This is a genomic window from Nostoc sp. 'Peltigera membranacea cyanobiont' 213, from assembly GCF_002245975.1.
Taxonomy (GTDB): domain Bacteria; phylum Cyanobacteriota; class Cyanobacteriia; order Cyanobacteriales; family Nostocaceae; genus Nostoc.
On record NZ_NOLI01000032.1, the window covers coordinates 1 to 57,671 of the forward strand.

General features: G+C 40.1%; 43 protein-coding genes, 2 tRNA genes and 3 pseudogenes (1 of these 48 running past the window's edge). 25 read left to right on the plus strand and 23 right to left on the minus strand.

The genetic code is table 11. The features are described from left to right. Positions 1-54: 54 nt before the first annotated feature. Together yidD and CDG77_RS11580 are read left to right on the plus strand one after the other, a co-directional pair. Entirely contained in the window at positions 55-594 is a 540-nt protein-coding gene (yidD, locus tag CDG77_RS11575; RefSeq protein ID WP_094329519.1) for a membrane protein insertion efficiency factor YidD, read from the plus strand. A 93-nt stretch (positions 595-687) separates the two neighbouring features. Then, positions 688-1,704, plus strand: coding sequence for a sulfate/molybdate ABC transporter ATP-binding protein (locus tag CDG77_RS11580; protein ID WP_094329520.1), 1,017 nt, complete (start codon positions 688-690; stop codon positions 1,702-1,704). A gap of 246 nt (positions 1,705-1,950) precedes the next feature. On the opposite strand, the gene CDG77_RS11585 is transcribed toward CDG77_RS11580, so the two are convergent. Next, a complete protein-coding gene (locus CDG77_RS11585) occupies positions 1,951-2,460 on the minus strand; it encodes a GNAT family N-acetyltransferase (protein WP_094329521.1) in 510 nt (169 codons plus the stop codon). Between the two features lie 248 nt (positions 2,461-2,708). On the opposite strand from CDG77_RS11585, the gene nrdJ reads away from it, so the two are divergent. Next, complete coding sequence (gene nrdJ, locus CDG77_RS11590; RefSeq protein WP_094329522.1) at positions 2,709-5,999, plus strand: ribonucleoside-triphosphate reductase, adenosylcobalamin-dependent; 3,291 nt, start codon at positions 2,709-2,711, stop codon at positions 5,997-5,999. Positions 6,000-6,136: 137 nt separating this feature from the next. Then, a complete protein-coding gene (locus CDG77_RS11595) occupies positions 6,137-7,150 on the plus strand; it encodes a zinc-dependent alcohol dehydrogenase family protein (protein WP_094329523.1) in 1,014 nt (337 codons plus the stop codon). A 208-nt stretch (positions 7,151-7,358) separates the two neighbouring features. Here CDG77_RS11595 and CDG77_RS11600 read toward each other — a convergent pair whose 3' ends face one another. The 3 genes from CDG77_RS11600 to CDG77_RS11610 form a co-directional block, all read right to left on the minus strand. Continuing rightward, positions 7,359-8,030: a glutathione S-transferase family protein gene (locus CDG77_RS11600; protein WP_094329524.1), complete on the minus strand. Its 672-nt coding sequence runs from the start codon at positions 8,028-8,030 to the stop codon at positions 7,359-7,361. Positions 8,031-8,267: 237 nt separating this feature from the next. Then, on the minus strand, positions 8,268-9,395 hold the full coding sequence (locus CDG77_RS11605; protein WP_094329525.1) for an aryl-sulfate sulfotransferase: 1,128 nt from the start codon (positions 9,393-9,395) through the stop codon (positions 8,268-8,270). Positions 9,396-9,413: 18 nt separating this feature from the next. After that, entirely contained in the window at positions 9,414-10,451 is a 1,038-nt protein-coding gene (locus CDG77_RS11610) for an NADP(H)-dependent aldo-keto reductase (RefSeq protein WP_094329526.1), read from the minus strand. A 1,056-nt stretch (positions 10,452-11,507) separates the two neighbouring features. On the opposite strand from CDG77_RS11610, the gene CDG77_RS11620 reads away from it, so the two are divergent. After that, positions 11,508-12,200, plus strand: a complete 693-nt coding sequence (locus tag CDG77_RS11620; RefSeq protein ID WP_094329527.1) for a peptidoglycan-binding protein — start codon at positions 11,508-11,510, stop codon at positions 12,198-12,200. 80 nt (positions 12,201-12,280) lie between these two features. Here CDG77_RS11620 and CDG77_RS11625 read toward each other — a convergent pair whose 3' ends face one another. Further along, on the minus strand, positions 12,281-12,979 hold the full coding sequence (locus CDG77_RS11625) for a TetR/AcrR family transcriptional regulator (RefSeq protein WP_094329528.1): 699 nt from the start codon (positions 12,977-12,979) through the stop codon (positions 12,281-12,283). Positions 12,980-13,305: 326 nt separating this feature from the next. On the opposite strand from CDG77_RS11625, the gene CDG77_RS11630 reads away from it, so the two are divergent. The 3 genes from CDG77_RS11630 to CDG77_RS11640 all read left to right on the plus strand — a co-directional run bounded on the left by CDG77_RS11630 (position 13,306) and on the right by CDG77_RS11640 (position 16,771). Then, a complete protein-coding gene (locus tag CDG77_RS11630) occupies positions 13,306-14,259 on the plus strand; it encodes a Rieske 2Fe-2S domain-containing protein (RefSeq protein ID WP_094329529.1) in 954 nt (317 codons plus the stop codon). Positions 14,260-14,335: 76 nt separating this feature from the next. Then, entirely contained in the window at positions 14,336-15,688 is a 1,353-nt protein-coding gene (locus tag CDG77_RS11635; RefSeq protein WP_094329530.1) for a cytochrome P450, read from the plus strand. 507 nt (positions 15,689-16,195) lie between these two features. Beyond that, entirely contained in the window at positions 16,196-16,771 is a 576-nt protein-coding gene (locus CDG77_RS11640) for a Uma2 family endonuclease (RefSeq protein WP_094329531.1), read from the plus strand. 301 nt (positions 16,772-17,072) lie between these two features. Here CDG77_RS11640 and CDG77_RS11645 read toward each other — a convergent pair whose 3' ends face one another. Beyond that, positions 17,073-19,274 carry a PAS domain S-box protein gene (locus CDG77_RS11645; protein ID WP_094329532.1) on the minus strand — a complete coding sequence of 734 codons (2,202 nt, stop codon included), beginning with the start codon at positions 19,272-19,274 and terminating at the stop codon, positions 17,073-17,075. 249 nt (positions 19,275-19,523) lie between these two features. On the opposite strand from CDG77_RS11645, the gene CDG77_RS11650 reads away from it, so the two are divergent. From CDG77_RS11650 to CDG77_RS11680, 7 genes and pseudogenes are all read left to right on the plus strand, one after another. Then, complete coding sequence (locus CDG77_RS11650; RefSeq protein ID WP_094329533.1) at positions 19,524-20,693, plus strand: SDR family NAD(P)-dependent oxidoreductase; 1,170 nt, start codon at positions 19,524-19,526, stop codon at positions 20,691-20,693. Between the two features lie 5 nt (positions 20,694-20,698). Then, positions 20,699-20,771: transfer RNA gene (locus tag CDG77_RS11655), tRNA-Glu, on the plus strand. A gap of 309 nt (positions 20,772-21,080) precedes the next feature. Continuing rightward, complete coding sequence (locus CDG77_RS11660) at positions 21,081-22,424, plus strand: adenylosuccinate synthase (protein WP_094329534.1); 1,344 nt, start codon at positions 21,081-21,083, stop codon at positions 22,422-22,424. A 97-nt stretch (positions 22,425-22,521) separates the two neighbouring features. Continuing rightward, positions 22,522-23,127, plus strand: coding sequence for a 50S ribosomal protein L25/general stress protein Ctc (locus CDG77_RS11665; protein WP_094329535.1), 606 nt, complete (start codon positions 22,522-22,524; stop codon positions 23,125-23,127). An 83-nt stretch (positions 23,128-23,210) separates the two neighbouring features. Further along, positions 23,211-24,734 carry a bifunctional aminoglycoside phosphotransferase/ATP-binding protein gene (locus tag CDG77_RS11670; protein ID WP_094329536.1) on the plus strand — a complete coding sequence of 508 codons (1,524 nt, stop codon included), beginning with the start codon at positions 23,211-23,213 and terminating at the stop codon, positions 24,732-24,734. 57 nt (positions 24,735-24,791) lie between these two features. After that, positions 24,792-25,298, plus strand: a complete 507-nt coding sequence (locus tag CDG77_RS11675; RefSeq protein ID WP_094329537.1) for a hypothetical protein — start codon at positions 24,792-24,794, stop codon at positions 25,296-25,298. Between the two features lie 121 nt (positions 25,299-25,419). Beyond that, positions 25,420-26,211: pseudogene (locus CDG77_RS11680) on the plus strand (YdcF family protein). A gap of 82 nt (positions 26,212-26,293) precedes the next feature. On the opposite strand, the gene CDG77_RS11685 reads toward CDG77_RS11680, so the two are convergent. The 3 genes from CDG77_RS11685 to CDG77_RS11695 all read right to left on the minus strand — a co-directional run bounded on the left by CDG77_RS11685 (position 26,294) and on the right by CDG77_RS11695 (position 28,044). Beyond that, positions 26,294-26,366, minus strand: a tRNA-Ala gene (locus tag CDG77_RS11685). A 65-nt stretch (positions 26,367-26,431) separates the two neighbouring features. Then, positions 26,432-27,160 (minus strand): HAD family hydrolase, encoded by a 729-nt coding sequence (locus CDG77_RS11690; RefSeq protein WP_094329538.1) that lies wholly within the window; start codon positions 27,158-27,160, stop codon positions 26,432-26,434. Next, on the minus strand, positions 27,157-28,044 hold the full coding sequence (locus CDG77_RS11695; RefSeq protein ID WP_094329539.1) for a class I SAM-dependent methyltransferase: 888 nt from the start codon (positions 28,042-28,044) through the stop codon (positions 27,157-27,159). The genes CDG77_RS11690 and CDG77_RS11695 overlap by 4 nt, the downstream gene beginning before the upstream one ends. A 382-nt stretch (positions 28,045-28,426) precedes the next feature. On the opposite strand from CDG77_RS11695, the pseudogene CDG77_RS38995 reads away from it, so the two are divergent. Both CDG77_RS38995 and CDG77_RS39000 read left to right on the plus strand, forming a co-directional pair. After that, a pseudogene (locus tag CDG77_RS38995) lies at positions 28,427-29,143 on the plus strand (RtcB family protein); the annotation flags it as partial. Further along, positions 29,123-30,100 carry an RtcB family protein gene (locus tag CDG77_RS39000; protein ID WP_333783400.1) on the plus strand — a complete coding sequence of 326 codons (978 nt, stop codon included), beginning with the start codon at positions 29,123-29,125 and terminating at the stop codon, positions 30,098-30,100. The pseudogene CDG77_RS38995 and the gene CDG77_RS39000, both read left to right, overlap by 21 nt. A gap of 201 nt (positions 30,101-30,301) precedes the next feature. Here the strand turns inward: CDG77_RS39000 and gloA2 are convergent, their stop codons facing one another. From gloA2 to CDG77_RS11715, 3 genes are all read right to left on the minus strand, one after another. Beyond that, positions 30,302-30,700, minus strand: a complete 399-nt coding sequence (gloA2, locus tag CDG77_RS11705) for an SMU1112c/YaeR family gloxylase I-like metalloprotein (RefSeq protein ID WP_094329541.1) — start codon at positions 30,698-30,700, stop codon at positions 30,302-30,304. Positions 30,701-30,812: 112 nt separating this feature from the next. Beyond that, positions 30,813-32,093, minus strand: a complete 1,281-nt coding sequence (locus tag CDG77_RS11710) for a vWA domain-containing protein (RefSeq protein ID WP_094329542.1) — start codon at positions 32,091-32,093, stop codon at positions 30,813-30,815. After that, positions 32,090-33,346, minus strand: coding sequence for a vWA domain-containing protein (locus CDG77_RS11715; RefSeq protein WP_094329543.1), 1,257 nt, complete (start codon positions 33,344-33,346; stop codon positions 32,090-32,092). Before CDG77_RS11715 ends, CDG77_RS11710 begins: the two co-directional genes overlap by 4 nt. Before the next feature lie 227 nt (positions 33,347-33,573). Here CDG77_RS11715 and CDG77_RS11720 point away from each other — a divergent pair, with 227 nt between their 5' ends. From CDG77_RS11720 to CDG77_RS11730, 3 genes are all read left to right on the plus strand, one after another. Next, positions 33,574-34,236 carry an ATP-dependent Clp protease proteolytic subunit gene (locus CDG77_RS11720; protein WP_094329544.1) on the plus strand — a complete coding sequence of 221 codons (663 nt, stop codon included), beginning with the start codon at positions 33,574-33,576 and terminating at the stop codon, positions 34,234-34,236. A gap of 127 nt (positions 34,237-34,363) precedes the next feature. Continuing rightward, positions 34,364-34,972, plus strand: a complete 609-nt coding sequence (locus tag CDG77_RS11725; protein ID WP_094329545.1) for an ATP-dependent Clp protease proteolytic subunit — start codon at positions 34,364-34,366, stop codon at positions 34,970-34,972. Between the two features lie 223 nt (positions 34,973-35,195). Further along, positions 35,196-35,822, plus strand: coding sequence for a J domain-containing protein (locus CDG77_RS11730; protein WP_094329546.1), 627 nt, complete (start codon positions 35,196-35,198; stop codon positions 35,820-35,822). 264 nt (positions 35,823-36,086) lie between these two features. Here the strand turns inward: CDG77_RS11730 and CDG77_RS11735 are convergent, their stop codons facing one another. Further along, the gene (locus CDG77_RS11735; RefSeq protein WP_094329547.1) at positions 36,087-37,286 is read right to left on the minus strand and encodes an aminotransferase-like domain-containing protein; all 1,200 of its coding nucleotides are present in this window, start codon (positions 37,284-37,286) and stop codon (positions 36,087-36,089) included. Between the two features lie 227 nt (positions 37,287-37,513). Here CDG77_RS11735 and CDG77_RS11740 point away from each other — a divergent pair, with 227 nt between their 5' ends. From CDG77_RS11740 to CDG77_RS11750, 3 genes are all read left to right on the plus strand, one after another. Further along, positions 37,514-38,305 (plus strand): basic amino acid ABC transporter substrate-binding protein, encoded by a 792-nt coding sequence (locus CDG77_RS11740; protein WP_094329548.1) that lies wholly within the window; start codon positions 37,514-37,516, stop codon positions 38,303-38,305. Between the two features lie 271 nt (positions 38,306-38,576). Beyond that, positions 38,577-40,571 carry a serine/threonine phosphatase gene (locus CDG77_RS11745; protein WP_094329549.1) on the plus strand — a complete coding sequence of 665 codons (1,995 nt, stop codon included), beginning with the start codon at positions 38,577-38,579 and terminating at the stop codon, positions 40,569-40,571. A gap of 242 nt (positions 40,572-40,813) precedes the next feature. After that, entirely contained in the window at positions 40,814-42,082 is a 1,269-nt protein-coding gene (locus CDG77_RS11750) for a protein kinase domain-containing protein (RefSeq protein WP_094329550.1), read from the plus strand. Between the two features lie 119 nt (positions 42,083-42,201). On the opposite strand, the gene CDG77_RS11755 is transcribed toward CDG77_RS11750, so the two are convergent. Continuing rightward, the gene (locus tag CDG77_RS11755) at positions 42,202-42,420 is read right to left on the minus strand and encodes a DUF4327 family protein (RefSeq protein ID WP_012407469.1); all 219 of its coding nucleotides are present in this window, start codon (positions 42,418-42,420) and stop codon (positions 42,202-42,204) included. A gap of 870 nt (positions 42,421-43,290) precedes the next feature. Between CDG77_RS11755 and CDG77_RS11760 the strand changes: the two genes are divergently transcribed. Next, positions 43,291-43,716, plus strand: a complete 426-nt coding sequence (locus CDG77_RS11760; protein ID WP_094329551.1) for a hypothetical protein — start codon at positions 43,291-43,293, stop codon at positions 43,714-43,716. A 291-nt stretch (positions 43,717-44,007) separates the two neighbouring features. Then, positions 44,008-44,104: pseudogene (locus tag CDG77_RS39090) on the plus strand (transposase); the annotation flags it as partial. A gap of 163 nt (positions 44,105-44,267) precedes the next feature. Here CDG77_RS39090 and CDG77_RS11770 read toward each other — a convergent pair. From CDG77_RS11770 to rfbF, 9 genes are all read right to left on the minus strand, one after another. Further along, complete coding sequence (locus CDG77_RS11770; protein WP_094329553.1) at positions 44,268-46,991, minus strand: glycosyltransferase; 2,724 nt, start codon at positions 46,989-46,991, stop codon at positions 44,268-44,270. Between the two features lie 119 nt (positions 46,992-47,110). Beyond that, positions 47,111-48,220: a class I SAM-dependent methyltransferase gene (locus CDG77_RS11775; protein ID WP_190233961.1), complete on the minus strand. Its 1,110-nt coding sequence runs from the start codon at positions 48,218-48,220 to the stop codon at positions 47,111-47,113. Between the two features lie 91 nt (positions 48,221-48,311). After that, positions 48,312-49,538 (minus strand): FkbM family methyltransferase, encoded by a 1,227-nt coding sequence (locus CDG77_RS11780; protein WP_094329555.1) that lies wholly within the window; start codon positions 49,536-49,538, stop codon positions 48,312-48,314. A 68-nt stretch (positions 49,539-49,606) separates the two neighbouring features. Next, positions 49,607-51,859, minus strand: coding sequence for an N-acetylneuraminate synthase family protein (locus CDG77_RS11785; RefSeq protein WP_094329556.1), 2,253 nt, complete (start codon positions 51,857-51,859; stop codon positions 49,607-49,609). Positions 51,860-51,906: 47 nt separating this feature from the next. Beyond that, the gene (locus CDG77_RS11790) at positions 51,907-53,709 is read right to left on the minus strand and encodes a thiamine pyrophosphate-binding protein (protein ID WP_094329557.1); all 1,803 of its coding nucleotides are present in this window, start codon (positions 53,707-53,709) and stop codon (positions 51,907-51,909) included. 381 nt (positions 53,710-54,090) lie between these two features. Continuing rightward, positions 54,091-55,137, minus strand: a complete 1,047-nt coding sequence (locus tag CDG77_RS11795; protein WP_094329558.1) for an NAD-dependent epimerase/dehydratase family protein — start codon at positions 55,135-55,137, stop codon at positions 54,091-54,093. Next, positions 55,134-56,453, minus strand: a complete 1,320-nt coding sequence (gene rfbH, locus CDG77_RS11800; protein ID WP_094329559.1) for a lipopolysaccharide biosynthesis protein RfbH — start codon at positions 56,451-56,453, stop codon at positions 55,134-55,136. Before rfbH ends, CDG77_RS11795 begins: the two co-directional genes overlap by 4 nt. A gap of 6 nt (positions 56,454-56,459) precedes the next feature. Further along, positions 56,460-57,440, minus strand: a complete 981-nt coding sequence (locus CDG77_RS11805; protein WP_094329560.1) for a GDP-mannose 4,6-dehydratase — start codon at positions 57,438-57,440, stop codon at positions 56,460-56,462. Between the two features lie 2 nt (positions 57,441-57,442). Then, positions 57,443-57,671: the 3' portion of a glucose-1-phosphate cytidylyltransferase gene (gene rfbF / locus CDG77_RS11810; protein WP_094329561.1), read on the minus strand. 542 nt of this gene lie beyond the right edge of the window; 229 of the gene's 771 nt are visible here — the last part of the coding sequence; its start codon lies off the right edge, out of view; it ends in the stop codon at positions 57,443-57,445.

The following is a 57,671-nucleotide window of genomic DNA, read 5'->3' on the forward strand; positions in this document are numbered from 1 at the left end:
GGGACTGGGTAATATTCTTCATTTTTCCCAATCCCCAATCCCCAATCCCCAAATATGCAGATTTCCTTGTTCGATTCTTTTACTAGACAAGTTAGTGCCGCCGCAATTAGCGGATATCAAAAGCACATTTCCCCACACAAAGGTTTTGCTTGCGCCCACAGAATACTATATGGTGGCGAATCTTGCTCTGGGTACTTCAAGCGGGTAATTGCTAAGGAAGGGTTACAAGTAGCCTTTGTCAATTCTCGTCAACGATTTCAAGCTTGTAAGCAAGCTAACCAAATTTTGCGTAGACGCGCAGCAGCTTGCCGCTACGTGTCTATGCAAATCGAGAATTCAGAAGAATCAACAGAGGAGGAAGCAGAAATGCAACAAAAGCAACAAGCATCTGGTAAAGTTGGTCAAAAATCCTCATTTATTAGCAGCAATAATACTGAATGTTTTGATTGTGCCAATTTGGGCTGCAATTGTGCCGAGATAGTTAGCATAACTCCTGATTGTGGTTTCCCCGATTGTAGTGCCCTAGATTGTGGTTCTCTAGATTGCAGTGGTGTTGATTGTAGCTTCCTCGATTGCGGTAGTTGTGGTAGCTAAATCTTGTTCATCTACAAATAACTATGTATGGTATATGTAAGACACGGTAATCCTAGCAAGGATATGTAGATTTAGTTCAGAGGTATAGCAGCAGTGGGCATAGTAGTTGAGAACGTCTCCAAACAATTCGGGAGTTTCAAGGCAGTTGATGAGGTTAGCCTAGAAATTAAGAGTGGTTCGCTAGTTGCGTTGCTAGGACCATCGGGATCGGGTAAATCTACGCTACTACGGTTAATTTCAGGTTTAGAAATGCCTGATAGTGGCAAAATCCTGCTTACTGGTAAAGACGCTACATACCAAAGCGTGCAACAGCGCAATATTGGGTTTGTGTTTCAGCACTATGCTCTATTTAAGCATTTGACCGTCAGGCAGAATATTGCCTTTGGCTTAGAAATTCGGAAGGCACAGCCAAAGAAGATTAAGGGAAAGGTAGAACAGTTACTAGAATTGGTGCAATTGACTGGATTAGGCGATCGCTATCCATCACAACTTTCTGGTGGTCAAAGACAACGGGTAGCACTAGCAAGGGCACTGGCAGTAGAACCTGAAGTATTATTGCTAGATGAACCTTTTGGCGCACTTGATGCTAAAGTCCGCAAAGACTTACGGGCATGGTTACGCCGCCTCCATGATGAGGTTCATGTTACCACGGTTTTCGTTACCCACGACCAAGAGGAAGCAATGGAAGTCTCCGATGAGGTTGTGGTCATGAATAAAGGGCGCGTGGAACAGGTGGGAACACCATCGGAAATTTATGATAATCCTGCCACTGCATTTGTGATGAGCTTTATTGGCCCGGTAAATGTATTACCCAGCACCTCGAAGATTTTTCAAGGTAGCAGATTTGATGCGCCACACCCACAAGTATTTTTGCGCCCGCAAGATGTGATTTTTGAAAAGGTTGCTAACGGTGCTACTACGCCTGCAACAGTCAGCCGATTAGTGCATTTGGGCTGGGAAATTCAGGTGGAATTAACTTTCGATGATGGACAAGTGGTGATGGCGCATTTAACACGCGATCGCTTTAATGATTTAGAGTTAGAAGCAAAACAGCGCGTATATGTGAAGCCCAAGGATGCCAAGTCTTTCCCAGTGTCTTATTCAATTTAGACTTTTGCCAGTTTCCCAATAGTCAAAACTCCTAGTTAATCGCTGCATAATTCAGCTATTTGCTAGGAGTTTTAATTTTACACAAATGGTAGGTTAAAAAATGTTTTATAAGCCTTCACCGGAGATAACGGACAGTAATAACCAAACGGGAGTTGACTGAAAATTTTTGTAGCGCGATCGCACCAGCATCTGCTTACCAAACTCACCCATCAGTTGCTGATAGTAAATATTGATGCGTAAATAATATTACACTCCCTCAAAAGTAGTTGGATAAACAACCTTACCTGTATACTTTTTTTCATAGCTTTGTAGTGCTTTAACCATAAAGACATCCTCTGGAACTGGAAAAGGAGAAGTGATTTCATAATTAACAGAAGCCTGAAAACCAAAGCGATTATAGAAGTGGGGATGACCAAGTACAATAACCACCGCTTCTTTCTTTGTATCTGCTATTTCCAACCCTGCTTGTACAAGTTTGCTGCCAATACCCTGTCTTTGAAACTGTGGATGAATTGCTAAAGGTGCTAGACCGATTACCTGTAGTTTTTCTTCACCCACCAAATCAATGTAGCTGAATAAAATATGACCAACTATAACATTTTCAACCTCTGCAACCAGAGAAAGTTCTGGAATGTAACGGTCATAATGGCGAATTTTCTCTACAAGTTTAGCCTCATTTTCTTGGCCAAAAGCTAATGTATTTACCTCAGCTATTACTGTGTAGTCTGGCAGAGTTTCACAACGAATATCGATCATTTTAAAATCAATTACTTGAAGAAGAATTCAAAAATCACAGTTACTTATATATTAATCTGTGTTAATTAAAACTCAATCCTGAGATACTACCCAAGGGTGAATGACATTATACATCATAAATTAATGTTGAAAATATTACGGCCTAGAGCTAGCGCAAAGTGGTAAATTTGACAATCTTTAATACTAAAACTACTTGGCGTATAGTCATAATCTGTCCGCACGCAACAAGAACGCAAGACACTTAATATATGGTTCGAGAGCTAGAAAAAAAACGCCAGAGTGCAAAGTTTCCCGAAACAGCACCGGCTGCTAATCCCGTATTTTTTAGAACCTATAGCCGCCGTACAAAGGCAGGACTAAGGGAAACATGGGATGAGGTATGCGATCGCACTCTCCTCGGCTTAGTCGAGTTAGGAAAGCTCACTCAAGAAGAAGCTGCCACACTGGATAAGATGCAGCGCAACCTGAAAGCTATGCCCAGTGGACGCTGGTTATGGGTTGGTGGCACAGACTGGATAACCAAGCCAAAGAACTTTTCCGGCGCTTATAATTGCACCTCCACCAATCTCGAAGACTGGAGTGCCTTCGGATTAATGATGGATTTGGCAATGATGGGCTGTGGTACTGGAGCCGTCCTAGAACCACAATTTATTAACCAGTTGCCCCCCATCCGTAATCAACTGAATATCACTGTAAAAGGTGAAATTGGCAGCACTCCTGTGCAACAGCGACGTGAATATACTCAAACTCATATAGAAGGCAATAATGTCACTATTCACGTTGGAGATAGCCGTGAAGGTTGGGTTGAATCATATCAAACCCTGTTAGAACTCTCCACTGACGAACAATTTTCAGCAGAAGTAAAAGTATTAGTTGATATCAGTGATGTTAGAAAAGCGGGAGAAACTCTCAACGGCTTTGGAGGAGTTGCTAATCCTGTAAAATTGCCTGTACTGTATCAGGGTTGTGCATCTATTCTCAATAAAGCTAGGGGAAGACAATTAAATTCAGTTGAATGCTGTCTATTAATTGACCAAGCCGCAGTAACAATTGTTGCAGGTAATATACGTAGAAGTGCGGGTATGCGTCAGTTTATTGCTGACGATCAACAAGGAGCCACTGCCAAAGATAACTTATGGCAGCAAGATGAAAGTGGCAATTGGCGAATCGATCCAGAGCGTGATGCACTTAGGATGGCAAACCATACCAGAGTTTTTCATCGTAAGCCAACCTTAGAAGAATGTCTGAATGCTGTCCGCAAACAGTATTATAGTGGCGAGGGAGCGATTCAATGGGCTGGTGAAGCCGTCGCGCGATCGAACATTGATTTGCTACCAACACAAGCTTTGAAAGTTGAGTTTTTACAAGCTTATGAACAAGGAACAGCAAAAGAGTGGTTAAAAGAACGCCATTCCAATCTTGATGCTAATGAGCTAGAACATCGTTTGCAGCGATATGCTTTAAATCCATGTGGTGAAATCATAGGCGCTAACTTCCATTGTGTGAGTGGCGATACTTTGCTCATCACTAGAGATGGAATACATAAAATCAAAGATGTTATCGGAAGTGAAATTGAGATTTGGAATGGTCAAAAATGGAGCCAAGTAACACCTTTTAAAACTGGTAGCGATACCTCCGGTGGGCTACGCCAACGCAAGCTGTATCGAGTCAAATTTGCAGATGGTACTTACTTAGATGCAACCGAATATCATCGCTTCTTTGTCAAAGACAGATTTGATAAAGAATACAAAGAAGTCCAAACAAAGGATTTGATGGATGTTAGTAGATATGCCATTCATACTGAGCCTTTTACTATTCAGCATGAAGATGGATTAAACATCGATCCAAATTATGCCTATACTTTGGGAATAGCTGTAGGAGATGGAACTACAGACCAAAATGGTAATGCCAAAGTTAGACTCTATAAACAGAAAGCAACTTTATCTGTAATCGGAAGTAAGTCTCCTGAAAGAAATTATGACTACTTACCGACTTTTACAGATGTAACAGACTTAGGTTTTTCTGGAGAATTTTTAAAGAGTTTAAAAACAAATCCAGAGTCACTGAATGTAATTGCTAGTTGGAATCGCCAAGCAATTCTGCACTTTATCGCTGGTTTAGCGGATACAGACGGCACAAATACACATAGCAATGGCATTAGGATTTACATCTCTGATTACGAACGTGCATATCGAGTGCAGTTATTACTAACTAAATGCGGTATCCGTTCTTCTTTAAATCTTTGCGCTCATAAAGGATCGGTAACTAATTATGGTGTTCGCAGCCAAGATTTGTATTACTTGCAAATTACTGACTGTAGACAAATTCCTTGCCAGCGTTTGGATGTAAGCAAAGGGTGTGATGCCAAACACAAAGGTAAATGGCAAATAGTTAGAGGTGTAGAAGAACTACCAGGTTTACACGATACTTATTGCTTCAATGAACCGGAATATCACAAAGGAGTATTTGGTAATACTTTAACCGGTAACTGCAATTTGTCAGAGGTTCACCTTAATCAAATAGATCCACGTAACTACAAAGAACAAGAAGAAGCTTTTACTGCTGGGGCGTTATCTGTAGCGGCACTTTTAAATCACAAATTCTTAGAACCACGCTATCAATACAGCCGTGAATTAGACCCAATTGTGGGAGTTTCCTTTACAGGTTTATTTGATTTCTTTGTCCATGCTTTTGGTGTTGATTGGCTGCGCTGGTGGGAAGCCGGAAGACCTGCAACTCCACAAGGATTGGCTTTCAAGCGTGAGGAAGAAAAATATCTCAGTTCTTGGAAAGATATTGTACATCGCGTGGTTTGGGATTATTGCGATCGCCATAATCTCAAACGTCCAAATCGCTGTACCACAGTCCAACCCAGTGGCACTAAGGCTTTGTTAACTAATGCTAGCTCAGGATGGCATCCCCCCAAAGCCCAAAGATTTATTCGCCGCATCACTTTCGGCAAAAATGATCCAGTAGCCTTAGCTTGTATTGACTACGGTTACAACGTCATTCCCTCGCAATCAGACAAAGATGAACAGGGCAATTTGCTCAACGATCCTTTTGATCCACGGGTGAGTGAATGGTTAGTAGAAATTCCGGTTTCTGTATCTTGGGCAGATTTACCAGGGGCTGATGAAATTGATGTTTCTAAGTTTTCAGTCTTAGCCCAATTTGATTTCGTCCTCCAGGTTCAACGCTGGTATGTGACTCACAATACATCAGCTACTTTGGAACTGCGTTCTGATGAAATCGAACCTTTGGCACAGAAAATCTACGAAACTATTCAGAGCGATCGCGGGTATATTTCAGCAGCCCTTTTAGCTCGTTTTGATGACCTGCAATCATTCCCACGTTTGCCATTTGAACCAATCGATAAACTAACCTACGAACGCTTGAATCAAGAAGTGAAATTACGGCGGAAAACTGATGATTTCTGTGCAGTCTTAAGCCGCTACGATTTAGGTGAAATGTCAGAAGCTGGCCCTAGTGGTTGTGATTCTGATAAATGTATGTTTCCCGATCGGGAACCAAGTTCGTAAGGTGAAATAACACCAACTTAGAGTAGGCACTATTTATCTATTAGAATAAACAGCAGTGGTTTTATATAATATTTAACCACTGCTTTTTTATTCCTTTCCCTTACCCCTTCCTCAGTCAATAGGGTTCAGTTAACACAATGAAAGCTTACGAAATTCAAAGTAACGGCGGGATTAATGCGATCGCATTAATCGATCGCGCTGAACCAAAACCAACTGCGGGACAAGTTCTTATTCAAGTCAAAGCAACATCCCTAAATTACCGCGATTTACTCGTCGCTGAGGGTGCTTACGGCGCTGGACAGAAATATCCGTTAATTCCCCTATCTGACGGTGCGGGGGAAGTTGTGGCGGTGGGGGAAGGTGTGAAAAGGGTGAAAATAGGCGATCGCGTTGCTGGTATTTTCTTTCAAAATTGGATTTATGGCTCTTTAACCAAAGAGAAAATGAAATCCGATCTCGGAGGTGGTATTGATGGAATGCTGGCTGAGTATGTCGTATTACACCAAGATGGTTTGGTAATATTGCCTGACTATCTATCCTACATTGAAGGGGCAACTTTACCCTGTGCAGCAGTCACAGCTTGGCACGCACTAGTGACAAAAGGCAATATTGGCGTAGGTGATAGTGTTTTATTACTCGGTACAGGGGGAGTTTCGATTTTTGCTCTCCAGTTCGCCAAGATACATGGTGCAAGAGCGATTATAACTTCTAGCAGTGATGAGAAATTGGCGCGAGCAAAACAGCTTGGTGCTGACGAAACAATCAACTACAAAACAACACCAGATTGGGAAAAGCAAGTTTACCAATTAACGAATCGCACAGGTGTAGATCGTGTAATTGAGGTAGGCGGTGCAGGTACCCTGCCAAAATCGCTACAAGCAGTCCGCATTGGGGGAGGTATTAGCTTGATTGGCGTATTATCAGGTAGAGGAAGTGAAATTGACCCTATGCCAATACTTTTTAAGAGTTTAACAGTTCAGGGCATTTATGTTGGCAGTCGGGAAATGTTTGAGGCGATGAATCAGGCTATGCAACAGCATCAAATTAAACCAATTATCGATCGAGTTTTTGGTTTTGCTGAGGCACGAGAAGCTTACAGCTATCTCAAAAGTGCGGCTCACTTTGGGAAAATCGTAATTGGTAATTCATAATTTTAAAGAGTTTAATCAATACTATTCGGTTAAGGCAAGAGACGCGATGAATCGCCGTCTCTACAATAATCAGTCTTTTGTAGAGACGGCGATTTATCGCGTCTTTACGATCTATAATTTCCATCAAAAAACATTAACCGAACCGTATTGAGTGTTTAATTCTATGTTCAAGTAAGAATTTAAACCCCACTTGAACATAGAATTACGTTTAAACAGCAGCGAGAGTAGGCGCAGCAAATTTAGCATATCGCTCTATGTAGAATTCCTTAGAGTGAGCGATCGCTTTCACAGATTCACGCTCTTTCAAAGCATGTTTCCACTGGCGTACACGGGTAAACTCTTCTGGTATCCCAAAACCACGATATTGCTTCAATGCAGCCCAGCGCTCAAACCAGGGAAAATAGGTGAAATCGACCAAACTGATAGATTCACCAAACCAGTAAGGGCCTTCCCCAGATAGTTTTGCCAAGCCTTCGTTTTCAATGAATTCCAGGTGTTTGGATAGTTCCTGTTTAGCTTCTTCTTGTTTTTGAGGATCTGAACTCCGCAGTAGGGTAGAAAAAGCGGGAACGAATCTGGTGTTAGCAAAATCAATCCAAATACGAGCCTGTGCCCTTGCAATGGGGCTGCTGGGTAACAGTGGTGGATTGGGAAATACCTCATCAAGATACTCGTTAATTACTGCTGATTCCCAAACTCGGTTATCGCCATGAGTTAGTGCAGGTACTTTACCATAAGGAGAAACTTTGGTAAAACCTTCAGGCTTATTCTGCAAATCAATCTCAATCAAATCGAAGTCAATGCCCTTCTCTTGGAGTACCAACCGGGTACGGTGAGCATAAGGACAAACAACCGCACTGTATACTTTGATTTGGGCCATGTTTAAGTTCCTTCGTAAATAGGACTTGTTAATCGGCATTGGGAATTGAATTTTCATCCAAAATCCCAAATCTTGAATTGTTAGTATTCTGAAGTCCAGTAGGATTTAGATGTGGCGAAAAACTTCAAACACTAACCAAACTTTGAATATGAGAAGTTCGTAGTAAGGACTTTAGTCCTTAATTTTCTAAGCACTGAAGTGCTTACTACAAACTCTCAAAACTAGCTTGAAAAAATACTAAAGCCAAGGTATCTCTTCAGGTGCATAACGAAAGGCGCGGAAAACTGTATTTTGCTCTCCACGAGTTACAGGCGATTTCTCACCTGGAATATTCCTAACTGCAAAGTGGGGATTAATGTATTCCCAAACAATCTCTCCTGCAACTGTCACCTCGAATATCCGGCCGTAAGCACCTTCTGTAATCAAGGTATTGCCATTCGCTAAACGTTGCGCTCCTGATATGTATGCACTAAAGAAGTTTTGAGGCGGGTTGTCGGTGTATTCCCAAACTATCTCTTTAGTTTGACGATTTACCTCAATCACACGGGAGAAATTAAGAGCAATGTTACGACGATGTGCGCCATTGTCGAAAATCAGGATATTACCGTTAGCTAGTTCGTTGGGAAAGTGCTGCTGTGCCAGTACGTCATCGCCCAACGTCCAAATAATTTCTCCGGTTTTGCGATCGATAATCACTACTGTGGAGATATTACGAAAGCTCACTATAATGTTGCCATCAGCGAGTTCCCCCACAGTATTCCCATGAGTCCATTCGTGTCGATGATCCTGGGGTGTAATGGTAAATATATCTGGATCGAGGTGTTCGTGAGCGTGCCAAGTCCAGACAATTTCACCTCCTGGAGTCACTTCATAAAGCACATCAGCATAGATATTCCCATCTGGTTCTGTACCTGCTACGCCGCCTTTGATGCGAGGAACTAACGACTGGGGTATCTTTTCAATGGCGAGTAAAATTGTGTTGCCATTGGCTAATCTGCGTCCATCGTGATGATGATCTGGATGCTTATATTCCCAAATAATATTTCCTTTGGAATCTGCCTCTAAAACAACACCACTTTTAAATGCAGCCCACAAAGCAAAACGTAGTGGTTCTTCTGGTGGAGTTTTACCATTATAAAAAAGGTTGCCATTAGGCAAGAGATAACCGTATAACCCTGGTGGATATGACAGATTCCACTGGTGTACTACTTCTCCTTCTAAATTCAGAAGGTAGACTTCACCTTTACCTGTTAGGGGTGTGAAAAGTGTATATCCTTTGAATGCTTTTTCGGGATTGTAAGCTTTTAAACCAGTACCTCGACGACGAATAGTATTCTGGTCAACTGATGTTGCTGTAAAAGTCATATTCTACCTACTTAACTATTATGGTGCTGGGTTTGGAGATTGAGCATGAACTATATCTAACTCTTCCAAAATGTCTTTATTGATAACTACATTTACACTTTCCAAATTTTCTTTGAGTTGTTCTAATGTCGTAGCACCAATAATTGTGCTAGACACAAACCAACGACTCCGCACGAATGCCAAAGCCAGATGTTCTGGACTTAGTTGATGGCGCTTGGCAATTTCTACATAAGCTGCTACGGCTTGACTGACTTTTGGTTTTAAGTAGCGCTGACCAAAATTTTCAAACAAAGTGACTCTTGCTTTCTCTGGTTTGCCGTTTAGGTATTTACCAGTCAAGAAGCCAAATGCTAAAGGACTATAAGCTAGTAACCCGATTTCTTCGTGATAAGCTGCTTCTGCTAAGGCTCCATCAAATACTCGATTCAGTAAGTTATAAGCATTTTGAATCGAGACAACTTTGGGCAATCCTAATTGTTTAGCAGCGTTACTAAATTGGGCAACTCCCCAAGGTGTCTCATTACTCAAACCGATATAGCGAATTTTTCCCGCCTTAATTACGTCGGCAAAAACTGCTAACTGTTCAGTTATAGGAACCGTTTCTCCCACTTGAGTTGGATCGAATACCGTTTGTCCAAACCGTGGCACATAGCGATCGGGCCAGTGGATTTGGTACAGATCGATATAATCTGTCTGTAATCTTTTTAAACTATCATCTACGGCTTGTTTGATATTATCACGGTCTATTGCTTTGGCTCCTCCACGCAACCATTTAAAGCCTCTTCCAGGGCCAGCAATTTTAGTAGCTATAATCAGTTGCTCTCTTTGTTGACGCTTTAACCATTCCCCAATGTACGTTTCAGTTAATCCATAAGTTTCGGCACTTGTTGGAACTGGGTACATCTCCGCGGCATCAATAAAGTTAACTCCCTGGGCAATAGAATAATCTAGCTGTTCGTGGGCTTCTTCAATAGTATTTTGCTGTCCATAAGTCATAGTACCTAGACATATTTCAGAAACTTTTAAGTCACTCTTGCCAAGTGAATTATACTTCATTTTTTGTAGTCATTTTAAGTTGGAGAATCAGATTTTTTTTTAAAAAATATCACAGGACGTTGTATTCCAAAGTGTATTAACTACCAATCATCGATAACATTTGCCCAATAAAAAACAGAAGGTAATTTCTTGATTTTAAAGACTGTAAAATTTGCATCACACTCGTTTTTAGGAGATGTTTCTCATAGAGATTTTGTTTACAACTCTCTTTTCATCACAACAACAATAGTTTGGCAATGAGCCAATATATAAAATCTCTATTTACATATATACACCACCATTCCGATAGATAAATCGTATTAAATAGGTATAGTTCTTTCTTATTACATAGATAAACTAGATAAGTAAGCTAGATTGAAGTAATATAAACTCTAAAAATGTAGCAAAAAATACTTGCTTTTTTAGTGTTTTTGTAAACTGACTATTTTAGCCTGAGCAATACTACTGTAAACCAATATGTTTACAGTAGTATATCAAGAATTCTTAAGATTTTTCTGAAATCGAACTCGCGCAAGGATGTGCTTGCAACCATCTTCATCCAATAGAAGAACGCCTAGCTCGTTTGCTTCTCACCGTTTCTGACGGTTTGCAAGCAGAAGATTTTCCGCTCACACAAGAATTTATCGCCTAGATGCTGGGTGTACAGCGCTCCGGGGTGACAGTAGCAGCTAGCACTCTGAGCCGAGCCGGAATGATTCGCTATCAGAGCGGTCAAATTAACATCCTGAAGCGAGAGGATTTATAAGCAACTTCTTGCGAGTGTTATCGAGTCATACAAAACGAATTTGCTCGGTTGCTGGGGAATCAGCCAAGGCGCGATCGCAGATGAATAAGCTATTTTCAGTTACTATGTCCGAAACCGGAATATAAAGGACTTTAGTTCAAGGCAGGCTAAGGTTCATCGAACTCAGGTTAATTTTATTTATTTTTTCTTAATTTCGCTACTAGTAAAAACCTTTTAAAAGGCTGCTGATATAAAATATACTAAGAATAAATACAGAGAACTACTAGGTTGTTCTCTGTGAGTAATCATTTTTTCATATAAAAGGGTGCATTATGGAATATCTTGCTTATTCTCACATGTTTATTGCTCAGGAAGAGGCATCTGGAAAGACAAAATATAATCCGCCTAAATCTCAATTAAATGCGGAAATACCTCTGAAATCTTCTGACATAGTTATTACTAAAAAACAGGCATCTGGAATCAGCAAGTCTAAATTTAATTGGCAAAAACTTCTTAAATCTTCAGCTTGGTTAGCTTTAGCTGGTGTTGGTGTATTACTTATTGTTGCTGCCCAAATTCAAGTCAGTTCGGCTGCTTATGTAAAGACTAATGGTAGCTGTTTACGTATCCGTACAGGCCCAAGCACTAACTACTCTTATGTGGATTGTGTATCAAATGGTGCAACCCTTCCCGCAATTGAAAGGTATGAAAATGGTTTTGCTAGGCTTACTACGGGTAGATACGTTTTTGCTCGATGGGTTGGTGATAAACCGAACAATCCTACTACAAGTAGTCCTATTGGTAGTCCTAGTGGTAGTCTTGGTGGCGTTGGGGGTTCAGTGACTCTTACTCCTGGTTCTAGAGGTCAGCTTGTGAGAGACGTTCAGACAGCTTTAGGTAATCTCAGGGTTGATGGAATTTACGGTCAAGAAACTGTTAACCAAGTCCGAAGCTTTCAAGCAAGTAAAGGTCTACTTGTAGATGGTGTAGTGGGCCCCGAAACTAGAGTAGCTCTAGGTATTTAGAAGTTAGGCAGAATTTCACTCGCAATTGCAATAATCGAACAGCGACAACAGCCAAAAAACTCAGTAATATTAAGAGTCTTTTACGTATCGTCGCTGTTCGTATTGCTCTCCTTTGATATATTGTTAACTTTGATTGCTTGCACACCAGCCAAAATGAAATTAACTGCTGCTTGAGTATGTTGCTCAATCATTTCTGGACTCAGCAGTTGCAAATCGGGTCTAGTATGTTTGATATTTTCATAGGCGTTGAAGTACATATTACAAACTCCAATAATATGCAGAGTGGTGAGAAATGGATCGATCTGACGGAAACAACCTTCCGCCATTCCTCGCTCTAAAATATTGATGAGATAGCTAAAATTTTCTTGCCAATTCCCCTGTTTGAAATACTTTCCCTGATTTTGGTTTGCTTCTTGAAACCAAAGCATTCCTCTGTGCGGGTGAGCAGCCTCGTAAGCGATCGCTCCCTTAACTAGTATCTTCAACGCCTCCTCTGGTGGGAACCGATCGAGATTTAGCTGCTCGAACCCTTCGTGCATCTCCACCGCCGGACGTTGCAGAACAGCTTGATATAGCCCTTCTTTACTCTGGAAGTAGTAGTAAATCATCGCTGTGGTGACACCTGCACCTCTAGCGATCGCCTCTGTCCGCGCCCCTTGAAGTCCATTTCTGGCAAACTCCACTTCCGCCGCATCGAGAATCTGCTTTTTCGTCGCCTCTGCATCGCGCACCTGACGCGGCTTTTTAGATGAGAATTTAGACTCCGTTGAACGACCCACGTTGCTCCATCATCATAACCAAAATATATTAACTAAAAAATTGGTTAGTAGTTGACATAGAAGATGAAATTTATTAAATTAATATTTACTAACTAAAAAATTAGTTAGTTGTCTGACTTATCCATGCAGTAGCCAAACTTAGCCGAGCTTATGCCTGGTACAGTCAGTTCGTCCATTGCAGACAAGACTTAAATTATCCCAATTTACATTCAGATGTAGGACAGGCGACACCAGCTTGTTTACAACTTTTAAGTTTCAATATTTCGTTACCTTTTGCTAACGCATCTAGCGAATTTTCAATAAATTATCAATATTTTGGAGGAAAAATGAAACCAATTTTACCTGGTGCGCCTTGGTTAATCGCGCACAAATCTACATTAGGAGTGAATAAACCTAATAAAATTACTTTAAACGGACAGGATTATGTTATTTGGCAAAACCAAAAAGGTGAATTTTTTGCCCTTGATAACATCTGCCCCCACATGCAAGCACCCTTATCAGATGGTTGGGTTTGTCAAGAGAGAGATACTATTACTTGCCCTTTTCATGCACTAGAATTTGATGGACAAGGCAGACTACAGCAAGGAGAAAAAAAGGATAATCAGCCTATTACCAAACCATTAGAGCTAATTATTAGCAATGATTGTCTCTGGACTTATGGCGGATTTGCACCAAAATTGCCCATCCCAGATTTGCATCAAAAAATTGTCGATGAATACGAGTTCCTGGGAGTAACTGGAGATAAAAGTATTCAGGGTGACTTTTTGAGCAACCTGATGGTTAATTATGATTATAACCATCAAAATGGAACTCACAAAGAACTATTTAAAATTAAATATTGTCATGTAAATTCTTTTGAAGAAAAAGGATACTATGCCACAATCAAACAAGATTTGAGGAGAGATGATAATACACTAGGAGAAATTATTAAAAACCCCGTTTTAGGCATTTTTCCTAAAAATCTCACTAACACACTCGAATACGCTTTTCCTTCAACTACTGCTTTTTTTACTAAAACGCCGATTGGTGATATTGCTCAAATTCATATTCTCTACCCGGAAACAGATAAAATCACCAAGACGTTTATTTTGATGTATGCCAAAGTAGTCAATCCTTTGATGAAATTTCTATTCAAAAATTCCGTTTTAAAAGTAGCCGCAACTGTGATTGAACAGGATACAGGTGCAGTTGAAAGTTTGTATCCTCGGCAAAAATCAAAAATTAGATTACCAAATGAAGAAATTATGTTCTACGCAGAAAAACTCTACCATGATTGGTAATTTTGATTTACAAAACCTAACTGCGCTTTACAATTAAGTAGATACTGTAGCTAATTACTGCTGGAGGTAGTTAAATATGCGGCAGCTAAAATCCGCCGAGTCAATGCCTGGTAGCTATGGCTTGCCCATTTTGGGGGAGACTTTAGAAATATTTCGGGATTCGGAACTGTATATATGGCGAAGATTCCAGCAGCATGGTTCAGTTTTTAAGACGAGCGTGATGGGACGTAAACGCGCTTATTTAATTGGCCCTGATGCTAATCGGTTGGTGCTGGTGGAACAGGCGGAAAATATGTCGTCGCGGATAGGGTGGTATTTTTTGGAATCGACATTTGGCAACAATATTTTATTACAAGATGGGGAAGAACATCGGCTAACTCGTCGCTTAATGTATCCAGCATTTCATGGAAAAGCGATCGCTACATACTTCGACACCATCCAAAATATTGTCCAAGATTTCCTCAAAGATTGGGGAGAACAGGGAACGATTTCCTTAAATTCTAGTTTCCGCCAGCTTACCCTGATGGTTGCGACTCGCCTATTCTTGGGAAGTCAGAACAAGAGCGAAGTTGAGCAAACCAGTCAGTGGTTTACGCAACTGCTAGATAGCAGTATGGCGATCCTCAAATGGAATGTCCCTTTTACTTTATATGGTCGCGGTCAAAATGCTAGGGGTAAGTTAGTGGCTTTCTTACGTCAAGCGATCGCCCAGCGTACTGAGCAGGGTAACTTAGAGCAATCAAAAGATGTTTTGGGATTGCTACTAGCAGCTGTTGATGAAGATGGTAATAAGTTGAGCGAAACACAGGTAATCAACGAAGCCTTATTATTGCTATTTGCTGGACATGAGACAACAGCCTCATTACTGACTTGGGTAATATTTGAATTAGGTAATCACCCAGAATGGCGATCGCGACTGCGCCAAGAACAATTAGCAGTTGTGGGAGATAATCCCCTGAGTCTATCCCATCTCAAACAACTTCCACAGTTAACCAACGTGTTAAAAGAAACAGAAAGGCTATATCCGCCAGTGTATGCCTATAATCGTGGTGTCCTCAAGGATATTGAGTATGCAGGCTATCGCATCCCAGCAGGTTGGTTTGTGACTATTTCGCCGATGCTGACTCACCGTTTACCAGAACTGTACACCAACCCCGATGGCTTCGACCCCGATCGCTTTGCACCACCTCGCGAAGAAGATAAAAAGCATCCTTTGGCACTAATGGGTTTTGGTTATGGTTCGCACAGTTGTTTAGGTATGGAATTTGCCCAAATGGAAATGAAAATTGTGCTTTCCACACTGCTTCGTCATTACGACTGGACAGTAAAACCAGATTATTCTGCGATCGCTCCAGTTCGTCAACCTTCTAAAGTTAAAGATACTCTACAAGCATATATTGAGCCTTTAAGTAGCAACCTAAGTATTTAAAGTGACATAAAGTTCGATTTTGTGCATAAACCGAAAGTTAAGCAGAACTCTTACAACCCTTTCAAGCAGTGTTATACGGTTCAGTTTCTAAAATCGTCAAGTTTGGATAATTACCCAAGAGAGTACTAGAGAATTATATGATGTTGATGGTATTCGGATTAAGGAAATTTCAGTGCAAAATTTAATTCAGATATTTAATAAAAGATTGTACTCAGATGCCTTTGAAGAAGATGAATTATCTGCACAACTTGCAGTAATTGATAAAACTTGATTTTACTCTTTTATGACACTTACTCCAATTTATAAAATCTAAGTATTTGTAGGGTGTGTTAGACGGAACGTCGTAACGCACCATCCCGATCTGATGGTGCGTTACGCTACGCTAACGCACCCTACCTAAGATTTCAAAAATCAAATACTAGTCCTATAGAAGCTCATCTAGATAGATGGTCAACCTAGTATGTCAACCAAGTGCTACGCTACAGTTAGCAAGATTGAGAGGCAACTATGACTGCCCTGATTCTAAACCTCAGCCCCACCATTGAACTAACAGATGAGCAGTTCTTCCAACTGTGTCAAAATAATCGAGATTTGCGACTTGAGCGCACGGCAGAGGGAGAATTAATTATCATGCCACCAACTGGATGGGAAAGCGGAAATCGCAATAGTAGACTCACACAGCGTTTAGGTAATTGGGCTGACGCTGATGGCACAGGTTTGGCTTTTGACTCCTCAACGGGTTTTAAGCTCCCCAATGGTGCAAATCGTTCTCCTGATGCATCCTGGGTAAGCCAGGAGCGATTAGAAGCCCTGAACCCAGACCCCGACAAATTCCTGCCACTCGCTCCCGATTTTGCGGTAGAATTGCGCTCTGCTTCAGACAGCTTAAAGACTGTGCAACAAAAAATGCAGGAGTATATTGACAATGGTGTGCGTTTAGGCTGGCTGATCGATCCGCAAAACCAACAGGTGGAAATTTACCGCCCAGGAAGGGATATTGAGATTTTGCGATCGCCTACTAGCTTATCAGGAGAGGATGTATTGCCTGGATTTATACTGGATTTGGCACAGATTTTGGGTTAAGCGATCGCTCTTTCTCAATTCCAATTTTTGTGTGCCTAAAAACCTTTCTCGTGCGACCCTGAAAAGACAAGAGAATAGTGATAACGGCATATCATATTAAGCTGAAAATATTTTAATTTGCATCCTCCAAAAAATAAATCTCTTGTGGGGTGGGCAACATGAGCGCCCTAGCTGTGCAAATTAAATGCACGACAGCTTAACTGATATTTTTTATTTCTAATAACCAATTCCCAACGTCAGCAGAAAGTTTTGCTTAATACGATTTTTTCTAGTCTGCGATCCCTTTCACCACCAAAATAAATTAGCCATCTCCTATCACTGATTCCAGTTCTGGAGACAGAGAATGTGTGTCTCTGAATGTTGAAGCAGGCAAGTAAACTGTAAATTGAGTCCCTCTGCCTACCTGACTGTAAACATTTACAAAACCACCGTGATTCTTAATGATACCCAACGCCGTGGAAAGTCCTAAACCTGTACCTTTGCCTACCTCTTTGGTGGTAAAAAATGGTTCAAAAATCCGTTGCTGGACTTCCAACGACATCCCCATACCAGTATCTGTCACCACGATCGCAATATAAGAACCTACTTTAGCATCAATATTTATCTGGGCAGAATGTTCGCCAATCACCAGATTTTCTGCTGCAATCCTCAATATACCGCCATTGGGCATGGCATCGCGGGCATTGACTACTAGATTTATCAGCACCTGATGTATTTGAGTTGTGTCTCCACGGACATACCACAGATTTTTAGGGATATCTACCTGACAGATGATAGATTTGGGAAACGTTTGAGCGATAATTTGCTCCATTTCTGCCATCAAAGGCTGAATTTGCACAATTGTCCGTTTGCCTTCAATACCCCGTGCAAAAGACAATACTTGTTTGAGCAAATTAGCACCGCGTTTAACATTATTTTCTAAAGTTTGCAGTATTTGCTGACTCTGCGAATCAGGCAATTTCTTCTGCAATATTTGAACTGACATTAAAATTGGGGATAGTATATTGTTGAGATCGTGGACGATACCGCCAGCTAACGTACCGATACTTTCCAAACGTTGCGATCGCAGAAGTTGAGCTTCCAGTTGTTTCTGCTGCGTAATCTCGGTGTTTACACTCAAAATCGACTTAGTTTGTCCATTATCATCTCGAATCAGTATCCACCGACTTTCAACGATAATTACTTTACCTTCCTTTGTCAGTTGATGCAACTCACCCCGCCACTCACCTGTATTTATCACTTTCAAGTAAGCATCTTCTAGCTGTGGTGAAATATCTTTATACAAAAGTTGCAAAACATTCTTACCCACAACTTCTTCAGCTTTCCAGCCATACAGACGTTCAGCACCTTGATTCCAAAACAAAATTTGGTTGTGGATATTTCGTACAATAATCCCCTCAGTTGATACATCCAGCAGCAACCCTTGTTCGCGGATTTTCTGTTCTGCGTGTTTTTGCTGGGTTATATCTCGCATCAGTGCCAAATGGATGAATGTACCATCAGATTCGTTACGCAGTGGTACAGCATGACTTTCCATGTAGCGACGAGTACCTTTAAATCCGACAATTTCAAACTCCAAAGTCCCTTTGTTACCTTGGCAGATACTTTTATGCAAGTTCGCAAAAGCCGCTCTATATTCTGGTACAATTACAGCATCAATTGGTTTACCAATTAATACATCAGCACTTTCCACTTCCATCATTGCCAACCCTTCGGCATTAATTTCTAAAAGGGTGCCATCCTTAGCAATTAACTTGATGCATTCTGGTTCTGCATCTATCATGGCTCGTAAACGGTTTTCGCTTTGGCGTAGTGCCAGTTCCGTCTGCTGAAGTTGTCTGATATAATGCCACAACAAATCATACAGCAGCGCCACTAACACCAAATCCACAATAGCAGCGATAAAAAATGTAACTACTGCCTTTTGGGAATTTGCTTGCGACTGCTGCATTCCCTGATGTAATAAATTTTGCTCTACCTCTAAGGAGTCGTGAATAAGCTGTTGGATTTCTTTACTGCTTTGGTTGTCTTTATCAGATAAGATTCGCTTCTTAACTGCTTCAAATCCCTGATTTTGTCTGAGGTAAATTTCTTGTTGCAGAATGTCGAGCCTACTGGTAATTTTCGGCTCCAGCAAAGAAATCCACTGCTGCTTTTGATGGTTATTAGCAGTTAACTTACGGAGAATTTGAATATTGCGATTAGTTTGTTGATCGGCTGCAAGATAAGTTTTGAGATCGTCTGCATCTACTGTAATTAGGTAATTACGTTGTGCCGTTTCAGTATCTTTGAGTGTAGATTGAATCTTTTCAACTTGAGTAATAACTTCATAAGAAGATGTCACCCATTCCTGGTTGTGAATCAGCTTCACAGTATTGCTATAAGAGACTACAGCATTAGTAAATACAATTGCCAAGGCTAAGACGAATATTGCTTTTAGCTTTTGGACTCGATACCATTTTTTGATCGTGCGATCGCCTTTTCTGCGGCAGATGACATCCATCAGTTAAAATTTAAAATTAAAAGCAGATACTGAGAATATTTTAATGATTGTGACAGCACGGGTAACAAAATACAATCTCTTAAAGTTGTAAATATTTGGATTTTTTGGGATGATCATTTATACGTAATAGTCACAAATAAATCCGCTAGCTTTTCATATAAATTCATTTTTACAGTATGTGGGCAATGCAGTTTAGATCGGATAAATTGCCTATTAACAAAGAGTAGGCAAGAATACCAAAAATCACTAATGACCAAACCACCACGTTGTATTGTCTGCAAGACAACTTTTTTACAGGGTCATAACTTTTACACTAGACTCTGTGTTGAGTGTGGAAATCTTAACTTCAGCAAGCGTCAGCAAAGTGCTGATTTACGGGGTATGATTGCCGTTGTCACAGGAGCTAGGGTAAATATTGGTCATGGGGTAGCGTTGAGACTGTTGCGAGATGGTGCAACTGCGATCGCAACAAGCCGTTTTCCCCATGACGCGGCAAAAAGGTACGCAGCAGAACCAGATTTTCTAGAATGGCAACATCGTTTACAAGTTTACGGACTGGATTTGCGCCATCTCCATAGTGTTGAGCAATTTACCCAACACGTTTGCCAGTTTTACCCGCGACTCGACATTATTATCAATAATGCCGCACAAACAGTGCGTCGTCCGCCTGCTTTTTATCGTCATTTAATTGAGTTTGAATCACTGTCTTTCGGGGAACTACCGCCAGAAATACAGGGGTTAGTAAGCCATAATCATGCGGTAAACACTGAGAATCCGGCGCTATTAGCTAGTACAGAAGAAAAACAAGCCATATTTACCGAAAATTCTGCTTTCCTCTCCCAGATTCCTTTGATTCCCCAAGACAGCATAGATAATTCGGCTTTTTTCCCTTTAGGAGAGTATACCGGTGATGGGCAACAACTGGACTTGCGTCCTTTTAATAGCTGGCTGATGAAGGATGAGCAAGTTAGCATTTTAGAATTATTGGAAGTGCATATAATTAATGCGATCGCTCCATTTATCATTAACAGCAGACTCAAGCCATTAATGAGCAACTACAAAGAGACTAACAAATATATCATTAATGTTTCTTCAATGGAAGGGCGATTTAACGATGTTGAGAAACCCTGGCGACATCCCCACACCAATATGGCAAAGGCTGCTCTCAATCAAATGACCCGTACCTGTGCCAAAGAATACGCCAAACATCGTATTTTTATGAATGCAGTAGACCCTGGATGGATTAGCTTCCAACACCCTTATAATCAAGCGAAATCGATGCAAGAAGGTGGCGTTTACCCTCCCTTTGATATCAATGATGCGGCTGCACGCATTTGTGACCCAATTTATCTAGGAATCAACCAAGGTAAAACACCTTTTGCTAAATTATTTAAAGACTATACAGAAACAGATTGGTAATTTCTGGCAGTGTAGCTTAATGGTAAAGTGTCCGCCTGTTCAAGGCGAAAGATAGCCGTTCGATTCGGTTCGCTGCCCCGGCAACGTAGTTCAAACAGTAGAATTCCTTGGAGCATACCAGGAGATACGGGTGTAATTCCCGTCGTTGCCCTTTTTGCGAGAGGATAATGGCGAGTCTTTTTCCGCTTCAAGATATTCCGATCGATTGACAACTAAGTGTTTTGAGAGTGCCTTTCGAGGAAGTTTGAAAAGTTCTCTTTTCGGTAGCAAAACGTTGGAGATACCCCTAAATACCCCGATAAATTGCAGGAATTTTATTCTTGACATGATTCACCCGATGTGTTAATAATAGTAGTTTGTGGAAACTTTACTTCTTAATATAAGCTCTTGGCTAACGTCATTGTCATAGGTGCCCAATGGGGCGATGAAGGAAAAGGTAAAATAACTGACTTACTCAGCCGTTCCGCAGATGTTGTGGTGCGTTACCAAGGGGGTGTCAATGCTGGACACACGATTGTAGTTAAAGGTCAGACCTTTAAACTGCACTTGATTCCCTCTGGTATTTTGTATCCAAATACCGATTGCATTATCGGCTGTGGAACAGTGATCGATCCACAGGTTTTGATCGCAGAAATCGACCAATTAAAAGAACTAAATATTTCCACTGACCACCTGCTGATATCTGAGACAGCCCACGTAACGATGCCTTATCATCGATTGATTGACCAGGCATCGGAAGAAAGACGGGGAAGCCATAAGATCGGCACAACAGGTCGGGGCATTGGGCCGACTTATGCTGATAAATCTGAACGTACAGGCATTCGGGTTTTAGACTTGATGAACCCGGATGAGCTACGCGAGCAGTTGGAGTGGACGATTAATTATAAAAACCTCATTTTAGAAAAGCTTTACAACTTGCCGCCTCTAGATGCACAAGAGGTGATTGAGGAGTATTTGGGATATGCAGAACGGTTGCGCCCTTACGTTATTGATACATCGTTAAAAATATCCGATGCGATTCAGCGACGGCGCAATATTTTGTTTGAAGGCGCACAAGGTACGCTCCTGGACTTAGATCACGGAACTTATCCTTATGTCACCTCCTCTAACCCTGTGGCGGGTGGGGCTTGCGTTGGTACTGGGGTAGGTCCGACAATGATTGATCGGGTAATTGGAGTGTCGAAAGCCTATACAACCCGTGTAGGGGAGGGGCCATTTCCCACGGAATTGCATGGAGAGTTGGGAGAATTGTTGTGCGATCGCGGTGCCGAATTTGGCACAACCACCGGACGCAAACGGCGGTGCGGCTGGTTTGATGCGGTCATTGGTCGCTATGCCGTGCGGATTAACGGCATGGATTGTATGGCGCTGACTAAACTGGATGTCCTCGATGAATTAGAGTCAATCCAAGTTTGTGTAGCTTATGACATAGATGGCCGACGCAGCGAACACTTCCCCACAAGTTCTCGTCAATTTGCTAGATGTCGGCCCATCTACAAAACCTTACCAGGCTGGAAAGTGTCAACAACTGACTGCCGCACCCTGGAAGACTTGCCACAGCAAGCACTGGACTATCTAAAATTCCTCGCCGAATTAATGGAAGTCCCGATCGCGATCGTCTCACTAGGAGCAAGCCGCGATCAAACAATAATCGTAGAAGACCCCATCCACGGGCCCAAACGCGCTTTATTGCAGGCTGACGGCACACCTGCTACCTTGCTAAGTGCGTGAATTAGTCATTGGTCATTAGTCATTGGTCATTAGCAAATGACAACTGACAAATGACTAATGACAACTAACAACTGACAACTGACAAAGGACAACTTCTATGGCTATTACAGTCGAATCTCAAAAACGTCCAGAAGGCAGCAAGCCAAGAGCTTTGCGCCGTTCTGGATTGATACCTGGCAATTTGTATGGTCATAAGGGTACAGAGTCAATTTCTTTGACTATTGATGCTAAAACCGTTGAGCGCTTGCTCAAAAGGGTTTCAGTTAATAACACCTTGATTGAATTAAACATTGCTGATGCACCTTGGCGCGGCAAAACGCTACTGCGGGAACTTCAGATCCATCCAGCAAAAGGTACGCCCTATCACCTCAGCTTTTTCGCGGTTGCTGGTCACGGTGACACCACTGTAGAAGTACGTCTGCGTTTTGTGGGAACTGCCATTGGTGTTAAACAAGAAGGTGGTGTGTTAGACACCGTAATCTCCGAATTGCAAGTTAGTTGTGCGCCAGAAAACATCCCAGATGTAATTGAAATCGATGTCACTAACTTGCAAATTGGAGACAGTTTGAGTATTAGTGATATACCCTTTCCTGAAGGTGTAACACCTCTAGCTGAATCAGAGCGACTTGTTGTCAGTGTTTTGCCACCACAAATTAGTGCTGAAGATGCTGGGATAGAAACTGAAACTGAGGCAGCTTCTTAAGCTAGTTAAACTGTGTAATAATTTTTGATGACACCAGGGGGGAACCCCTGGTTTTTTTGTATTTGAACCGCAGAGGAATAGAAATGACAGAAGCGACTCTTCCAGTCTTAATTCAGCAAATGTTGCAGCCTGGATTTTATCCCCATGCGGTAACAGAACCCATTGAACTAATTCAAACTCACATTTCTTATGTGCTGCTGACTGGAGATTACGCTTATAAGCTGAAAAAACCGATGAATTTTGGCTTTTTGGACTTTTCCACCTTAGAGAAGCGGCAGCATTTTTGTCAGGAAGAGTTGCGGTTAAATCAGAGGGGTGCTGGTGAACTATATTTAGAAGTTTTGCCCATAACTCTGGTAAATGAGCAATACCAGTTAGGGGGAACTACCGAAGCTGTAGAATACGCGCTGAAAATGCGGCAATTTCCTCAAGAGTCGCTATTGAGTACATTTTTTGAACAGGGTAAATTAAATGAGACACTCCTAGATGAGTTGGGACGGGTGGTAGCTAAATACCATGCCGAAGCACAGACGAATGATTATATTCGCAGTTTTGGTGAAGTCCCAAAAGTCCGGGCTGCATTTGACGAGAATTATCAGCAAACTGAGAATTATATTGGTGGCCCTCAGACTCAAGCACAATTTACAGAAACAAAGCAATATACAGATAACTTTTTTGCAGAACGTCCAGAATTATTTGCTAGCAGAATTCACAACAACTATATTCGTGAATGTCACGGGGATTTACACCTGAGGAATATTGCCCTGTGGCACGATAAAATTTTGCTGTTTGATTGCATTGAGTTTAACGAGCCGTTTCGCTTTGTCGATGTGATGTACGATGTGGCGTTCACGGTGATGGATTTGGAAGCGCGGCAACGGAAAGACTTAGGTAATGCGTTTTTGAATGCCTACATAGAGCAAACTGGAGACTGGGAAGGTTTACAGGTGCTGCCTTTATATTTAAGTCGGCAGGCTTATGTTAGAGCGAAGGTGACATCATTTTTGCTAGGCGATCCGAGTGTACCTGCGACGGTAAAAGAAGAGGCGACAAAAACCGCCAGTGAGTATTATAAACAGGCTTGGGAGTACACTAAACCAAAGGTTGGAGAGCTAATTTTGATGTCAGGGTTGTCGGGTTCTGGTAAAAGTACCACAGCCAGACATTTAGCCCGTCAACAGGGAGCAATTCACCTGCGTTCTGATGCGGTGCGGAAACATTTAGGGGGAATTCCTCTGTGGGAAAAAGGTGGCGATGATTTATATACCCCTGATATGACCGAGAAAACCTACACAAGGCTGCTGGAATTGGGAATTATCCTGGCTAAACAAGGTTTTTCGGTGATTTTGGATGCCAAGTATGATAAACAGCAGTTACGGCAAGAAGCGATCGCTCAAGCTACAAAGCACGAAATTCCCTTTCAGATTATCCAATGCACAGCACCGCTAGAAGTTCTAAAAGAGCGTCTAAACAACCGCACTGGTGATATCGCTGATGCCACCGCCGATTTATTAGCTTCACAAATCAAACAAGCTGAACCTTTCACTGAAGAAGAACAAACCTACCTAAAGATTTTGGATACAACTCAAGTAATTCGTAATTCGTAATTGAATCGAAAATTACGAACTACGAATTAGTATGTAGTTAATAGCTTTTTTTACTGTATGGCAGACAAAAAGAACGACTTTTTTAGTATTTCTCCCAGCTTCTTTTCTCAGTTGTTATTTGGGGCATTTTTAACATTTATATTAGTAATGACCGGCTCTGCACCAGCCCTAAGTATCTTCTTAGGAATCATGGGCGGTTTCATCCTCAGCTGGATCGCAAGTTTAACCAACAATAGCACCCAGGCCCCAACTGTAGCCTCTTCTGATGGCGTTGATACAGGACTGAAATACTGGTTATTTTTCATGCTTGGCTTTGTCTATTTGGGGTATCCACCACCGATGAGTATCTTGCTAGGTGGAATAGGCGGTTTAGCTGGAGGCTGGATTACTGCTTGGTGGGGAAGTAAGGAAGAAACTAGAACTCAGTTGCAAGTTGAAGAATCAGAAGAGAGTGAAATTGAACCAACGAACGACAGGATCAACAAAAGGCAAATCAGAAGAACCGCCCGCCGTTACCGTCGCGCTCCTGGAAGTGGTTTCAATTTCAGGTTTTGGGAAAGGTAGGAACTGGGGGTTAGGGACTAGAGACTGGGGACTGGGGACTGGGAAAGGATTATTTTAATCTTGATACCCAGTCCCCAATCCTCAATCTCTAATCTTTAATACCCAATACCTAATCCTCAATATGTTTTTATATCTATCCAAATTACTACCACTATTTTTTTATCCACTCGGATTAGCCTGTGTCAGTTTGGTAGTGGCATTAGTTACATTGTGGAAACGACCGCGCACTGCGGCGATCGCAATTGCTTTTGCTCTAACTTTATTGCTATTTTGTAGTAATGCTTAGATCGCTAAATCATTGGTGCGATCGCTAGAATGGCAAAATCTTCCACTCGCCCAAATACCAAATGCAGAAGCAATTGTGGTTTTGGGTGGTGCAACTAAATCAGCTTTTTTCCCAAGACCTACCGTTGATTTGAGTGAATCAGGCGATCGCGTGATTTATGCCGCCCAACTATATCGCCAAAAAAAAGCGCCTATAATCATTCTTAGCGGAGGGCGCATTGATTGGCGTGGTAGCGGTTCGCCAGAATCGGCAGATATGGCAACAATACTCACATCTATTGGTATTCCATCTGAGGCGATCGTTCAGGAAACTGAATCTCTTAATACTTATCAAAATGCTGTAAATGTCCGAAAAATTTTAGAATCTCGTAATATTAAACAGGTATTATTAGTTACTTCGGCAATGCACATGCCGCGATCGCTTCGGATTTTCCAACGTCAAGGAATTAATGCTATTCCTACACCCACTGACTTTTTAGTTACTCAGGGGGAACTGCAAGAACTTGGTGGCACTCCCAAAGCCGCTATACTGAATTTATTACCCGATACTGACAACTTACACCAATTTACCACTGCTTTAAAAGAGTACATTGGTTCTTTTGTCTATCGTTTGCGTGGTTGGCTTTAATAAAGCTATGAGTTATTAATTAAGTGAATCATTCCCGAATCTGTTCTTCTCGATTTGTCTATTGTTTGCGTGGTTGGGCGGATGGAGAATAACGGATTCGAACCGATGGCCTCTGCGGTGCGATCGCAGCACTCTACCAACTGAGCTAATTCCCCTTAATCAGTACTAAGTCAAGAGTAATATTACTCATTAACTCAATACACTATCACCATATAGTATTCTAACATTCAGTTGCCGATGGCTGAGGCTCTTTTTGGGAATAAACTTTTTGCACCCGTTCGAGTTCCAAATCGCTGAGATAATCAACAGTCCAGTTACAGCAGCGCTGGAGCATGTGAAATGGATAAGTATTGGCTACACCTACAACTTGCATTTGCGATCGCTTCGCTGCTGCAATCCCTGCTGGAGTATCTTCAATGGCCAGACACTCGTATGGTTGAAGGTTTAATTCAGGATATTCTTGATTCAAACGTTTCACCGCCAGTAAATAACCATCAGGTTCTGGTTTACTGGTGGTGATGTCATCACCCGCGACGATAATTTTAAAATGTTGGGCTAATTTGGCGCGATGGAGTACCAATTCTATTTCTTTACGAATCGCGCCACTAACTAATCCTAATTTCAGATTCCGCGATCGCACCTGATATATTAAGTCTTCTACACCCGAATATAAAGGCAGTTTCTCTATTTTCTCTAGTTCCACCACATAGGCTTCTGCTTTGCGGTACAACAACTGAGTTAAATACTTCTCATCGCCTACTCTACCACGATTAGCGAGTAGTTGCTGAAAACAAGCGCGATCGCTGCGTCCAAGAGAAGCTTGACGCTCGCTCACCTTTTGGGGTTGGAGATTTTCTTCAACGAGAATCTCATCTATCAGTTGCAGGTGGATTGGCTCATCGTTAATGATGACACCATTGAAATCAAAGAGAACTGCCTTTAAACTCATGCCATTATGCCAAATGCTGGAGATCCAAGTCCCTCCAAATCATTATTATCTATTGATGTGGGAGTATAACGACGGACATTTTCAGTTGCGATCGGTTTAACGCCGCTAGTTACCTGATTTATCCACCATACATCGTGCGATCGCACTGCTTCAAATCCGGCCGTACCCATATTCGCCTCTATACTACCAGTAGCATACTCACGAATATATGGCTCTTCAAAAACATCATTAAGCCATTCTAGCTGCCGCCGAGTCTTCTGATTCCCATCTAGAATTAAGACTTGCCCTCCAGTTACTAGCAACCGAAAGCTTTCCTGCAAAATTGCTAGGGACACCTCATTTGGTGTTTCGTAGAATAGCAAAGAAGCTGTCACTAAGTCAAATGAAGCATCCCTCAAACCAGTTTTTTCCGCATTTCCGTGTCGCCAGACTATCTCTAAACCAGCATTTCTAGCTTTATCTTCTGCCCTTACCAGCATATAAGGTGATAAATCCAAACCAATAACTTCCGCTTCGGGAAAAGCTCGTTTTAACATTAGAGTAGTGGAACCTGTGCCACAACCTAAGTCAAGTATGCGTCGTGGTTTTACCTTGACGGCATCAACTAAAGCCTGACGGACAATAGTTTCATTCGGTGGCACAACATATTGGGTAATCGGATCGTAAGTAACTGCTGCATTGTAAGTGAGATAGCCGCCTGTAATCCCGTGGAAATTTTGATTGCTGTAGTACGAGGGAATTATCACATCATCTCGTCGATAGCGATCGCACTCTTTCTCCCAGTTAATACTATCAGCGTAACGCCGTAACCCATCTTCATCAATTAAAAGACGCACTACAGGGGATAAAAAACGTTCCCAGATTGTATCTTGACGCACTGCCATATTGTGTCAGAACTCTAAGGGGTTATTTAAGCAGAGTAATTTTCTTTACAAATTTTAATACATTTGGCAAGCATCTGCTTTCTCTCTGTGGTATTGGCTTGACGTTTGTAATCTATTAAATTACAATTGTAGTATAAATATGTTACTCCCTAAAATTAGTTCTTCAGTTCACGAAAACTGAGCGAACCAAATGAAAGACAATACAACATTTAAATTGCTACAACTAACTAGTAGTATGTCAAGTTTAAATTGATCGGTAAGTAAGTTCGTAGTAAGCACTAAAATTCTTACTACCAAGCTTGAAAAAGTACTAGATAAATTATTAGTGCCATAATAAACCCAATCCAAAATCTAAAACTTAAAATCCAAAATACAAAAAAATATGCCCTACGAAAAGTTAGAAGTTACCACGCCAGCACCCGTTTTATCTTGGGCAAATCACTCTTTGGGCCCAGAAGAAACCAAGATGGCAAAAAATGTAGCATCGCTACCATTTGTGTTTAAGCACGTGGCCTTAATGCCAGATGTTCATTTAGGAAAAGGTGCTTTAGTGGGTTCTGTAATTGCAACCAAAGAGGCAATTATTCCTGCTGCTGTCGGAGTGGATATTGGTTGCTTTGTAGGAGATACCTTGATTCCTTTAGTGGATGGTAAATCCTATCGGATTAAAGACCTAATAAATTGGGGTAAAGAGTTTATTGTTTATGCTTGTACGCCTACAGGAAAAATCGTTGCGGCTCAAGCAACTGCTAAATTGACGAGACGAAATGCTCCACTTGTGAAAGTAATTCTGGATAACGGCGAAGAAATTATTTGTACTCCCGATCACCAATTTATGCTTCGGGATGGAAGCTATAAAGAAGCTCAGTTGCTTCAAGCAGAGACTTCCTTAATGCCTTTTTATTCCAAAACTGACAAAGATGGCTACAGCCTGATTGTTCAGCCATACTCCAATAGAGGACTCCACAACCACCGCAAAAAAGAACATCAATGCAATCACAAAGTTGTAGCAGTCAATCCCCTAAATTACACAGAAGATGTTTACTGTCTAACAGTACCGGAGTATCATAATTTCGCACTGAAAGCTGGGGTATTTGTTCATAACTGCGGAATGAGCGCTATCAAAACGTCATTTACTGCTGAACAATTAGAAGGAAAACTGAAGAAAATCCGCCTGGATATTGAAGCTGCAATTCCTACTGGGTTCAACGAAAACAAAGACGTTGAAAAATCTGTTATCAATTGGCAACACTGGGATGATTTTAAAGACTTGCATCGTGGCGTGCAAGACCTACAAAGTAAAGCAATGAAACAGATGGGTTCTCTCGGTGGAGGAAACCATTTTATTGAAGTGTGTCTTGATACAGAGAATCAAGTTTGGCTGATGCTGCATTCTGGTTCGCGTAACATCGGCAATAAACTCGCCCAGTGTCATATTTACACAGCTAGAGAATTAGCAAAAATGGCAGGTAATAAATTGCCTGACCCTGATTTGGCTCACTTTGTCGCTGGTACGCCAGAATTCCAAGCATACTGGCATGATTTGCAATGGTCGCAAGACTATGCGCGTGTTAACCGCGATGTGATGATGGCGCGTTTTAAGCATATAGTTGAAAAACATCTGGTAGGTGGGAAGGGAACTAAACCTTTATTGCAGGTTAATTGTCATCACAATTACGCCGAGAAAGAAGTGCATTTTGGCGAGGATGTATACGTTACTCGCAAGGGTGCAGTCCGCGCCCAGACTGAAGATTATGGAATTATTCCTGGTTCGATGGGAGCAAAGTCTTTCATCGTTAAGGGTAAAGGTAATGCTCACAGCTTCTGTTCTTGCTCCCACGGTGCAGGGCGTTTGATGTCTAGAAATAAGGCAAAAAATGTATACACACTTGATGATTTGATCGAGCAAACAAATGGTGTAGAATGCCGCAAAGATGAGGGCGTGTTAGATGAAATTCCCGGCGCTTATAAACCTATAGAACAAGTGATGGAAAATCAAGCTGATTTGGTTGAAGTTGTAGCAACACTTAAGCAAGTTCTTTGTGTTAAGGGCTAAATTTATGTAGAGTGGGCAGTGCCCACTTTTTGACTTTTTAAATATATAGGAATCATAATTTTTGAACAAAATTAGGTATTGTAGGATGTGTTAGGCGTAAGCCGTAACGCACGCACCTGACTCCAAAGCTTTTGGTGCGTTACGCTGACGCTAACACACCCTACTGGCGTGGCAAGCTTAAAGATGCTGTATTATCATAATTTACCAGTCCAACGAAAACTCATAAATCTCTAATGGCAAATTATCAGGGTCTTTAAAAAAAGTGAATTTCTTACCTGTAATTTCGTCAATTCTGATATTTTCTGTTTCTACACCTTGCGAGTTTAAGTAAAAAACAGTTTCCTCGATATCATCAACTTTAAAAGCAAGATGTCTTAAGCCACAAGCTTCTGGCTTACTAGGCCGTTCTGGAGGATTTGGGAAAGAGAATAGCTCTATTTGAGCATTTTCTCCAACTTGTAAATCTAATTTATAAGAATGTCTCTCGGCGCGAAAAGTCTCTTGAATAATAGAAAGACCTAAAACTTCTACATAAAACTTTTTGGAGCGATTGTAGTCAGAACAAATAATGGCTACATGATGAATGCCAGTGGTTTTCATTTGTACTTCTCAAACTAGTGATAATTTATCTTCAGCAGTTTTACTAGAGTTTTGCTAGTTTTTGCAAGACAAAGACAGTGCAGGGAATAACAATGCGATCGCTGAATTTTTACTATGGCTGTAAAACAGTTTTTGATACAATCCTAGTTTTCTTGAGGTCTGCTTCGGAAAGTTCTTCTCCAGCTTGCAGGCGAGTGGCGGAAGTTTGCAACACTGTCGCCGCCCCTTTATCTCCGATTTGTAAAGCAGTTTTGGCGGCTGTTTGTAGCATTGTAGCTGCACCAGTGCGATCGCCTTGTTGCAATTTCGCCTCGGCTAACTGGGTTTGGCGATACTTCGCTAATGCCAAAATAGACTGCTGTACCTGGGGATTAGACGCTGGTTGATATGCCCGCACTACATCTGCATACACTGGCACAAGGGGCGAAAGTAAGCGTTCTTGGTTAACCATCGGGTCATCATAACGGATTTGCAAATGCCCGATCGCTTGTTTACCTTCTGGCAATTGTCCCAGATAAATGTTCGCCAAAACTACCCGTTCTACATCCTGCATCAAATCTCCCAAACGCACAGCAAAGCTACCATCCGCTTCTCGTTCCATTGGTAACTCGATTGTGTCTGGGGCAACTTGGGCAATGGGTTTCAATTCTGCTAGTCGGACATTGGGAACTAAAGATAACAACAAGTAGGCATTAGTTAGCCCAATGGACTGAATCCGTCCAAAGAGTCGGCTAAACTGCTCTAAAGCTTGTTCGGGATGTTCAATATGGGCTAAAGTTCCACCACCGACATCAGCAATTTTTTCCAGCAAATCCTGATTCCAGCTATTGCCAAATCCGAAAGTGTTGATAGTTAGGTTGAGTTTGGCAGCTTTTTGCGCCAGTTTGAGACAGCGCTTATTGTCATCTCGCCCAATATCCCACTTCCAAATTCGCAAACCGCTTTCACCATGACCATCTGTGAGCAAAAACGCCTGAGAAACAGCGCCTCTTGTGCCCTTCATCAGTTCTGTAATTCCCAGTTCCAAACCTTCGGCGATGACTGTACCGCCGCTAGCACTGAGTTTGCTTTTAATTTGAGATTTGATGCTTTCGGGGTCTTCGATCGCTTGGTTAGGGATAATGACTTCCGCAGTACCGGAAAAAGCCACAACTGAGATGCGATCGCCAACTTTTAACCGATCTATTAATCCTTCCACTGCCTGAATCACCGTTTTAATCGGTTGTCCATGCATAGAACCACTTCTATCTAGAATCAAGCAGAGGTTAAGGGTCAGATTTTGGTCAGACTCGCCAGCGATTGCAAAAATCGTCATTGCTAGTTGACGTTGGCTATTTGTTTGAGCCAGATCAACATTATTGTCATTTAACGCCGAGAGCAATTTAACTTTCATTGAGGAGGGGTATCTTGCAAAACTGTTTTGGAGACAATTCTGGTTTTCTTGCGATCGCTTTCCGATAAATCTCCACCAGATTGTAGCTGGGTGGCAGAAGTTTGCAACACCGTCGCTGCCCCAGTATCTCCCATTTGCAGCGCAGTTTTAGCAGCCGTTTGTAGCATTGTCGCTGCACCAGAGCGATCGCCCTGTTGCAATTTCGTTTCGGCTAGCTGGGTTTGGCGATACTTAGCTAATGCCAAAATAGATTGTTGCACCTGGGGATTCGGATCTGCTTGGTAGTTTTTCACAACATGGGCATAAACGGAGATATTTGGTGTAACTAAACCTACCTTATTGGCGGCTGGATCGTCGTAGCGGACTTGCACATTAGCGATCGCTTGTTCACCTGCTGGCAATTGTCCCAAATAAATATTAGCTAAAATTACCCGTTCCGCATCTTTCATTAAATCTCCCAACCGCACAGCGAAGCGTCCATCAGCTTCTTGTTGCAGTGGTAATTCAATTGTGTCTGGGGAAACTTGGGCAACAGGTTTAAGTTCGGCTAATCTGACATTGGGCATTAGGGAGAATAACAGATAAGCATTAGTCAATCCCACTGTTTGAATGCGACTGAACAGGCGATTAAACTCATCCACTGCCTCTTCCGGCTTTTGAATGTAAGATAAAGTACCCAAACCAGCATCAGCAATTTTTTCTAAAACATCTTGGTTCCAGTTGTCACCAAATCCCAGAGTGTTCAAAGTCAAATTATAGCTAGCAGCTAATTGAGCGAATTTCAAACAGCGATTGTTATCACCATGTTCATTTTCACCGTCAGTTAATAAGAAGGCTTGGGAAACAGTATCTTTTTTTCCCTTTGCCAACTCCTCAATCCCCAAGCGCAATCCTTCATCAATAGCAGTTCCACCATCGGCGGCTAGGCGATTAATTTGATTTTTGATTTTCTCTGGATTTTCGACACTTTGACTAGGTATTAAGACTTTGGCACGATGATCGAAAACTACAACACTGAGGCGATCGCTAGGATTGAGTCTATCCACCAGACGATTTGCTGCTTTTTTTACCGTTTCTAGCGATCGCCCGTTCATAGAACCACTATGATCCAGAATCAGGCATAGATTAAGTGGCACATGGCGGTCTTGAGTCTCTGCGATCGCAGAAATCGAAATTCCCAACTGACGTTGACTATTCAGTTGATTCGCGTCCAGATTACCATCATTCAAGGCAGGCTGCAAACTAACCTTCATAACTCAAAGTCCCTATTCAGGATATACATATTAATAAATAACTTCAAAACACTACTTTAGCTCTACGGAAAACTTATCCAATATAATAATCAGAATATCTTACAAGCCAAACATTGGCAGATGCAAAGCTACCTCAAGCATTAGGGAGAAATCCGCACCTTGAGGGAAGCGTGCATCGCGCTAGGATGTATTACAGTTAACGGCATAGTTTCAGGCGATCAGTTGCTATGGACATTTCCCCAATTAAGGCTGTTCAAGCCCCATATTACGGCGATAGCTCTTACCGGACACCACCGCCAGATTTACCTTCCCTCTTATTAAAGGAGCGAATAGTCTATATTGGGATGCCACTGGTGCCTGCTGTCACGGAATTAATCGTGGCCGAGTTGCTATTTTTGCAGTCCGACGACCCAGAAAAGCCCATTAAAATCTATATCAACTCCACCGGCACATCCGGTTACAGTGGCGAACCCATTGGCTTTGAAACCGAAGCCTTCGCCATCTTTGACACCATGAAATATATCAAGCCTCCTATCCACACCATCTGCGTCGGTTCTGCGATGGGTATGGCAGCCATGCTTCTCAGTGCTGGTACAAAAGGTTGCCGCGCTAGTTTGCCTCACTCTTCGATTATCCTGCATCAGCCTAAAAGCTACGCCCAAGGTCAAGCAACGGATATTCAAATTCGGGCAAGGGAAGTTTTGGTAAATAAAGGGGCGTTGGTTGATATTTTAAATCGCACCACCGGACAGCCCCCAGAAAAAATTGCTAAAGATATGGATAGGTTGTTATATCTAACACCTTACGAAGCGAAGGAATACGGCCTAATTGACAGAGTTTTTGAGAAAGAAGAACTCGCAAATCCCCCACTTCCAGCCAGTGTCCTTTAATTTTTTCTTTGTCATTTGTCCTTCGTCCTTTGTTAATAACTAAAAATTATTAATAACCAATGACTAATGACCAATGACCAATGACTAATGACTAATGACTAATGACTAATTAAGAACGGAGTAAATTATGCCTATAGGCGTTCCTAAAGTCCCTTACCGGATGCCCGGAGGACAATATACAGATTGGATTAGCATCTACGATCGCCTTTACCGGGAACGGATTATCTTCTTGGGGCGAGATATTGATGATGAAATTGCCAATCAAATAATTGCTGTAATGCTGTATCTGGACTCCGACGATCCAGGTAAAGATATTTATTTATACATCAATTCCCCTGGTGGAATGGTTACATCTGGCATGGCGATTTTTGACACCATGCAACATATCAAATCTGATGTAGTGACTATTTGCGTAGGTTTAGCTGCTTCAATGGGTTCTTTCTTATTGGCTGCTGGCACCAAAGGTAAACGCCTAGCATTGCCTCATTCCCGGATTATGATTCACCAGCCTTCAGGTGGAACCCGTGGACAAGCAACCGATATCGAAATCGAAGCTAGAGAAATTCTGCGGATTCGTCACCAGCTTAATGGCATTTATGCCGATAAAACTGGTCAGACCATAGCAAAAATTGAAAAAGATATGGATCGTGACTTTTTCATGTCTGCTGAAGAGGCGAAAGAATACGGTTTAATTGACCGTGTGATTGAAGAAAGAACCTCTATCGTACCAGAGTAGAGGGGGCCGGGGGCAGGGAGCAGGGGGCAGAGGAGAAGTTACAGTAAGTCTTTTGCCCATTCCCAATGCCCCATTCCCAATTCCCAATCCCCTTTTATAAACAAATTGTCAACATTGAACTTTAAAATAGAACATTAGCCTTTATTATTAATATTCCAGGCTTGAAGCTGATAATAGACAGATAATAGCCAATAGCTAAATATTCGATAGCTCATAGCTCAAGATGGATCTCGGAGATTGCTACCGTTTGCTAGGTTTAAGATCGGGAGCTTCTTTTGCTGACATCAAAGCGTCTTACCGACGACTGGCGCAGCAATATCATCCCGATATCAACCCAGATGACAACAAAGCCAAAGATAAGTTTATTGCCTTGACAGAGGCTTACAAACTCCTGCTGACGGTAGTATTGCCAGAAGAAACTACTGTAAATTCAAGTCAGGTGTCAACATCTGGTGGGTGTGATGGTGTTAAGGTAACGCAGCGACAGAAAACACCAGTCACAACGGTGACAAGCCAAGAAGTAGGTAAGTCAAAGCCGCCGAATCTGTTGGAAATAGAAGAACGGCTGAAGTGGAAGACTTATGAGCAATTGCAGAGATTTTTGCAAGAAAGACGATTTCCGCAAGCGATCGCACTGGTAGAAGCTTTAGCAGATCGTTTGTCAACAGATGCAGAAGTTCGCCAATGGCAAGCGATCGCTTATCAAATTTGGGGACGGGCATTAATTTCTGAAAACCAACTGCTCAAAGCCAGAATTTATCTTAAAAAAGCTTTGAAAACAGACCCCCATAATAAAAGTCTTTGGTATGAAGTGCAGCGCGATTTCCAACGCTTAGAACAAATTTTTTAAAAAAGATTTACAAAATTTAAAATTTTGTTTCCAGATAAATTAAAGTTTGTAGTAAGGACTTTAGTCCTGATAAAGCTTGTTATAAGCGATAAATCGCTCACTACGAACTAGGATTTTGTAGATTCAATTTATATTTGCCTACTTACAGGAGACAGAAGCATTCCCAGTCTTCGACTGGGAACGAGGTAATTACGAATTACGTTAGCGACGCGAAAAGCGAGTCCGCGTTCGCTTTTCGCGTCTGGTAGAGAGCGTCATTACGACTTACCTTAGTCCGCGCAACACTGCTCCTAATGTAGCGATTCCCTCAACAATCTTCTGTGTTGGCTGAAAGCTAAAAGCTAACCTAATGGCATCATCTCCCTGTCCATTGGCGTAGCAGCGAGTCCCTGGCAGAAAACTTATGCCGTGTTCGCTGGCAGCCATGAGGAGTGCTTTGGCGCTGATATCTGGTGGCAATTTACACCAAACAAAAAAGCCGCCATCGGGACGCAAAGCAACTATATCGCTAGGAAACTCTTGAGCGATCGCTTCTAACAACAAATTGCACTTATGTTTGTAGCAGGCAATTAACTCCTGAATGTGATTCTCTAATTTCCCTGTGGCACAATAGCGGGCAACCACATGGCTGACAAATGGCCCCACAGGCCCCTCACTTTTGAACATCGCCAGTCGCTCAATAATCGCTGGATCGCCACAAGCCCAGCCCAGGCGGATACCAGGCGCAATAATTTTTGAGAAGGTACTTACATATAATACCCACCCTTCTTGGTCTAGGGTTGCCAAGGAGGGCATTGTTTCTCCTTGGAAGCGCAAATCGCTATAAGCATCGTCTTCCACCACTAAAACGCCATACTCAGCCGCTAATGCTACCAGTTTTTGGCGGCGAAATAACGGCATAGTAGCGCCTGTGGGATTATGAAAGGTGGGAATAGTATAAATAAATCGGGGTCGGATGCCCTGTTTCTTCAAATCGTTTAATCTTACTTCTAGGGCATCTACATCCATCCCCAACTCATCCACCGGAATGGTAATTATCCGTGCGCCAGCGTGGACAAATCTGGCAACTACTCCCAAGAAGGTTGGCCCCTCCACAATTACCACATCACCAGGTTCCACAAACACATCTGGTAGCAAGCCGAGAATCTGACCAGAACCGTAGCCAATGATTAGGCGATCGCGATCGGCAGCAATTCCTTTCGCCTGCAAACGGAGGATAATTTGCTCGTACAGTTGAGATGAAGGTGGGCCGTAATTGAGAGCGATCGGAGCCTCTTCTGCCAGCACAACAGCACTTGCAGCAGCCAAGTCACCGTGAGGAAAGAGAATTGGGTCAGCTAGACCGTAGGCAAAACTGACAGTGACGATTTTGCTTAACTCTGTACCGTAGGTTGGTGGTGCGAGGTTTTTTGCTCGTTCAGCGAACAAATCAGTAATTCGGTAAGCAGGGGTTGTAGAAACCATAAGTAGTTCAAGATTGGAAGTCAGAATACAGAACACACAAGAAGGGAATTGGCGAAAAGCCAGGTTGGAAACTTCCTGCGATCTCGACTTTTCACGAGAGTGGCGGTCTTAAAGTTTTGTTCATCGTCCAGAATTAATGGTGGATTTTGGCTACTGACGGATGTATTCTTTCTTATAACATCATCACGAGGATCGTGAATATTGACTGATAGAACGGAATTACTCCAGTGAAATTATTTAACCTCAAGTGGCAGCAGCTAATTCTCAGCTTAGGCTGTCTGCTACTGATTATTGGCTGTAAGAGTTTCTATCCCACCAATAACCCAGATGCTTTACCTCTTAGGGTGGCGACAGATCCCACTTTTGTCCCTTTTGAAATTCAAAAGGCTAGCGGGGACTTAGAAGGCTTTGATATTGATTTGATGAATGCGATCGCTAAAGTAGCAGGTTTTGCAGTCAAGTTTGAAAGTCTGCCCTTTGATGGCACGATCTCAAGCTTGCAAGCTAAAAGAGTCGATGCAGCAATTAGCGGAATCACCATTACTGCCGAACGCCTAAAAACAATTGCTTTTTCACGACCTTATTTTAAAGCCGGACTAGCGATCGCTGTCCGCGAAGATAACCAAAATATTAAAGACTTCAATAGTCTCAAAGGCAAAAAAATCGCTGTCCAAATTGGTTCCACTGGGGCAGATTTTGCCAGAACCATCCCCAATGCCAAAATTAGTACTTTTAATTCTGGGCCAGAATTTTTCCAAGACTTGCTTAATGGCAACGTTGATGCTGTGGTTAGCGATGCTTTCGCAACTTTGTATGCCATTAAAAATGGCAAACTTAAAGGCATCAGAGTTGTTGCCGATCTGCTTACTGAAGAATACTACGGCATTGCTACACCTAAAGACTCCCCCCATCTGGATGCAATTAACAAAGGTATAGCGACTTTGTTATCCAATGGCACTTACAAGCAAATTTATCAAAAATGGTTTAACGCCCAACCTCCGCAATTGCCAGACTCTTGAGCATTGGTACTGGGTACTAAAGACTGGAAATTGGGGATTGAGGATTGATATTTGAAACTCTTCCCTAGTCCCCAGTCCCCAGTCCCTATGCCCGATTCCCCACAATATATTAAATATTTATCTAATATGCGTCACAATTAATACTGCCACCAAAATTTATTGATAAACTACAATCTCTTGTAAGTCTACTTTAGTCAGGGAAAGCCAATTGTGGCACCTTGGATCTTAGTGGCTAGAAGCACCTTGGAGCGGGAATAAAGGAACTTCCACTATGCTGATTTGCCCTCAGTGTAAATTTGAAAACCCCAATAGCAACAAATTCTGTCAAAGCTGTGGCACATCCCTGACCCACAAGATTTGTCCTGAATGCAGTACCGAAGATGTACCTGTGAATGCCCTACGTTGTCATAACTGTGGCACGGAATGTGGAACAGTGTTTTGGGCAATTATTGCTAAAGAAACGACTGGGGAAGCTTTGGGAGTAGAGAAAGATGAGGAAAATGTGGTAGTAGAGGGAAATGAGGAAGCAATATCCTCCTCATCTCCTCTATGCCCTACTTCTCAGATTGCATTAGGCTCCTATTTAGACTCTCAGGAACGCTATCAATTGTTAGATCCGCTACCTGCCCAAACGGAAACTGCCACCATTGATGTAGGTGTGAGAGTTTTAGACTGCCAACCGTATCAAATATCGCCAATTGAGGCAATGCTAGCAAGTCAGCAATCAGATTTGTTAACGTCTTCAGTGGAAGCAAGGGGAATTCCTCACCTTGCCAAAGTTTATATTGCTTTACAATCCCAAGGTCAGCGCGAGATACCAGTAATTCACGATGCATGGCAGCAGGGGGATATGCAGGTAGTGATAATTGAAGACCGCTCACATTGGCAGCCTTTACTCGACCTGTGGCAAGAAGAAACGACAAATTCGTTAAAAATTTTACACTGGTGTTATCAAATGGCCCAACTTTGGGCATTATTGGAACCAGTAAATTGTCGTCAAAGCCTTTTAGATTTATCGAATTTGCGATTGGATGAAGACCAAACGCTGGCGCTACAAAGGTTGTATCTAGAATCATCAAGTTCTCTGCCAGCTACCGAGTTGCCACCAGAAGATGCCGAAGCCCAAACACCTGCTATTCCAGAGGAGCCGTTAACCATTCAAGCTTTGGGGCGGGTTTGGCAAACGCTATTTAGGCAATCTCAACGCACTCAATTTGGCTCTGTAGTCAAGATGTTAGGGGATTTAGATGTAGGTAAGATTCACACGATCGCACAATTGCGATCGCGTTTGGAAGAAATCTCTATTGAACTGGAAGCACTAGGAACCGCAACTCAGACCCCAATAAAGGAGAAAAATACTGCTGTGCCCACTATGCCGCAATCAGATGAGCCAGAAGATATCATTAGCAGAATTGATGATATGCCAACTGTTGTGCTGGCGATGCAGTTAAGTAGCTTGGAAGATGCAGGACGCACAGATGTGGGTCGTCAACGTCATCATAACGAAGACTACTTTGGCATTGAAACCAAAATTCATAAGTTGGAGTTGCCTAAAAGTCGAGTTCTGGAAGGGCATGGTTTATATATTCTCTGCGATGGTATGGGTGGACACGCTGGCGGCGAGATAGCCAGTGAGTTAGCAGTCAACACCCTACGGCAATACTTTCAAGAACACTGGATTGCCAACCAACTGCCAACAGAAGATAGTATTCGCGAGGCAGTGTATTTAGCTAATGAGGCAATTTACAAACTCAATCAACAAGATGCCCGTTCTGGAGTGGGGCGCATGGGTACAACCCTGGTAATGCTCTTAATTCAAGATACTCAAGCAGCAGTTGCCCATGTGGGAGATAGCCGTCTCTATCGCCTGACACGCAAGCGGGGACTAGAACAAGTCACAGTAGATCACGAAGTTGGGCAACGGGAAATTACGCGCGGAGTGGAAGCGAGCATAGCTTACGCCCGCCCTGATGCCTACCAACTCACCCAAGCCTTGGGGCCTCGTGATGAAAACTCGATTAATCCCGATGTCGGCTTTTTCGAGATTAATGAAGATACCCTTTTGCTGTTGGCTTCGGACGGTCTCTCAGATAATGATTTACTAGAAACCCATTGGCACACTCATTTAGAACCCTTACTTAGTTCGGGCGCTAATTTAGAACAGGGTGTTACGAACTTAATTGAGTTGGGAAACCAATACAATGGTCATGACAACATTACTGGTATACTTATTCGAGCAAAAGTACGCCCAAATCTGGAAAGTTAAAAATAAATGGGCATTGGAAATGGGGAATTGGGAATGAGTAATAAAAAAAATCACTAATTCTCAGTAGATATATCTTCAAATTAACCTTAAAACCTTATAAATCAAGGGTACTTTGTTCATCCGTTTAGAAGCGGTTAAGCCTAAAGAAGTAGTGTATATTTTAATACCCAATTTCCAATTTCCAATTCCCAACAATTCCCAATTCCCCATTCCGTAATCCATTTACCTTGTAGGTTTGTATTGTGGTTAGTCTGACTCTGTTAGAACCGCAACAGAAAACGCCCCTCCAGCAGTGGTGCTTTGAGAACTCTTCCATAATTCGGATTGGTCGAGCGGCAGATAATCACGTTGTTTTAACTGATAGTTTAGTTTCGCGGCATCATCTAGAACTGAGACAAGTTGATTCTGCCGATAATGGCGGTGGTTGGCGGCTGATTAGTCAGGGTACAAATGGGACTTTCCTCAACGGTATCCTTGTGATTCAGAGTCCGTTACCAGATAATTCCCTTCTGCAACTGGCACAGGGAGGGCCAATATTGCAATTCCAAATTCAAGAGGTAACAGTACTGGAAACGGGTTTGCGATCGCCACAAATGCAAGGGACAGAAGAAAACGCTGTTGCAACAGTCTACTCAGCCGAAGGTAAATACACTTGTACGCACGAAGGTAACTCCCCAAACAATCTGTTTTGCATCCACTGCGGCCAACCTCTCTCAGTACAACAGAAAATTCGCCATTATCAGGTGTTGCGAACTCTCGGACAAGGAGGTATGGGTACTACTTATCTCGCTTGGGATGGAACTGGTCAGATTGGGAGTATCCCACGACTGCTGGTGTTGAAGCAAATGAATGCTGATATGGTAAAAATTGCCAAGGCTCAAGAATTATTTGAGCGGGAGGCGCATACTCTCAAATCCCTTAACCATCCGGGAATTCCCAAATATTACGACTTCTTTGTAGAAGGCGGCAAAAAATACTTGGCAATGGAACTAATCCAGGGACAAGATTTAGAGAAACGTGTCTATACCACTGGGCCAGTTACGCCAAGTCTAGCGATCGCTTGGATGATTCAAACCTGCGATATCTTAGAATATCTTCATAGCCAAGAGCCGCCACTGATTCACCGCGATATTAAACCCGCTAACCTGATGGTGCGAAGTTCACTAAATAGCATAGTGGTGCTAGATTTTGGCGCAGTTAAGGAAATTGGCACAGCGCCCGGTACTCGGATTGGTGCAGAAGGTTATTGCGCTCCTGAACAAGAACGAGGACAACCTTTAACTCAATCTGATTTGTATGCGATTGGGCCAACACTGATTTTTCTGCTCACAGGCGAAAATCCTTTCAAGTATTACCGCCAACGGGGGCGAAACTTCAGGTTTGATGTGGCAAAAGTTCCCACCATCAGTTCTCAGTTAAGAGATGTTATCGATCGCGCTACAGAACCATTGCCGCGCGATCGCTACCAGACTGCCAAAGAATTAGCTGCGGCGTTAGCTGCTTGTCAATAGGGGGACTGGGGACTGGGGACTGGGTATTGGCGACTGGGTATTAGGGAATGGGCACTGAGTGTTAGCAGTTAAAAGAATTATTTCCTAGTCCCCAGTCCCCAGCCACCAGTCCCTAATCTCTATTCTTCATCCCAAGTTTCTACAGCTAGCAATTCACTAACTGGGTCTTGCATACTAAAGCCAAAGTCCAGCAGTTCCTGTTTCCAGTGCTGCCATTCATTACCGTAAAGCAAAGCGATTTTCCAGATGCTATCGCTTGGCTTGATAATATTCGATTCTATGAGTGATTGCACGTTGCGCTGCAATTTCACCATTGGGTGAATCACTTGCTGAGTCATAACCTCGATTGAATTCAGATTTTGTTGGTAAATACTTAATTAAAACTGCTTCCCATTGTGCAATTGTTGCCGGGTCGTAGAGTGGTGTAATTTTGGTAAAGCTAGTCTTAACTTTCTAACTATACCATAACAAACTCTACTAAATTACTGGCAAATTCGGTTTTGTACGGTAATTACCACCACAAAACTCTAATTCCACCAAGCAGTCCTTAAACTTTTTGCAAAAATTGGGTAAAGGTTCAGAGGGAAGAGTTAAGAGATAAAGGATGTTTCTATTTCCCTTTAATTTTTCCCTGTCTTCTTTCTTGTAACCCATAACCACTAGAGTGCAACACTACCTTTTGTAAGATATCTATTGTGGACACCGAGCAAAATAATTAGCCATCAGGGAAGTTGCACTATGTAGTGTGACTGAGGATAACTGGGAAAATCCTATATCGCTTGGATCGTGAAAAATATGTTTGCTTGTTGAAAAAACCAGATGACACGAGCTAGTTTGAAAGTTTTTGACTGACAGCGAAATTTGCAATTGAGTAGAAATTTCCACTATTTATGATTTTTTTAACGTCACTTATAATACTGCAAACATCTGGCATTAGGCTGAATAATCGCAAATCTTTATATAATTTTAATTTTAAGCCCAGTGAATAAGGCTTTGAGGGTTTTGCTTTGAAGGATAGGAGCGATCGCATAGCTAAATTGTCTGTACAGCATGGGATTACCATAAAGTTTACTCGTCTTCAGAGTCAGCTTTTAAAGTTTGTGTAAAAAATTTTTAGCCAAGATGTTAGTTTCTGTTGAGCAGATGGGTATCCTCAGAACGAGGAGGGTTGCTGACACCTAACTATTTAAGGCAGCAATAATTTATACATGGCTGGTTCAGACGAAGCATACCTAATCGCCCGCAAAAAGCAGATTGAGCGGCGACAAAAGATTTTAACGATAGTGTCGATGTTCTCGTTTTTTGGTTCTACGGTATTTGCAATTATTCCAGCAATCCAACAGGCTAGTCAACCTAAGCCAGCAACTGCGTCTGCTTCTGCTGAGTCAGTATTACAGCAACAGGCGCGGGGCTACGAGATGGTTTTACAACGAGAACCAGAAAACCAACTTGCTTTAGAAAAACTGTCTGTGGTGCGGTTGCAATTGAAGGATGCTAAAGGTGCGATGGAACCTTTAGAGAAGCTGGTGAAGTTGCACCCCGCTCGGCAAGATTATAAGACTGTATTGGAGCAGATTAAGAAGCAAGAGGGGAATGGCGATTCCCAAACAAATAACCAGTCGAAATCCAATTAATACTCTTTACTTAAGAGGACGTTTAAAAAGTCCTCTTGTCAGTAGCAAAACATTCTATATCCCCCTAAATCCACCTTTATAAGGGGGACTTTGATTCCGGTTGATCAATAAGTGCCTAAAATCACAGCCAACCACTTTTCAAACAACCTCCAAGGGACGAAAATCTGCGCTCAATTAGTTAACTGGGACATATGCAGTAGAAACATCCGATTTTATTCATATTTTTATAATCTAAATATAGTATTCCTAAATCATTCGTGAAAAGTTAGATAACCGAATTGTTTGAGAAGTCAGGTAATTGAATCTGTTGGTGCCAGTGTCATCAATCTATCTCCTTATTCTCCAGATTTCAATCCCATTGAACATTGGTGGTCACAGCTTAAAGCTTTTATCAAAACTTTTTCTCCAAAAACTACTCAAATGGTGGATGTATTGATTGCAGTTGCTTTAAACCTCATCAATCCTATACACCTGCGAAATTGGTTTGCTAACTGCTGCTACTGTACTTCATGATTCAGGAAAGTGCTGTAATATATTTACTCGTAAAATAATTATAAATTTTCTAGAGAAAATAAAGGAATTTTCCCTACTTGCGGATTGGCAACTATTTGTTTATTTTCATGTTCTAAAACAAATCTGGCATTAATACAAGAAATTAAGCTTTGCCACTGGCTATCAGTCAAATCTCTTAATAAAGAAATTGTCAAGTTCTCAGTTATATCTATTTCTTCTTCTATCATAAGATTCATAGCTATACCTTGCAAAAATAAATCAGCCTCTTCTTGTGCAACGCCATTGATATCGATCAGTAGAGTAATTTGCTTATGATTAGGATGGGATGTGATTAATTGAATAACATCCATTAATTCTAATCCTAATTTTTCTTCTTCTGTTGACCAATCTGGAAAAACAATTATGTTAGTTTGTTTGAGATTCAAATCTAAAAATGAGGCTTTAATTAAGGCTATTTTTACAATTCCTGCCATTTTGACCCAAGAAAAATCTTTCGCCTGTTCTAAGCCTGCATTAATTAATAAGTTTCTGTAACTAGGTTTTTGCACTTCACATAAAGCATCAACCATACCCACAGTATCATCATCTTTGACGTAAATTACAGCACCTCCTCCGGCTTCAGGTAGGGAGGCATTAGGAGTAGTAATTACAGGAGAACCAGAAGCCATTGCCTCAATTACTGGCATTCCAAAACCTTCATATTGAGAAGGATAAACTAATGCCACTGCTCCAGCATAAGCTAATCTTAATTCTTCATCACTTAATTGTAAACCGTGAAAAGTACATCCGGTAGTATATTGTCGCCATTCGGAAGGTAATTGATTACCTGCACCAGTCGCTACTATATCAAAACTGTGTTTGTTGCTTAGTTGGGCAAATGCTTGAAAAAACAGAATTGCGTTTTTATATCCTCCCAAGCCACTTAATAGGAAATAGGGTTTATTTATACCATATTTATATTTAAAATCGTTTATTTCAACTTCAGAAGCAGGGCAAAACAGAGAATCTACTCCACAATGGGCAACGGTAATTGATTCTAATGGTATATCTGGAAAAAATGTACTTAAGTCCTTAGCTGTGTTTTCTGATATAGCAATAAAAGCAGAGGCGTGTTGAATTGCGTTATGTTTTTCCCTCCACATCGGTTCATTTAAGTTGCCTCCTAGTACTTCTGGTATCATGTCATAAGCCATGAATACAGAAGGGGTAGTAATGGGTGTGGTATAGTAGCTTGAAATAAATAATTCTGCTCCTTCTTCATCACAAATTTGCTGAAGAATCTGGCGATCGCCCTCAGTATTGTTATAGTCGTAGGGGTGAATAGTACGATAATTAATCCCATTTATTTTTGGTGCAGTATTAGCCCGATCTAAGACCAATATATGCTCGGCAAATTTGGTGTTTGCCCATTGCTCTAAAAGGGATTTCCAAACTCTAGCAATTCCGGTTTTATAGAGTTGAAAAAATACCCCATCTACCAAAACTCTTGGTACTGGTTGTTCTTTTTCTTGATATTTTTGATATTTAAGTTCTAACTCCTCTTCTTTAGTAAGTTTATTAACATGAGTAGTAGGGACTATGATACTTTCAATTCTAGGCAATATTCCCTGTGCCAGTTTAACTGCTTGAGCAACATTTGATATCCCTACTTGCTCACAGTTAATAATTAATTGCCTTGGAGTCCCCTCTGAGCTAAAAACAAGTCCTTGGTATCCCTCTACATCAATATTCAAATTAGTCAATTTATCGGGTATGTTCAACTTAGCAACAGAAATACCATGCTTTTGGGCTAGTGCCTCAATATCTTTTAATGTTATTTCATATGTACCCGGATCTCTATTAATGTGTTGAGTAACAAAATTTAATAAATTTTCTATATTTACCTCGAATTCTGTATCAGATGGGAAAAATAATTCTTTAGTGCAAAGTTGTACGTGTGCAAAACCTATCTCCTGATTAGTTGTATAAATTAAGCTATGATGCACTTTTGAGCGATAATCTTCCTTTTCGTCTTTTAGAGCATCTTTCAAAGGTTCCGACTTGAAACTTTGGAAACAGACTGATGCGCCTAAACTATATCCTGAACTTCCAATAATAGATATAGAACGGAAAGAATATAAATAGCTATCAGTAAAATACGCATTAACAAGACCAGAGTAAACATCTGGGGCTGCCGACATAGTAGATGACATAAAATATTTGCCATAGATCGATTTAATACGATCAATTATTTTTCGGTTAACAAAAGAATTGTAAACCATAGGCAAAAATTCATGGGATAGCTGATAATTATAAAATTGTTTCAGTCTTTCTTTTGAATTCCACAACTCAGCATGAGACAACAAACTTAGCTGTAGTCTATTTCTTACCCAAGGTACGATTGCATTTGGCCATCCATATGAGTATCGCAGCCAAGAAACAATATCAACGTTATACTCATTTATTAGCTTTGAAGCTAGTTCAAGTCCATCAGGCATTAAAGCATCATCATCTCCCAAAACAAAAACATATTCTCCAGTAGTATAAGACAATCCCAATTCCCAATTCTCAGATATAGAGAGTCTCTCATTAGCGCGAAAATATTTAATTCGCTTATCTAGAAATTGATGAACAACTTCATAGGTTTCTTCACTACTAAAGTTATCCATAATGATTAATTCAAAATTTTTATAACTCTGATTTAATACGCTTTCCATTGCGTAGGGCAAGGTTAAATGTCTTTCTCTGGTCGGTATAACAATGGAAAATAAGGGCTGATTCATGTTTTTACCTCAATTATTTTGTTTGAATATTTAAAATACAAAATTAGGAGAATACCAAATTATAAATATGTAATAGTTTGACATTAACTTAAAAAAAACGAATTTATATTAGCCATCCTTTAGTAAAGTAAGATTAAATCATTTTCAAGTTTAAGTATGTCTCTAATTTGTATTTTTATACTTTCTTGAAACACTCGTGATGATATAAGAATTGGTTCATGTTTATTTTTTATATCATCAGGAGCAATGATGGGAATATCAAATAATTTTTTTCCTTGATAGCGATGATTAGAATCGATGAAAGCCAAAATTTTTGCTTGAGATAATCTGCTAGTTTCCATCAATCTCAATGTATGAGTGCCAGTTCCCCAAACAAAGATAGGAGAACCTTTATCAACGACATCATTAATAATTTGATGGATACACTCTTCAATTTTTTGAGATTGCTTAATATACGTAGTTAAGTCAAGTTGTGTTACTTGATCTCTGACTATATAAATAGGAGCTAAATTTTCTATTTTTTTATAAATACCCATCACTGATGTTGAGACTGTATTGGCGCTTTGAGGATAGGATTCTTGCAAAGAAAGTAACTCAAAAAAACCAAAGTGTTTCACCAAATTAGATAAAGAAATAGGTGAAAAAAAGTTAATATGTTCCATACTAAATTGCTGGAATGGAGCATCTGAATACATAGAAAATCGGCTAGCATCGGGAACATCTATGAAAAGTATTCCATCATCAGATAACATATTACCCAATATAGATAATGCCCTATCTAAATCTCGAATATGTTCCAATACACCGCTTAATATAATGCAGTCAAAAGATTTTTCAGGAATTTCTACATCCCAAAGATTTCCAGTTTGCACTAAAATCCCATACAACTTTGCTGCTACTTCACAACATACAGGAGAAGGATCTAAACCTTGGATGTTTTCATATCCACTTTCTTTAAATAAAGATAGAAGACGACCAGTAGCGCAACCTACGTCAAGTATTGAAGATTTTGTTGAAGGAAGATATGGTTTAATAGTGTTTAAATATATCTGAAAACGCATCAGATCAAATTCTGATTCTTTCCCACCACTATCTTGATATTCATACTTTGACATTTCCTGATAATAAATATCAAATTCAGTTTGTTCGGGAATATTATCCGCAAATCCAAGCCCACAATCTTGACAAACAATAACATCATACCCGGTCAATAAGCTACTATCAGACAAAGTTGAAAATTTTTGTCTAAAGAGTAAGCTCTTATTTTTACTATTACAGATTGGGCATTTGCGTATATATTTTTGATGCATGGATATATTCTTACAACCCTAGTTTTAAACGACTAACAGGAACGGCGTAACAAATTAAATCCCAAACTTCTACCCCATGAGGTCTTAAAAAAAATCGGTATTTATTGGAAAGGGAATGGATAAACAAAGGAATTTGCCATAAATGATCTTGGCAATGATAGGCACAGATTGTAAGAATAGGAAAAGCATTCTGAATTATTGCCTTCGACCCAGCAAGTGCATCTAATTCAGCACCTTCGATATCTATTTTGATGAATGTAGGCAAACAGTCTGCTAAAACTTCATCTAAAGAAATACAATCTATCTCCAGTGTGCCGCTATCTGTTATTGATGAAGAACTAGTACCAGTAGATGCAAAACGTAATTTCGTTTTTTGCTTACCAGCTGCTAAAGGTAAAATCGTAACCTTTTCTTTAATAGTGTTAGGCAAAGTAGAAACGTATCGCTGCAACTTCTCAAAATTTTTAGGATCTGGCTCTAAGGCAATAATTTTGCCCAAGAATGAATCTTGATGCCGCAAAAAAGCCTGAATAGTGTCCCCGTTATAAGCACCACAATCTACATATACATCCGTAGATGATAAGGTAAAGAAATCTTGGATAAAGTATTGTTCTTGAATAATAGGAGTGGGCAAACTGTCAAAATCCAGAAACATTCGCCAACGCAGCTGTGCTAGGTATTCGTGTCGTGATTGCTCATCCGCCCATAAAGAAAAAACTTTTTTAATGTTTTCTTTTTCTTGGAAAACTTTATGGGGTAAATCTAGGCTGTAATGAGGTAAAAACGTTTCAGGATATTTCCAAAAGAGAAACCCAACGGAAACCACTTTTGAGCAATTCAGTCGTTCTAACTGTTCTCTTGTGTGGGCTAATCTATGAGTACTACAAGCTCCCCAAATTGTCACTACAAAAACGGATTTGGTGCCAAATTTTTCGGCTGCATCTTCAGGAGATAATACAGTTAGTCCATCAACAGACTGATTCCAGAGTTTCGAGTTATTATCGGCAAATGCTAGGGGTTCAATACCTATTTTTCGTAATCCTTTTAATGTTTTTCTTCCTAATTGCCCTGATCCAAATAAAACAATTGATTTTTCAAAAGGAGCAGCTAATTTATCAAAAGACTCCCTTTCTCGTTTGATAACTGAATCAATATCGCTGCTAAATAATGTGTCAATTTCCCCAGCGAGTAAGCACTCATTACTTAAATTTTGTGTTAGTAATTTAAAATCATCCATTATAATTTACCTCCCTAAAAATGGTTTTTAAATTGAGTTAATTACATTTAAAATAGCCAACCAGTGTACTAATTTTCAAAAAAATGTTCAAGTTTGTCTAAAGCTATCCAAAAACCTTCTCCTTCATTTTTATGTCCTTGCCAAATTTCAGGAATAAAAGACGCTTGAAGAGTTACTTTACTTAAAACTTCAACAAGAGCAGGAAAATGAATCTCGCCTGCTCCAATTTGTAGCCCTTCTCCATCTACACCTTTAGCATCAGCAATATGCATATGAGTAGTGTATTCTCCAACTTCTTCAATATATTTTGTCAGAGACCATTTATAGTAATTGCAAGCTAGTTTTGCATGAGATATATCGCAACAAATCCGATAGTTGTAATCATGACAGAAAGAAGCTATATCATGAGGATCAACAAATATATTATGATATCTCTGTCCGCCAAAATGCCAAGGTAGAGGAGGCATAGTTTGGGGAATAATCTCAACTCCTATTTGGTCTATTTTGGTCATACTATCTAAGAGAATTTCATATAATTTGTGCCGTTTTGTTACTGGTAGAAAAGCATCCGAAGTAAATCCTCCTACATTGGTTACTATTTTTGTTCTAGTGGTATTGGGAAAAAATTTTGTTATTTCTCTTGTGATATTAATAACTTTTTGTAGATTTTTAATTGACTGTTGACGATAGGCTTCATCTTGCGAACATAAATCCAAAATATGATCGCCAGCAAATAATTCAGGGCTATGAACAATTAATTGATGATTATAAATAGAGTCAAAGTATTCATAGATATCAGTTTCTATATCTTTGTAACTGAGATGAAATTCTAACAGGTCAGGGTTTGTTTTTACAGATAATTTTTTAAAATCATGATATCTAACTGGTATTCCCCATTTTCTTGAGAAAATGTACTGTCTTGGTTGGATGATTTCTGGTATTAAATCACTATCAAAAAAGAAATCACCAGCTTTAAAATTTCTCTTAGCTTTTAATCCAATCAGTTCTTGTTTACGATTAGGTTGTAATCCACGTCCTGGACTTTTTACAGAAATAATATCTTCTGTAATAATCTCTTTAGGTGCTAAATTGCGTGTAATTACTAAACTTTTAGCTAATATTTCTCTATTCATTAACTCGCCTTGGCTGAGAGAACGTTCTGAGTTTTTTCCCATTGCTTCTTCTACTTGTCTGATTCCCTCTACCATTGCCTTAAATTCGGGAAACAACAAGCTAACCCTATGATCGTTACCTTCCCAAGATTTATCCAAAGTAAAATGTTTTTCGATTACCTTTGCACCTTTTGCTACCGCCGCGATAGTTACATAAATTCCTCGTTCGTGACCAGAATAACCTACTGGACATTCACCAATTTCTTTAAGACGATCTAAATAATTGAGATTAATATCTTTAAAGGGGGCAGGATAAGTAGAATTACAGTGTAGCAATATGTACTCTGCTCCTAAACTTTTCAACACTCTCACAGCATCAATAATTTCTGACTCCTTAGACATTCCTGTGGAACAAATTAAAGGCTTTTTAGTACGAGCTAGGGCTGTTAATAAGTCATAATTAGTTAAATCAGCAGAAGCTACTTTATAAGCCGGCATACCGTAATTTTGTAGTAAGCTTAAACTTTCTATATCCCAGGGAGTACATAGTGGAAGAATATTTTTTTCTTTACAATAATCAAACGCAGCAAACATTTCGTTTTGGCTGAGTTGAAATTTAGATAACAAATCTAATGTATATTGAGAACCTAAATCTTCAGAGGCATCATTAGCATTACCGCCATTGTGATAAAGAGATGCTAAGTCTCTTATTTGAAATTTAGCAACATTTGCTCCAGCTTCTTTAGCTAAATCAATTAGTTTTTTAGCATTTTCTAAACTTCCATTATGGTTATTGCCAATTTCCGCAATAATAAAAGTTGGCGAGTTATGATTAATGACAAAATCTCCAATGAATATCCCTGATGAACGATTCCAAACTATCGCCACTAATCTGCGTTTATGATCCAGAATTGGGATTACTTCACCACCTTGAGAAAAGTAAGATTCACATTTGCTTAAATCCTCATCTTCCCAAAAAAATAAAAACTTTTTGTTATAAGCTAAATAAAGGGGTTGATTGAGGTTCATATCATTTTGTGCAATTATCCATCTCCGGAAATCTCCATCTGTAAAAATACCCTCTAAAACTCCATCTTCTGTCAAAGAAAATATAATTCTTCTGCCATTTATACTAATTTTTTTCAAGGCATTAAGAATACTTTCTTCAGAAAAAATAATATATTTAGCTAGATTTTTTTCAATGAGCATATGTTTAAATACCTATTTTTTGAAGCACAAACTTTAATCAATAAGTATTATTCTAATAATGGTGAAACAATCATATTAGAAATAAACTCTTCTCGATCCAAAAATGGCCACATATCCTCCAAAGGTTTAGAAACCATAGTACCATCTTCTTTCTTTAAAGATGATAAGCTTGGTGCACGGACTTCATTCTTTGGCACTATAACCTCACACAGCATTAAATCATTACTGTTAAGAATCTCTCTAATTTGTTCTCTTAAATTAATTGAAGTAGATATTTGTGTAGTGGCTAAACCATAAGCAGAGGCAACATTGAGTATATCAGGTAAAGACAAACCACTTGTTGTGTCTGCACCAACTAAACGACTAAAATACTTTTGCTGAGAATTTCTAATGGATGCAAAACCTTGGTTGTTGAAAACAAAAAATTTAATAGGTAAATTTAGGCGTTTGGCTGTTTCTAATTCTTGAATATTCATCTGAAATCCACCATCGCCATCTACACATATTGTGCGTTTAAGACCACTGGCAAGACAAGCGCCTATACTGGCTGGTAATCCAAAGCCCATAGACCCTAATCCTCTAGTATGAAAAATTCTTTGACCAGCTTTTACAGCAAAAACCAGCAAAAATGTTTCAATGGCGTTACCCGAACTCCCTGAAACTATTACGTCTTGTCCTGTCAGTTCTTCTGCTAATACTTGAGAAAATACATAGGCACTAACCCCTTCTGTTTGATTCCAATATTCTGGCAACACGACTGGATATTTGTGTTTCCATTTTTGACAATATCCTAACCAACAAGATAAATCTTTGTGTTGAATTTTTTCTTTTTGTTTTAAAAGTTCTTGCAGAAAGTATTTAGCATCAGCACAAATTGGCAGATGAATAGTGGTTTTCATTTTGTTGATTTCTGCCAGATCGATATCAACAATAATTTTTTTTGCTGCTCTTGCTAGTTTATCGTGAGCATAACCTGTCATTGCCATATCTAATCTGGCACCAATACTTAAGAGTAAGTCGGAATTCTGCAAAGTAAAATTTGCTCCTCGTGGAGCCATCGAACCCGGTTTTCCAAAACACAATGGATGATCATCAGCTATTAAATCTAGTCCTAACCAAGTTTTTAAAACAGGAATACCTAAATAATTAATTAGCTCTAGAAATTCAGCCTGTGCACTAGCTAATCTCACCCCGTTGCCGACTACTATTACCGGTCTTTCTGACTCATTTAATAACTCAATCAGTTGATGGAGTTTTTCAGAAAGTTGAGTAATATCAAAATGATATTCAATCTCTTGAGCACTAAACCCCTCCTGTGTCTCAGGTTCAATCATGGCAGCCTGAACATCTAAAGGGATATCAATCCACACTGGACCTGGACGACCAGATTTAGCTAAATAAATAGCTTTTTCAATATGATATCTAATCGTATTTGGCTCTGTAATTATTACAGCGTACTTGGTAATAGATTTAACAATAGAAACTATATCTACCTCTTGAACTCCCAGTTGTCTAACTCCTGAATCTCCTTTTAAATCTGCTCTTTTTACTTGACCAGAAATAAATAAACATGGAGTTGAGTCTAACCATGCTCCGGCTACACCTGTAACAGCATTTGTTCCTCCTGGCCCAGTAGTAACAAGAGCAACACCTAGATTATTCGTTACTTTGGCATAAGCCTCGGCTGCGATTGCACTTGCTTGCTCATGGAGATTACAAACAAATTCAATATCTGGAATATTTCCTAATGAATCATTTAAGTACATTGCACCGCCACCAGGTAATATAAAAACATGCTTTACTCCCTGTTTAGCGATACATTGGATAACATAGTCAGACAATTTAATCATAGTTTTTATATTAAGATGATTTGGGATTATCAATATTATTGGATAATAAGAGATAGAGAAATTCAGGGACTGCGCCCTGCCCTCCAAGATGTGTAGTAATTATGTCCATTTTTTCTTGTACAGAACGATGCTTATTAGCTGGAGCTACAGACAACCTTGTTAATGTCAAAGCAGGTAAATCATTGAGCTAATCACCCAGAAAACAGACTATGAGAAATCAATATTATATTTGGTACAAAAAATTGCAGCATTCTTGCTTAATCTTTAGCATCCTTTATATATATTTATAATTCCCATTTTTCAGTGAAACAAACCATACAAGTTAAATGTCAGATAGCTTATTGTTTATACACATCCATAAAGTGAAAGGGAAAAAGTACACTATCGCCTTAACCTATGTTGCATACCATACCAAACAAAAGTTTTTTTAATAGCTTCTGTAAGCTCTACCATAGTTTGATCCTCTAACAATGATAAAGACCTATTGATTGATGGCACATAGCGATTAGGAAGCTGATCTAGTTTTGATATTTGATGAATATTCACTTTCACTTCATAAATTTTCCCAATTAATTCAGCTAAATTCTTAATAGAAATTTCTTGATTTGATCCAACATTATAGGGAAAAGAACTTTTACCTTCAAATAAAATTGTCCATAACCAAATCATCAAATCTGACGCATATAAATACGATCTTAATGGTGTTCCATCTCCTTTAATTTCAATATTTTTACCTTCTATTGCATCTCGAATAAAATTACCAATAGCAAAATGAAGATTAAGGGGTAAATATGCTCCTACAAATGTAAAACATCGGGCAATTTTAGTTTCTATACCATATTCTTGACTATATAATTTACAAAGTAATTCAGAAACTCTTTTTCCTTCTCCATAACTGGATGATATATTACAAGTATCGGGAGAACCTTCATAAGTTTCAGGAATATGAGACATCGTATCAGGTTGTTTGCCATAAACTGCACCTGAACTAGTTAATAAATATTTTTTTACTCCTGATACTTTCGCAAATTCTAAGGTTCTTCTTGTCCCTTCTATGATCTCATTGAACATTCCTAAGTGATTATCTTCATATAACCTAGCGTTAGTAGAAGTTCCTGCATGAATTAAGTAAGAAAATTCTCCTTTAGGGAAGGGGAAATTGCAGATATCCCCTTGATAAAATTCTAAAGCAGGGTGATTAAACAAATGAGGACATTTTTGTTTAAATCTCTCTAGATCTCTTGTTAAAATCACTGCTTGAGCAGACAATTTTAATTGATCAACTATATAAGTAAAACTTTCTAGCAACCAACAGCCAAAAAAACCTGTTCCGCCGGTAATAAATATCCGCTTTTCATTCATTTCATCCCATAATGATTCTGTATGGATGAGAATATGTTCTAAATCCTCTATTAATATTTTCGTCATATTCTCTTTCGTCCACAGAATTTATATAGGTGTTTTACCATATATAAAAATATATTTTCATTTAAAGCAGGATATACTCCAACCCAAAAACTGTTATTCATTACATAATCAGTATTTGTTAAATCCCCCACTACTCGATACTTTAAGCCTTTATAAGCTGGTTGCTTAATTAAATTTCCTCCAAATAATAGTCTTGTTGTTATTTTATTTTCTTCTAAATATTTCACCAATTCATAGCGATTAAACCCAGCATTTTCTTTGACTGAAATCAGAAAACCAAACCAACTTGGTTCTGATTCATCGGTAGGTTTCGGTAAAATTAATACATCTTGCAAGTCTATTAACTTTTGATATATAAAATCAAAGTTTTTCCTTCTTTTCTGCACAAATTGAGGCAATTTTTCCAATTGTGCCAAGCCTACAGCAGCTTGCATATCGGTCATTTTTAAGTTATAGCCAATATGGGAATAAGTATATTTATGATCGTACCCAAAAGGTAATTCACCTAATTGCCAACCAAGTCTTTTATTACAAGTATTATCTACTCCAGGAGGGCACCAACAACTTCTTCCCCAGTCTCTCAAAGATTCTAGGATTTTTTTTAATTTAGAATCATTAGTTAATACTGCTCCCCCTTCTCCCATCGTCATATGATGAGCAGGATAAAAACTTGCTGTGGCTATATGTCCAAATGTTCCTGTTTTTTGTCCTTGATATAAACTTCCTAATGCATCACAATTATCCTCTATTAACCATAAATTATGTTTTTGGACAAATTCAGTTATTATCTTTACATTAAATGGATTACCTAATGCATGAGCGATCATTATCCCACGAGTGTGTTCTGATAATGCTGCTTCTAATTGAGTGATATCTATGTTATAAGAGGGAATTTCTATATCTAAAAATACTGGGACTAATTGATTTTGAAAAATCGGATTGACTGTGGTAGGAAAACCCGCAGCTACGGTAATTATTTCATCTCCAGGCTTTAATCTTTTCTCTCCTAATTCTGGAGATGTTAGTGCAGTTAATGCTAATAGATTAGCTGATGAGCCTGAGTTTACTAATAAACAATGTTTAACCCCTATCCATTGGGCAAATTTTTCCTCAAATTCGGCTGCAAAACGTCCGGTTGTTAACCAAAAATCTAGGGATGAATCTACTAAATACTGTAGTTCTGTTTGATCAAATACTTTCCCTGATACTGGTATAGGTGTTTCTCCTGGTATAAATTCACGTTGCGGAAATGCTTCTGAGTAATATTCTGCTACTAGTTGGAGAATTTGCGATCGCAATAGTTGTTTCTTTTTCATTCATTTTTACTTTAAAAGATTTTGATACCAATTAATAGTTTTTTCTAATCCTGTATCTAGATCAAATGAAGGATACCAATTTAATATTTTTCTCGATTTCTGACTAGATAAATATTGATTTTTAATTTCATTACTCGCTTGATTTAAAATTTTTGGCTTCAAATCTGAGTTCATTAATGCTAATATTTTTTCTACTAAGTCTAAAACTGTTAATTTTATCTCTAAAGAAAAATTAAATGCCTCGCCAACCAATTCAGGGTGCTGTGATAAGTTTTCTGCTAATAACATATAAGCCTTCACACCATCTTCTACATATAAATAATCTCTGACAAAGCAACCATTAGATCTGATTATAGGAGCTTTTTCTTTTAAGATAGATTTAATAGTTCCTGGTACAATTCGACTCCAGTTTAAATCACCTCCACCATAAAAGTTTCCACAACGGGCGATCGCTACTGGTAAATTATAAGTATGGGCATAAGTTTGAGTAATTAAATCAGCACAAGATTTACTTACATCGTAAGGATGTATACCTTTTAGGGGAGTATTTTCTTCATAAGGTAACTGTACCTGTTCTCCATAGGCTTTATCTGAAGATGCCACTATAATTTGTTTGACTGTAGAACTATGACGGCAAGCTTCAAGTAAACGCCAAGTACCAGCAATATTAGTTTCAAAAGTAGAAATGGGGTTACGGTTAGCAACTCCTACGACGGTTTGAGCGGCTAAATGAATAACCGTATTAATTTCATATTCTTCTAAAATTCTTTGTAACAGAGCTTGATCACAAATATCACCTCTAACAACTTTAACTTTTTCTAAGACTCGACTTTGTATCAAAAAACTTTGAGGAATCCAGTCTCGAACTAAACAAACAATATCCGCACCAACGGTTAATAGATGTTTAACTAACCAACTACCAACCAATCCCGTTGCACCTGTAATAAAAATTGGTCTATCTTGCCAGAAATTAGAGCTATTAATCATACTTAATTCCACACTTTCCAAGGAGGATTAACACTATCCCATAAATCTTTTAATCTGTATTTGTCTCTCAAAGTATCCATACACTGCCAGAAATCATAATGACGATAGGCAGCTAATTGTCCTTCACTAGCTAGTTTTTCTAATAAAGCAACTTCTAATACTTCATCATCACCCTTTAAATAGTCAAAAATCTTGGGTTCAAAAATTAAAAATCCTCCATTAATCCAACCT

Coding starts and splice junctions, on each gene's coding strand:
- CDG77_RS11745 (WP_094329549.1), top strand. CDS start 38,577: ATGCTGATTTGCCCTCAGTGTAAATTTGAAAACCCCAATAGCAACAAA.
- gloA2 (WP_094329541.1), bottom strand. CDS start 30,700: ATGAAAACCACTGGCATTCATCATGTAGCCATTATTTGTTCTGACTAC.
- CDG77_RS11670 (WP_094329536.1), top strand. CDS start 23,211: ATGACAGAAGCGACTCTTCCAGTCTTAATTCAGCAAATGTTGCAGCCT.
- CDG77_RS11585 (WP_094329521.1), bottom strand. CDS start 2,460: ATGATCGATATTCGTTGTGAAACTCTGCCAGACTACACAGTAATAGCT.
- CDG77_RS11760 (WP_094329551.1), top strand. CDS start 43,291: ATGGCTGGTTCAGACGAAGCATACCTAATCGCCCGCAAAAAGCAGATT.
- CDG77_RS11755 (WP_012407469.1), bottom strand. CDS start 42,420: ATGACTCAGCAAGTGATTCACCCAATGGTGAAATTGCAGCGCAACGTG.
- CDG77_RS11770 (WP_094329553.1), bottom strand. CDS start 46,991: ATGAATCAGCCCTTATTTTCCATTGTTATACCGACCAGAGAAAGACAT.
- CDG77_RS11620 (WP_094329527.1), top strand. CDS start 11,508: ATGGAATATCTTGCTTATTCTCACATGTTTATTGCTCAGGAAGAGGCA.
- CDG77_RS11805 (WP_094329560.1), bottom strand. CDS start 57,440: ATGATTAATAGCTCTAATTTCTGGCAAGATAGACCAATTTTTATTACA.
- CDG77_RS11630 (WP_094329529.1), top strand. CDS start 13,306: ATGAAACCAATTTTACCTGGTGCGCCTTGGTTAATCGCGCACAAATCT.
- CDG77_RS11635 (WP_094329530.1), top strand. CDS start 14,336: ATGCGGCAGCTAAAATCCGCCGAGTCAATGCCTGGTAGCTATGGCTTG.
- rfbH (WP_094329559.1), bottom strand. CDS start 56,453: ATGAAAAAGAAACAACTATTGCGATCGCAAATTCTCCAACTAGTAGCA.
- CDG77_RS11640 (WP_094329531.1), top strand. CDS start 16,196: ATGACTGCCCTGATTCTAAACCTCAGCCCCACCATTGAACTAACAGAT.
- CDG77_RS11735 (WP_094329547.1), bottom strand. CDS start 37,286: ATGGTTTCTACAACCCCTGCTTACCGAATTACTGATTTGTTCGCTGAA.
- CDG77_RS11650 (WP_094329533.1), top strand. CDS start 19,524: ATGACCAAACCACCACGTTGTATTGTCTGCAAGACAACTTTTTTACAG.
- CDG77_RS11645 (WP_094329532.1), bottom strand. CDS start 19,274: ATGGATGTCATCTGCCGCAGAAAAGGCGATCGCACGATCAAAAAATGG.
- CDG77_RS11665 (WP_094329535.1), top strand. CDS start 22,522: ATGGCTATTACAGTCGAATCTCAAAAACGTCCAGAAGGCAGCAAGCCA.
- CDG77_RS11785 (WP_094329556.1), bottom strand. CDS start 51,859: ATGCTCATTGAAAAAAATCTAGCTAAATATATTATTTTTTCTGAAGAA.
- CDG77_RS11795 (WP_094329558.1), bottom strand. CDS start 55,137: ATGACGAAAATATTAATAGAGGATTTAGAACATATTCTCATCCATACA.
- CDG77_RS11780 (WP_094329555.1), bottom strand. CDS start 49,538: ATGGATGATTTTAAATTACTAACACAAAATTTAAGTAATGAGTGCTTA.
- CDG77_RS11710 (WP_094329542.1), bottom strand. CDS start 32,093: ATGAAAGTTAAATTGCTCTCGGCGTTAAATGACAATAATGTTGATCTG.
- CDG77_RS11715 (WP_094329543.1), bottom strand. CDS start 33,346: ATGAAGGTTAGTTTGCAGCCTGCCTTGAATGATGGTAATCTGGACGCG.
- CDG77_RS11600 (WP_094329524.1), bottom strand. CDS start 8,030: ATGGCCCAAATCAAAGTATACAGTGCGGTTGTTTGTCCTTATGCTCAC.
- yidD (WP_094329519.1), top strand. CDS start 55: ATGCAGATTTCCTTGTTCGATTCTTTTACTAGACAAGTTAGTGCCGCC.
- CDG77_RS11605 (WP_094329525.1), bottom strand. CDS start 9,395: ATGACTTTTACAGCAACATCAGTTGACCAGAATACTATTCGTCGTCGA.
- CDG77_RS11610 (WP_094329526.1), bottom strand. CDS start 10,451: ATGAAGTATAATTCACTTGGCAAGAGTGACTTAAAAGTTTCTGAAATA.
- CDG77_RS11595 (WP_094329523.1), top strand. CDS start 6,137: ATGAAAGCTTACGAAATTCAAAGTAACGGCGGGATTAATGCGATCGCA.
- CDG77_RS11730 (WP_094329546.1), top strand. CDS start 35,196: ATGGATCTCGGAGATTGCTACCGTTTGCTAGGTTTAAGATCGGGAGCT.
- CDG77_RS11690 (WP_094329538.1), bottom strand. CDS start 27,160: ATGAGTTTAAAGGCAGTTCTCTTTGATTTCAATGGTGTCATCATTAAC.
- CDG77_RS11720 (WP_094329544.1), top strand. CDS start 33,574: ATGGACATTTCCCCAATTAAGGCTGTTCAAGCCCCATATTACGGCGAT.
- CDG77_RS11790 (WP_094329557.1), bottom strand. CDS start 53,709: ATGATTAAATTGTCTGACTATGTTATCCAATGTATCGCTAAACAGGGA.
- CDG77_RS11725 (WP_094329545.1), top strand. CDS start 34,364: ATGCCTATAGGCGTTCCTAAAGTCCCTTACCGGATGCCCGGAGGACAA.
- CDG77_RS11695 (WP_094329539.1), bottom strand. CDS start 28,044: ATGGCAGTGCGTCAAGATACAATCTGGGAACGTTTTTTATCCCCTGTA.
- nrdJ (WP_094329522.1), top strand. CDS start 2,709: ATGGTTCGAGAGCTAGAAAAAAAACGCCAGAGTGCAAAGTTTCCCGAA.
- CDG77_RS11675 (WP_094329537.1), top strand. CDS start 24,792: ATGGCAGACAAAAAGAACGACTTTTTTAGTATTTCTCCCAGCTTCTTT.